This window comes from Paraburkholderia sp. RL17-373-BIF-A, assembly GCF_046030175.1.
Taxonomy (GTDB): domain Bacteria; phylum Pseudomonadota; class Gammaproteobacteria; order Burkholderiales; family Burkholderiaceae; genus Paraburkholderia.
This window is the reverse complement of sequence record NZ_JARESO010000021.1, coordinates 56692-113826: the sequence shown is the minus strand read 5'-3', so window position 1 is coordinate 113826 and position 57135 is coordinate 56692. Positions and strand designations below refer to the sequence as shown.

Sequence of the window (57135 nt, the reverse complement as noted above, 5' to 3'; positions counted from 1 at the left end):
CTCGTCGGCGACGAACGCGCCGTGCACCCGTTGCGGATAGCCCGTGCCGGGCGGCAGGAACAGCATGTCGCCCTGGCCGAGCAGCGACTCGGCGCCCATCTGATCGAGAATCGTGCGCGAGTCGATCTTCGACGACACCTGGAACGCCACGCGCGTCGGAATGTTCGCCTTGATGAGGCCGGTGATCACGTCCACCGAAGGACGCTGCGTCGCCAGAATCAAATGGATGCCGGCGGCGCGCGCCTTCTGCGCGAGCCGCGCGATCAGCTCTTCGATCTTCTTGCCGGCCACCATCATCAGGTCGGCGAGTTCGTCGATCACGACTACGATCAGCGGCAGCGGCGCGAGCGGTTCGGGCGCTTCCGGCGTCAGCGAGAACGGGTTGCCGAGCTTCTTGCCCTTGGCTTCGGTGTCGCGGATTTTCTGGTTGAAGCCGGCCAGGTTGCGCACCCCGACCGCCGACATCAGGCGATAGCGCTTTTCCATTTCGCCGACGCACCAGTTCAGCGCGTTGGCGGCGAGCTTCATGTCTGTGACGACCGGCGCGAGCAGATGCGGAATGCCTTCGTAGACCGACAGCTCGAGCATCTTCGGGTCGATCATGATGAGGCGGACTTCTTCGGGCGTCGCCTTGTAGAGCAGCGAGCAGATCATCGCGTTGATCGCCACCGACTTGCCCGAACCGGTCGTGCCGGCGACCAGCATGTGCGGCGCCTTGGCCAGATCGGCGACCACCGGGTGGCCGGTGATGTCCTTGCCCATGGCGAGCGTCAACTGCGAATGCGAGTTCTGATAGACGCTGGCTTCGAGGATTTCGGACAGGCGGATGGTCTGCCGTTTGGCGTTCGGCAATTCGAGGCCCATGCAGGTCTTGCCCGGAATCGTCTCGACCACGCGGATGGACGTTAGGCCGAGGCCGCGCGACAGATCCTTCATCAAGCCGACGATCTGACTGCCGCGCACGCCGAGCGCCGGCTCGACTTCGAAGCGTGTGATGACCGGGCCGGCCGACGCACCGACGACGGTGACCGGCACCTTGAATTCCTGCAGCCGCTGTTCGATCAGCAGGCCGGTTTCGATGAGCTTTTCTTCGGAGACCGGTTCGACGTCGATGTCCGCGGGCGCGAGCAGGTCGAGCGTAGGCAGTTCGACCATCGATGCCGCGGGCGCGTGGAACTCGAAGCCGTTGGTGGGGCTGTGGCCGCGCAGGGGTGGGCGTGGTTGGGTGGCGGGTTCGGTGGGCTCCGTGGCTTCCGTGGGCTCCGTGGATGGGACCGCGGTTGCGTACGGTGCGGCGAGCGGTGCCGATGTTGCCGGCGCTGGCGGTGCTAGCGGAGGGATGGCGGTCTCGTTGGTACGGTCTTCGACGGCGAAGGGTGCGTCGGCGATGACGTCGGATGCCATGGGCGTGGCCTGAACCACAAAGCCCGGAAAGCGGACTACGTTCGATGCTTGCGGCGCGATGGGTTGCGGCGGTGCTGCGGTGGTTATGTTTGTAGCTTGCGCGGGGGCGGACGAGTCCGAAGCATGCGGTGCGATGCTTTGCGGCGCCGCTGCCGTGGTTATGTTCGCCGCGTGTGCGGTGGTCGGCGAGCCCGAAGCATGCGGTGTGATGCTTTGCGGCGCCGCTGCCGTGGTTATGTTCGCCGCGTGCGCGGTGGCCGACGACTCCGAAGAGCGCGGCGTGAAGTTTTGCGGCGTTACTGCGGCGGTTATGTTTGCAGCGTGCGTGGTGACCGACGAGTCCGATGCTTCAAGTGCGTCCGAGAGGGCAGGGGAGTCCACCGTTTCCGTTTCGACCGGCGTGGCGAATTCGCTTTGGCGCGCGATACTCGGCGATGGCGTGGCGTCACGCGTCGGCACTGCCCCGCTCGACACAACGACGCTGCCGACAGCCGGCGCACTCGATGACGAAGCCGCGTGTTGCGCTAGGACCGCATCGAGTTCGGCTTCCCAAGGCGCGAGCGTTTTATCGATCACGACTTCAGCAACCGGTGCAGGCGCGGCGGGTTGCGGTTCGACAAACGGCGCGGCTTCTTTCGAATGTTCGGTGATTGCCGGCGCAGTCGTCTGCCCGGTGACTTTCGGTGTGGCGACTTCCGAATGGTCCGCAGACTTGCTGAGCGTCTGCGCGGTTTCAACGCTCGGGCTCGCGTGACTGTCGGTGTGAGTTGTCGATGCCATCGAATCGTCTTCGCACGGCGATTCATCCTCGGTCGCTTCGCTTGCTTGCAACTGCGCGGCAAAAACCTGGAACGGCGTCGGCGTAGCGACCGGCGGCACATACTGCGACGTAGGCGCAGGCGCAGGCGCAGGCGCAGGCGCAGGTGCGACCACCGGCGCCACTGTCAACGGAGCTTGCATAATCGGCGGCTCGATCGGCCATTGCACGACGGGCTCGTGGCTGACTTCGGGCGGCACTTCGAACGCGGCTTCCATGCGCGGCGCATCGGTCGGCGTTTCTATCGCGCGATCAGCCGCAGCATTAGCATTGCCGGTAACACCCAGCGAAGGCACATTCTCATCCGGCGGCAAAGCCGGTTCAACCGCATCCGCTCGCGGCACATCCACACTCGACCGCTCAGCCTCGAACGACGGCGCGGCGTTCGGCGCGCTCGTCACCTTTGCGTTTTCCGTGCCGGTGCTGCGCGCGAGGCTGACGCCCGCAATGTCGGTCCAGCGAGCGGCGTTTTCTGCGATGCTGCGTAGCGTCTCCTGGACGCTGGCGGGTGGCGTAACTTTCTGCGTCGCCGGCATCGGCCGCGTGTAGCTCGGCGGCGGACGGCGCGTGGCCGGCGTCGGCGTGACATCGTTTGAATGCGGTCCAGGCGAGAAACCTTGCCGGGGCGCCGGCGCGCGACTGACTGGAGCCGCCGGGGCCGCCGAGCCTTGAGCCGTCGTCGCAGGACGACCTGCACCGGTCGTTGCATTTCCTGCGGGACCTACGGCCGCATGAGAGCCCGCGCCGCCGGACACTGCTCGCGCCGCCGCTGTCGTGTGCGCCGCAGCTTGCGCCGCTTTACCTGCCGCCCCCACCGCACCCGCCGCAAAGGCAGCACCCGCAGCCAAACCCGCGCCGCCCCCCAAAGATCCCGCCGGCCGTTGTTCACCAGCCGAGCGACGTCCAATCTGCGACGCCCCATCGCGAGCCGCCGCACCGGACGCACCCGACGCACCCGACGCAGCCGCGCGCGGCCCAGACTCGCGCAACCATCCAGCCGGCGCGACCGGCTCCGCCGGCATCCATGCCGCCTTGTCCGCTTTAAGTGGTTGCGTCTGCATCGGCACTTGTCGCGGCGGTGTCGTCGCGGCCCCCGTGCGCAGCACCGGCTCAGCCTGTATTGCCTGACGGCGCGGCGTGGCCGCGCCAGCACGCCAGCTCGCCGCAGCGCCACGCGCCGCCGCATCCTTACCCGCCGCGCTCGCCGCGGCGCCGGCCGCAGCCGCGTCGCGTCCACGCGCCGGCGGACGCCAGACCGTCGGGCGCGCATAACGGCCATTGGTTTTAGGCGCCATCGTATTGGTGGCCGGCGAAACATGCGACGGCAAACCATCATCGACGCTGCGATGACGGCGCGCTTCCTCGTCGCGTTTGGCGAGGCCGCGCGACAGGCCGAGGCCGAACGCGCCGTCGGCCCAGGCGGCGAAGTCGCGCCAGCGGAAGTCGATCAGCCACGGCAGGCTGATGAAAAGCAGCGCGAGCGCCGCCAGGGGCGTGCCGATATGCCCGAGCAGATGGCCGAATCCCGCAGCCAGCGCATGGCCGAAGTCATTCACGCCGGCCACGCCGATCAGCGACGCCTCGAGTGTGCAGCTCGCCACCAGCACACAGACGAAGCCGAGCCACAGCCGGATCGTGCCGGGGCCGCGCAGACCCGCGCCGCCCGGCAGTGCCGACTTTACGAGACGCCACAAAAGAGGAATGAACCAGACGGCTGACCCGCCGAACCAGCCGAAAACTACCGTGTGCATACTAGACATCAACGAATGACGGACGCGCAAAAACGCAATCCGTCGAGTTTAAACCGGCGAAGCCCGATGCTTCGAAGGCAGACGCAAGTATGCTTGCGTCAATTGGAAAGCAGACCGGCGCGCGGCCCGCCGTCGGTGAAAAACAACGGCTGGCGGGACAGCCTTCATCCGTCATGTGGCCCGTCCCGATCGAGGCGCTCCGCTCCGCGGTCCGGTTCGCTCATCAGCGACCTCGAGCATCGACCGGACGATCCGCGACTCGTTCATTTCGTGCTGCGGTCGAAGGTCAGCGTGTCGCCGTTGTCGAGCACCAGTTGCATTTGTTGTGGCGCGCGCATCTGCACGCCGGTGCGGTCGATGTGCGTCAGCGCATTGAGATACGCGCCTTCGATCTGTCCGCCGGGCGTCATGCACGCCATGCGCGTGCCGCCCAGCGTGCCGAAGCTCAGCTTGCCGTCTTTCAGCGCGTACGAGCCCATGTAGCGGTTGCAGCCGGAAAAGCCGCTGGCATGGCGCTGGCCGGTCGAGGTGGAGAGCGTGAGCGTGATCGGCGCGTCCTGGTCCGCGGCCGGAATCGCGCGTGCCGTGCCGTCTGCCTGTTTCCAGGCGCTCAGCACCCAGCTGGTGTCGTCGAGCAGTTGCGCGGCGGCGGGATTGAATGGATCGGGCGCGGTGGCTTCCGAGTCGGGATGTTTCGGGATCGCACAGGCGCTCAACAGCGCGGCGACGCTCAACGCGGCGAGGGCGGTGCGCAGATACGGGGTGAAGCGCGCAACACGTCGCGCGGAGGAGCTTTGGAGCATGGCGTCGTTCCTCTTCAAACTGGCGAAGGCGTAAGGGTAACGCACTAAGCTTGCCGCACGCGAGAGCATTGGCGGGCGGAGCGCTTATTCGGTGCGCCGCGGCGCCCTTGCGCGCCGCCGTCGTGCTCCGCCGTTGCCCTTCACGCGCAGATCAGGATGCGGCCGCCGCGAGCAAGGCGCGGCGAGGGGCCCGCATGTTAACATCGTGTTCTACTCAATCCCACCCTCATCCGACTTTTATCTGGAGACCTCATGCAGATCGGCCAACGGATCGGCACGCCCCTTTCTGAATCCGCCACGCGTGTCATGCTGCTCGGCGCCGGCGAGCTCGGCAAGGAAGTGATCATCGCGCTGCAGCGGCTGGGCGTCGAGGTGATCGCCGTCGACCGTTATCCGAATGCGCCGGGCCACCAGGTGGCGCACCGCGCGCACGTAATCGACATGACCGACCGCGCGGCGTTGCGCGCGCTGGTCGAACAGGAGCGGCCGCATCTGATCGTCCCCGAGATCGAAGCGATCGCAACCGACGCCCTCGCCGCCATTGAAAGCGACGGTCTCGCCGAAGTGATCCCGACCGCGCGCGCCACGCAGCTCACCATGAACCGCGAAGGCATCCGCCGTCTCGCCGCTGAGGAACTCGGCTTGCCGACCTCGCCGTACGCGTTCGCCGATTCGCTCGACGAACTGCGCGCGGGCATCGCCAAAGTCGGCTATCCGTGCGTGGTGAAGCCGGTCATGTCGTCGTCGGGCAAGGGGCAGTCGGTGCTCAGAAGCGACGCGGACGTCGAACCCGCATGGCAATACGCGATGGCCGGCGGCCGGGTGAATCATGGCCGCGTGATCGTCGAAGGGTTTATCGACTTCGAATACGAAATCACGCAATTGACCGTGCGCGCCATCGACCCGGCGAGCGGCGAAGTCAGCACCTATTTCTGCGACCCGATTGGCCACGTGCAGGTGGCGGGCGACTACGTCGAATCGTGGCAGCCGCAGCCCATGAGCCCGCTCGCGCTCGAACGTTCGCGCGAAGTCGCGCACAAGGTGACGGCCGCGCTTGGCGGCCGGGGTCTCTTCGGCGTGGAACTTTTCGTGCGCGGCGATGACGTATGGTTTTCGGAAGTGAGTCCGCGTCCGCACGATACGGGGCTCGTCACGCTGTGCTCGCAGCGCTTTTCGGAATTCGAATTGCACGCGCGCGCAATCCTCGGTTTGCCGGTGGATACGTCGCTGCGGGCGCCGGGCGCGTCGGCGGTGATTTACGGCGGGCTCGACGAGACCGGCATTGCGTTCGAAGGCGTCGCCGCGGCGTTGGCGGTGCCGAACGCGGATCTGCGTCTGTTCGGCAAGCCGGAGAGTTTCGTCAAGCGCCGCATGGGCGTGGCGCTCGCCACCGGCGAGAACACCGACGAAGCACGTTCGCGCGCGAAGCAGGCCGCGGCAGCAGTGCGGCCGGTGTCGGCGAAGTAAGTGACGGCGCCGTGCACGGCGAACTGCTGCAGCTGAAGCAATTCGCCGTGACTCGCCCGACCCGCGTGCCCGGCACCCATCGCCGCGCGCAATCTGAATGATTGGGGCTCGTCGAGCCCATCGGAGTAGAGGTACGTATGGCGCTGGAATTGCGCAACAACACGCGGCGCGGTTGGACCAGCCGTCTCGGCGCACTCGGCGTGCTGCTCGCGCTGTGCGTCGGGTTGACGGGCTGCGGCCTCGCGGCTGCGCCGTGCCGGATCGCGTCGGCAGGGTTGAAGATCGTGCCGGTGGTCGGGCATGTGGCCGCCGCGCCGACCGACGCGTGCGCCGACGTGATCGACCCATAACCGGCCCGTCGTCCGCCTTTCAGCCGCAGTTCCAGAGGCGCAACGTGCGGCGCGCCGCCCGTGTTCGATTTGCCGCAACGATCGAGGCATCTCATGAAGAAATGGCTTGTTACAGTCACCACGGCGGCGGGTCTCGCGGCGCTGTACGGCCATGCGTGGGCCGCGCCGTTGCAGTTCTCGGAGATTCAGGCCAAAAACCGTCAGACGCACAAATACACCTGCGCGACCGGCAAGATTCTGCATGTCACTTACTGGAACACGGCGAACGGGCAAAGCTTCGCCCTCGTGCCGGTGAAGGGCAAGCAACTGCTGTTCGTCAATACGCTGTCGGCGTCGGGCGCGAAGTATCAGGCCGGCAGCTACACATGGTGGACCAAGGGGCCGCGCGCCGACCTGTATGACGCAATGGCCGGCGAAAACGCGCCACCCATGCTCTCCGACTGCATCACCATCAATCGCTGAGCGCGATGCGGCGGCTTTCCCTTCCCATGCCGCCGCTTGTCTCATCGCCTTCCGATTCGCCGCATTGTCCGCCGGCGCACGCCGTTTCCATTCGAGTAGTAAGCTGTCCCGCATGGCATTTGCCGCCGTGCCACCGCGTCATGCCATCCGTGCCATCCCAGGCACTGTCGGCGTGGCCCGGGTCGTTTTCGATCGTCCGTTTCCGGGCTCCAGCGATGGAGTCACGGCCCGCGTCCGTATCATCAAGCGAGACCCTCAATGAAAGCATCGGACCTGTTCGTCAAATCGCTGGAAGCCGAAGGTGTCGAGTACGTGTTCGGCATTCCCGGTGAAGAAAATCTCGATCTGCTCGAATCGCTGCGCCGCTCGAAAATCCGTCTGATTCTCACGCGCCACGAACAGGCGGCCGGTTTCATGGCCGCCACATATGGCCGTCTCACCGGCCGCACCGGTGTGTGTCTGGCCACTCTCGGGCCGGGCGCGACCAACTTCGTGACCGCCGCGGCGTATGCGCAGCTCGGCGGCATGCCGATGCTGATGGTCACCGGGCAAAAGCCGATCAAGTCGAGCAAGCAGGGGCATTTCCAGATCGTCGACGTGGTGCGCATGATGGAGCCGCTCACCAAATACACGCGGCAGATCGTATCGGTTGCCAATATTCCGGCAGCGGTGCGCGAGGCGGTCCGTCAGGCTGAAGAAGAACGGCCCGGCGCTACGCACCTCGAATTGCCCGAAGACGTCGCGCATGAAGAGGGCGATGGCAAGCCGATTCCGAAAAGCTTCAGCCGCCGTCCCGTGGCCGAGGAAAAAGCCGTGGCGCGCGCGGTCGAGGCGATCACCAGCGCGAAGCATCCGCTCTTGATGATCGGCGCGGGCGGCAACCGCAAGACCACCACCAAGATGCTGCGCGAGTTCGTCGACCAGATCGGCATTCCGTTCTTCACGACGCAGATGGGCAAAGGCGTGATCGACGAATCGCATCCCATGTGGCTCGGCAATGCGACGCTGTCAGACGGCGACTTCGTGCATCGCGCGATCGACCATGCGGACTGCATCATCAACGTCGGCCACGACGTGATCGAGAAGCCGCCGTTTTTCATGCGCAGCGGCGACGCCGGCGAGAAAACGGTGATTCACGTCAACTTCCTCGGCGCGGAAGTGGATACGGTGTACTTCCCGCAGATCGAAGTGGTTGGCGATATCGCCAACGCCGTTTGGCAACTCAAGGAAAGTCTCAAGGAGCGCCAGAAGCATTGGGACTTCACGCGCTTCAAGGAGATCAAGGAGCACTTCGAGGCGCATCTGGCCAAAGGCCAGCACGACGACCGCTTTCCTATGTATCCGGTGCGCGTCGTCAACGACGTGTATGAGACCACGCCGGTGGACGGCATCGTGTGTCTGGACAACGGCATGTACAAGATCTGGTTCGCCCGCTACTACCGCGCGCACGAACCGAATTCGCTGCTGCTCGACAATGCGTTGGCGTCGATGGGCGCGGGGCTGCCGTCCGCGATCGCCACCAAGATCGTGCACCCGGACCGCAAAGTCATGGCCGTGTGCGGCGACGGCGGCTTCATGATGAATTCGCAGGAACTGGAAACGGCGGTGCGTCTGAAGCTGGATCTGGTGATCCTGATCGTGCGCGACGACGCGTTCGGCATGATCCGCTGGAAGCAGGAAAACATGAACTTCCCGGACTACGGCATGACGCTGAGCAACCCGGATTTCGTGGCGTATGCAGAGAGCTACGGGGCGAAGGGACACCGCATCGAATCGGCGACGGAATTCGCGCCCTTGCTGCGCGAATGTTTCGCGACGCCCGGCGTGCATGTGATCGATCTGCCGATCGACTACTCGGACAACGAGCGCGTGCTGAATCGCGAGATCAAGCGGCTTTCGGCGCAATTGTGAACTTGTCACGCATTGGATCAAGGAGTCGCGTCATGTTGCAAAAGACTTACCCGTACTACCTGGCGAACGTTGCGGTGGCCGCCAACACCGATCTCGAAGTCACCGATAAATTCAGCGGCGAAGTCGCCACCCGCGTCGCGATGGCCGACGCCACCGCGATCGACAAAGCGATCGGCCATGCCGTCGATGCCATGCCCGCCATGCGCGTCTTTCCCCCGTTCAAGCGTCAGGCGGTGCTCGAACATTGCGTGAAGCGCTTTCGCGAGCGCTACGACGAACTGGCGCTCGCGCTGTGCATCGAAGCCGGCAAGCCGATCAACGACTCGAAAGGCGAGGTCACGCGCCTGATCGACACGTTCAAGGTGGCCGCGGAGGAGTCGGTGCGCATCGACGGCGAGATCGTCAATCTGGAAATTTCGCCGCGCGCCAAGGGCTATCACGGCTATGTGAAGCGTGTGCCGATCGGACCGTGTTCGTTTATTTCGCCGTTCAACTTTCCGCTGAACCTGACCGCGCACAAGGTCGCGCCGGCCATCGCGGCGGGCGTGCCGTTCGTCTTGAAGCCGGCGAGCCGCACGCCGGTCGGCGCGCTCATCATGGGCGAGATTCTGGCGGAAACCGATTTGCCGAAAGGCGCATTCTCGATTCTTCCCGCGCATCGCGACGGCGCCGATCTATTTACCACCGACGAGCGCTTCAAATTGCTGTCCTTCACCGGCTCGCCCGCGGTAGGTTGGGAGCTGAAAAAGAAAGCCGGCAAGAAGAAGGTGATTCTGGAGTTGGGCGGCAACGCGGCCGCGATCGTCGACGGCGATCAGGGTGAGAAGCTCGACTACGTGGTCGATCGGCTGGCGTTCGGCGCGTTCTATCAGTCGGGGCAGAGCTGCATCGGTGTGCAGCGGATTCTGGTTCACGCGAAGGTTTATGATGCGCTGCGCGAGAAGCTGATCGCCAAGACGAAGTCGCTGGTGATGGGCGATCCGAAAGACGAAAAGACCTTTGTCGGGCCGATGATCTCCGAATCGGAGTCCAAGCGCCTCGCCGGCTGGATGGAAAGCGCGGTGCAGGCCGGTGCGAAAATCGTCGCGGGCGGCAAGGTCGACGGCGCGATGTTCGAGGCCACGTTGCTCGAAGGCGTGAAACGCGACACGGATCTGTATCGCAAGGAAGCCTTCGGGCCGGTGGCGATTCTGGAGCGCTTCGACGATTTCGGCGCCGCGCTCGCGACCGTCAACGACAGCGACTTCGGCCTGCAAGCCGGCGTGTTCACGGATTCGCTCGCGCACGCGCATCGCGCGTGGGATGAACTCGACGTGGGCGGCGTGGTGATCAACGACGTGCCGTCGTTCCGGGTCGACAACATGCCGTATGGCGGCGTGAAGGATTCCGGGCTAGGGCGTGAAGGCGTGCGCTACGCGATCGAGGACATGACCGAGATCCGGTTGATGGTGATGCGCGAGACGTGGTGAGACGATTTGGCGGCGTGACGGCGTGACGGCGTGACGGCGTGACGGCGTGACGGCGTGACGGCTGAGGGGCATCGGGGCCACCCGCACGGCCGGACGCGGCATCGCGCGCCGATCGCCGGGCCGCCGAACCAGCTCGCTGTCACGCAACTGTCGTCTCCACCAACTACGCTGCGAGCGAGGCGCGCCGGTGCTTTGCCGCGATTCGCCGGCGGGTGCGCAGTCTGCCGGCACCCGGCTTTCTCCGCCGTAAGCAGAAAGCCGGCGCATGCGCCATGAGTGTTTTTGCTGAAGTGCTACAATACCGGCCTTTCCGGCGGGTGTTTCCGCCGGCCGGAGCCGGCCGCATTTTTTCCCGCAATATTGACGGGTCCCGTGCGGAACGCCGTGGCTCCGCCTTCATCACAATGCCCTCTGCGGTTCCGACCGCTGCCGCGCGTACGCGCCAAGCGCATTTTTAGCGAAAGCCACCATGTCCGACACAGCCGTCACGCCCAGCACTGCGACTTTTGATCAATTCGGCCTCGCGCCCGATATCCTGAAAGCCGTCAAAGAGTCGGGCTACACCATCCCTACGCCGATCCAGGAGCAGGCGATCCCTGTCGTGCTGGCCGGCCGTGACATGATGGGCGCCGCCCAAACCGGCACCGGCAAGACCGCGAGCTTCTCGCTGCCGATCATCCAGCGTCTGTTGCCGCAGGCGAGCACGAGCGCTTCGCCCGCCCGCCATCCGGTGCGCGCGCTGATCCTTACGCCGACTCGCGAACTGGCCGACCAGGTCGCCGCGAACGTGCAGGCGTATGCGAAGCACACGGCGCTGCGCAGCGCCGTGGTGTTCGGCGGCGTGGATATGAACCCGCAATCCGAGCAACTGCGCCGCGGCGTCGAGATTCTGATCGCCACGCCGGGCCGTCTGCTCGATCACGTGCAACAGAAAACGGCCAATCTCGGCCAGGTGCAGATTCTCGTGCTCGACGAAGCCGACCGGATGCTCGACATGGGCTTCCTGCCGGATCTGCAGCGCATCCTGAACCTGCTGCCGAAAGAACGTCAGACGCTGCTGTTTTCGGCCACGTTCTCAGGCGAAATCAAGAAGCTTGCCGCCACGTATCTGCGCAACCCGCAAACCATCGAAGTCGCGCGCAGCAACTCCACCGCGACCAACGTGACGCAGGTCGTGTACGAAGTGGCCGAGGGCGACAAGACCGGCGCGGTCGTGCAACTGATTCGCGAACGCGGCCTCAAGCAGGTGATCGTGTTCTGCAACAGCAAGATCGGCGCGAGCCGCCTGGCGCGCAGCCTCGAGCGCGACGGCGTGGTCGCGACCGCGATTCACGGCGACCGCACGCAGAATGAGCGGATGCAGGCACTCGACGCGTTCAAGCGCGGCGAGATCGAGGCGCTGGTGGCGACGGATGTCGCCGCGCGCGGCCTGGATATCGCCGAACTGCCTGCGGTGATCAACTTCGATCTGCCGTTCAACGCGGAAGACTACGTGCACCGGATCGGCCGTACCGGCCGCGCGGGTGCTTCGGGCGATGCGTTGTCGCTGTGCAGCCCGAACGAGCGCAAGCAGCTTGCCGATATCGAGAAGCTGATCAAGCGTCCTCTGGACGTGCAACGCCTGACGGTGGAAGCGCCGGTGCGGCATCACCATGAAGAACGCGCGCCGCGTCGTGAACGCAGCAGCGAGGGCCGTGAGGACCGCGGCAGCCGCCGGCGCACGGGTGCGTCGTCGGGTACGTTCGACCGGCCGCATCATCATCGCGCTCAACCCGTGGATGATTTCTTCCTGAAGCCTTATGAGCCGTCGCCTTCTTCGGTTCGTAAAATCGAGGAGGCCGCTGCTTCCGCTGCGCCGCAAAAGACGGCTTCGAAGCAGCCGTTGGCAGCTCTGCTGGGCGGATTTGGGATGCCGAGGAAGTCGTCGTCTTCTTCCTGATTTTTGATTCGCTGGCGTGGCTCGGGTGCGGTTCGCCTGGGGCGCGGGCTGGGCTTGCGCCGGTAGTTGGGCCGCAGGCGGCGCGGCAAAATTTAGGGCACTTCGAAAGCTCGCCCCGCAGCGCGCAAGCGCGCTGGTTGCCGCAGCCAATCTGCTCGATGCACGCCGCGCACGGCGAGATCATTGTTAGGCGTGAACCGCGTTCACGCTGCTGGTAAGCCCATCCGCTTTGCCCATGCTGCCGTGGCGGCAGCATAAAAGCCGTCAAGCGTCGTATGGGCCGCAGCGCTTTCCAAGTCGAGCCCAAGATGCTGTGCCGCTGCGCATAGCGCTTCAAGCGGCTTGTCGATATCCAGTGCCGTCGCGCCGTTCTGCTTGCTGAGTTTTTCGCCCTGTTCGTTCGTGACAACGGGCACATGCAAATACTCCGGCGTCGGCACGCCGAGGCAACGCTGCAAATAGATCTGCCGCGCCGTTGAATCCATCAAATCCGCGCCGCGCACGATGTGCGTGATGCCCGCGTCCGCATCGTCCACGACCACCGCCAGTTGATAAGCCCATTGGTCGTCCGCGCGTTTCAGCACGAAATCGCCGACCTCGGTGGCGAGATTCTGCGTCTGCTTGCCCTGCCAGCGATCCTCGAACGCGATGACCGCGCTGTCGCCGTCGGGCACGCGCAGGCGCCATGCGCGCGCCGATTTGCCGTGCAGGCCGTCGCGACAGGTGCCGGGATAGGCGAGGGTCGTATTGCGCGCGTGCGCGTTGAGCAGCGAGTCGGCGATTTCCTTGCGCGTGCAGCCACACGGATAGATCATGCCGGCGGCCTTCAATTGCTCCAGCGCTTGCTGGTAGTGCGCCGTCCGCGTGCTTTGCCAGACGGGCGGTTCGTCGGCATGCATGCCGAAGCGTTCGAGGGTGGCGAGGATGTCTTCGGCGGCGCCCGGCACGGTGCGCGGGCCGTCGATGTCTTCAACGCGAACGAGCCATGCGCCCCGCTGAGCGCGTGCGTCCAGCCAGCTCGCGAGCGCGCTCACCAGCGAGCCGAAGTGCAACGGCCCGGTGGGCGAAGGCGCGAAACGTCCGCGATAGGTCATGGTCGAGTGGTGGCGTTTTGCGCCGCCACCATCACGCGGCGCGCGCCGCCTTGCTGTCCGGATGGCATTCCGGACACGTCTTGCCCGCCACGTACATTGGCGATGCTTGCGCTTCCGGCGGGACCACCGCGCGGCAACCGAAGCATTGCGTGGTCTTGCTGGGCTCGAGTTGCGGATTGAGCGCGGTGCGGTAGTCGAACACGAAGCAGTCGCCGTGATAATGCGCGCCGCCTACTTCCTCGAAATATTTCAGAATGCCGCCTTCGAGCTGGTACACGTTCGCGATGCCGACTTCCTTCATGTGGATCGCGGCCTTTTCGCAGCGAATCCCACCCGTGCAGAACGACACGACCGTCTTGCCTTCCAGGTCGGCGCGATTTTGCTCGATCACTTCGGGAAACTCGCTGAATTTCGTAATGCGGTAGTCGAGCGCGTTGTCGAACGTGCCGACGTCGACTTCGAACGCGTTGCGCGTGTCGAGCATCACGACCGGACGGCCCTGGTCGTCGTGACCGCGGTCCAGCCAGTGTTTCAGCGTGGGCGCGTCGACGAACGGCGCGCGGCCGAGCTCCGGCCGGATGGCCGGCTTTTTCATCGTGATGATCTCGCGCTTGAGCTTGACCAGCATGCGGGTGAACGGCTGCTTGTCCGACAGGCTTTCCTTGAACTGCAGATTCACGAACTTGCCGTCGAACAGGGCGTCGTGACGGATGTAGTGGATGAACGCGTCCGTGGCTTCGCGCGTGCCGGCGACGAACAGGTTGATGCCTTCCGGCGCGAGCAGAACGGTGCCCTTCAGGCCAAGCGCGTTGCAGCGTTCAGTGACGAACGGGCGCCAGGCAGCGGTGTCTTCGATAGTCGCGAAATGGTACGAAGAGAGATTGACGATACTCATGAGTGTCCAGCGGTAAGAAGTGGCCGGGCCTTGCGGAAAACAGGGCGCGTTGGGCTGCCCGCCTTCAAACGCCATGCGGCGCGGCCACGTCGAATAGGGCGAAACCCGTATTATCTCTCAACCCGGCGCTTTCCCCGACTCGGCCGAATGGCCAATGGGTTGCGGTAGCGCAAACCGTTCGTGAACTTGCTGCCGATTCGCTTCGCCCGAGCGGCCGTTCGCATGGTCCGCCACCTCAGGAACGCCTGCACACGCGGCTCGCGCGCTGGCGTCCTAAGCCGATCGGCTAACGTGTGGTTTTGGCCTGAAAACTCCGGAAGGGTGGAGTTACAATGTCGCCCATGTCAGATCCCCGCTTCGTTCATCTCCGCGTTCACTCCGAATTCTCGATTGCCGATGGCATCGTGCGTCTTGACGACATCGTCAAGGCCGCGGCCAAAGACGGCCAGGGCGCGCTCGCCCTCACCGATCTCGGCAACGCATTCGGCCTCGTCCGTTTCTACAAGGAAGCCCGCGGCAAAGGGGTCAAACCCATTGCCGGCTGCGACGTCTGGATCACCAATCCAGACGACCGCGACAAGCCTTCCCGTTTGCTGCTGCTGGTGAAAGACCGGCTCGGCTATCTGAACCTGTGCGAACTGCTCAGCAAGGCGTCGCTCACGAATCAGTATCGCGGTCGCGCGGAGATCGAGGCCGGCTGGCTCGAATCCGGCCTGGGCGCTGGGCTGCTTGCATTGTCCGGCGCGCAGCAGGGCGACATCGGCCTCGCGCTCGCGGCGGGCAATGAAGAAGCGGCCAAACGCAACGCGTTGCATTGGGCGAAGGTGTTCCCGGGCGGTTTCTATATCGAGTTGCAGCGCTGTGGTCTGCCGGGCGGCGAGCAGTACGTGCAGCAGGCGGTCGCGCTCGCGGCGTCGCTGAAATTGCCGGTGGTCGCCACCCATCCCATGCAGTTCATGACGCCGGACGACTTCACCGCGCACGAAGCGCGCGTGTGCATTTCCGAAGGCGACATTCTGGCGAATCCGCGCCGCTCGAAGCGCTTCACGTCCGAGCAGTACTTCCGCACGCAGGAAGAGATGGCGGCGCTGTTCGCGGACATTCCGTCGGCGCTTGTCAACTCGGTTGAAATCGCCAAGCGTTGCAACCTCACGCTCGAACTCGGCAAGCCCAAGCTGCCGCTGTTCCCGACGCCCGACGGCATGTCGCTCGACGACTACCTCGTGCATCTGTCGAAAGAGGGCCTCGAAAAGCGTCTCGAACAGTTGTATCCGGATGAAGCCGAGCGCACTGCGCAACGCGCGACGTATTACGAGCGCCTCGAATTCGAGTGCGGCACGATCATCAAGATGGGCTTTCCCGGCTACTTCCTGATCGTGGCGGACTTCATCAACTGGGCGAAGAACAACGGCGTGCCGGTTGGACCGGGCCGGGGCTCGGGCGCGGGCTCGCTGGTCGCGTACGCGCTCGGTGTGACCGACCTCGATCCGCTGCGCTACAACCTGCTGTTCGAACGTTTCCTGAATCCGGAGCGGGTGTCCATGCCCGACTTCGACATCGACTTCTGCCAGCACGGCCGCGATCGCGTGATCCAGTACGTGAAGGAAAAGTACGGCGCGGACGCGGTGTCGCAGATCGCCACGTTCGGCACGATGGCGGCGAAGGCGGCGGTGCGCGACATCGGCCGGGTGCTCGATCTCGGCTACATGTTCACGGACGGCATCGCCAAGCTGATTCCGTTCAAGCCGGGCAAGCACGTCACCATCGCCGACGCGATGAAAGAAGAGCCGCTCCTGCAGGAGCGTTTCGACAACGAAGACGAAGTGCATCAGTTGCTCGAACTCGCGCAGCGCGTGGAAGGCCTGACGCGTAACGTCGGCATGCACGCGGGCGGCGTGCTGATCGCGCCCGGCAAGCTGACCGATTTCTGCCCGCTGTACACGCAGGGCGATGAAAGCGGCGTCGTGAGCCAGTATGACAAGGACGACGTCGAAGCCGTCGGCCTCGTGAAGTTCGACTTCCTGGGTCTGACCACGCTGACGATTCTCGACTGGGCCGAGCGCTATATCCGCCGTCTCGATCCGTCCAAGCAGGACTGGTCGCTCGCGCAGGTGCCGCTCGACGACCCGGCGTCGTTCTCGATCCTGAAGAAAGCGAATACGGTCGCCGTGTTCCAGCTGGAAAGCCGCGGCATGCAAGGCATGCTGAAAGACGCGCAACCCGACCGTTTCGAGGACATCATCGCGCTGGTCGCGTTGTACCGTCCGGGCCCGATGGACCTGATTCCGAGCTTCTGCGCGCGTAAGCATGGCCGCGAAGTGGTGGAGTATCCGGATCCGCGTGTCGAACCTGTTCTGAAAGAGACCTACGGCATCATGGTCTACCAGGAGCAGGTGATGCAGATGGCGCAGATCATCGGCGGCTACTCGCTGGGCGGCGCCGACTTGCTGCGTCGCGCGATGGGTAAGAAGAAGGCCGAGGAAATGGCCGAGCACCGCGAGCTGTTCCGCCAGGGCGCCTCGAAAAACGGGCTGACCGGCGAGAAAGCCGACGAAATCTTCGACTTGATGGAGAAGTTCGCGGGCTATGGCTTCAACAAGTCGCACGCGGCCGCGTATGCGCTGCTCGCGTACTACACAGCGTGGCTGAAGGCGCACCATCCGGCGGAATTCATGGCGGCGAATATGTCGCTCGCCATGGACGACACGGACAAGGTCAAGATCCTGTTCGAAGACTGTCTCACGAACAAAATGGCGGTGCTGCCGCCGGACGTCAATCTGTCCGCGTACCGCTTCGAGCCGGTGGCCGAGCCTGATGGCAAGCGCTCGAAAACGATCCGTTACGGACTCGGTGCAATCAAGGGCAGCGGCCAGAACGCGATCGAGGAAATCCTGCGCGCGCGTGAAGAAGGTCCGTTCATCGACATCTTTGATTTCTGCAACCGGGTCGATCGCCGCATCGTCAATCGCCGCACGGTCGAAGCCTTGATCCGCGCCGGCGCGTTCGACACCTTGCATGCGAATCGCGCGCAACTGATCGCCTCCGTCTCGCTCGCCATGGAAGCCGCCGAACAGGCGAGCGCCAATGCGCTACAGGCGGGTTTGTTCGACATGGGTGACGCGCCGTCGCAAGGTCACGAACTGGTCGACGAGCCGGAGTGGCCGGAAAAGAAAAAGCTGCAGGAAGAGAAGGCCGCGCTCGGCTTCTACCTGTCGGGCCATCTGTTCGACGCATACAAAGACGAAGTGCGCCGCTTCGTGCGCCAGAAGATCGGCGAGCTGAAAGAAGGGCGCGACAAGCTGGTTGCGGGTGTGATCGCGTCGCTGCGCACGCAGATGACCCAGCGCGGCAAGATGCTGATCGCGCTCCTCGACGACGGCACCGGCCAATGCGAAGTCACGGTGTTCAACGAGACGTTCGAAGCGCACAAGCAGCTGTTCAAGGAAGACGAACTGCTGGTCGTGCAGGGCCAGGCGCGTAACGACGCGTTCACGGGCGGCATCCGCTTCACCGTCGACACGGTCATGGATCTCGGCCGCGCGCGCTGCCGTTACGCGGAAGCGGTGAAGGTGCAGATGAACGGCAATGCGGACGCGCTGGCGTTGCGTCGCGTGCTTGAGGCGCATAGCGCCGGCAAAGACGAGCCGCAAGCGGCAGCGGCGCCGGCGGCTTCATCGCGTGGTGGGAACGGCGGTGGCCGTAATGGTGGCGGCTATGGCGGGGGTGGCCAGCGTCAGGCGGTACAGATTCCGAATGGGCTTGCCGTGCAGGTGGTCTATCGCAGCCAGAATGCGGAAGGTGAAATGCGTCTGGGCGACGCATGGCGTGTGAAGCCGACCGACGAACTGCTCGCGGCCTTGCGTGGCGAGTTCGCGGGAAGCTCGATCGAGATCGTCTATTGATCGGTGGTGGCGCCCGCGCCACTGGCGCGGGCAGAGCTGATTGCGCACTGTGCGCGTCGAAGCATTGCGGAGCGAATGACGTTGCGCATGCCCGTTATCAGGCGGGGATCACTGGCGCGGGCGCCCGGCGTCGCGGCAAGGCTGCTGGCGTTTGGCGACGCACGTGCCGACGCCTACCGCCGCGCCTTCTCCCCCAACCGCGCCAGCTTTAAAAACCGGTAATACACCGTCTCCGCATTGAACACCGCGATCATGAAACCGGCGCGGCCGTCCAAAAAACCACGGCGCAGCAAGTAAGTCCGCACGAACGCCCATGCACCGCGCCCGAGCGCCTTGCCGAAGCTGCCGCGCTGACCCGCCGCATGACGTTGCTCGGCGCCCGCTGTCGAATACGCATCGAGCTTGCGCAACACGCCTTCGAAGTCCTCGTAGGAGTAGTGCATCAGCTTTCCGGTGAGGCGCTGGGCCGGTGTATCGAACACCAGCCGCTCGTGCACCAGGTCATCGGAGAAACGCGCCGCGCCGCGTCTGAAGAGGCGCGGAATCCAGTCGGGATACCAGCCGCTGTGATGAATCCAGTGGCCGCAAAAACTCGACAACCGGTCTACCGCGTAGACGTCTGCATTAGGGGCGGTAAGCGCCGCGCGAATCGCCGCCGCCAGTTCCGGCGAAACGATCTCGTCGGCGTCGATTGAAAGAATCCAGCTGGTGCTGAGCGCGTCGACCGCGCGATTCTTTTGCGGGCCGAAGCCCGGCCAGTCGGTCTGCTCGATCACGCGGGCGCCATGCGCGTGGGCAATCTCGGCGGTGCCGTCGGTGCTGCCGCCGTCGATCACGACGATCTGATCGGCGAAGGCCACGGCTTGCAGGCATTCAGCCAGCCGCGCCGCCGCGTTTTTGGTGATGATGGCGACGCCGAGGGTGGTTTCTTGCATACCTGAGTAGCGTGAGGGCGGAATGACGGAACGAATCGCGCAAGCGGGTGGCGCCAGGCGAGTGGCACGAGGAGTATACACAGCCAGCCTCTATCCGCCGACGCCCACCCCCAACCGTTTACAATGCTCTTTTTTGATATTCCGCCCGGCCGGCATTCCGTCCGCCGTGCGGTTGCCGTTCCGCATTCTCAGAGGATTCCTTGAGCGCGAAGCCAACGTTAAGCAAACCCATCGGTTCAGGTGAGGCGTCATCGGCCGCCGTCGTCTTTAAACGGCTATGGCCGTATATCAAGCCGCTGATGTGGGTTCTCCTCGGCGCGATCGTCGCGATGGCCGTCAGCGCCGCGACCGACGCGGCGATCCCCGCCTTGCTCAAGCCTCTGCTGGACAAGGGCTTCGGCGCGCATGCCAACGACAAGACCAAGTGGTTCGTGCCGGCCGCGGTGATCGGCCTCGCACTGGTGCGCAGCGTGTCGCAATACGCGTCCGGGTATCTGCTTGCCTACGTGACGAACAAGATCCTGCTCGATCTGCGCCTGAAGATGTTCAGCCGCATGATTCACACGAGCGTCGCGTTCTTCCAGCGCGAAACCGCGAGTACGGTGATCAACGCGATCGTCTTCGAGGTGAACCAGATTCTCAACGTGCTGCTGAGTGTGCTGGTCACGCTGGTGCGCGATTCGCTCACCGTGGTCTTCCTGCTCGGCTATCTGTTCTATCTGAACTGGCGTCTGACGCTGATCGTCGCGGTGCTGCTGCCGGCGATCGGCTGGCTGGTCGGCAAGATCAACCGCCGGTTGCGTCGTTTGAACCGCGAGCATCAACTGCTGACCAATGAACTGTCGTACATCGTCGAAGAATCGGTGGGCGGCTACAAGGTCGTCAAGGTGCACAACGGCGAGCAGTATGAGATGGACCGTTTCGAGGCGATGAGCAAGCGTCTGCGCGGCTATGCCATGCGCATGACCGTGTCCGGCGGCCTCGCGCAGCCGTTGACGCAGTTCCTCGCGTCGATCGCGCTCGCCGTCGTGATCACGATCGCGGTGGTGCAGTCGTCGTCGGATCAGACCACGGTCGGCGGCTTCGTCGCCTTCGTCACGTCGATGCTGTTGATCATCTCGCCGCTCAAGCATCTGATGGACGTGAACCAGCCGCTGCAACGCGGCATGACGGCGTGCGAACTGATCTTCGGTCTGATCGACGAGCCGTCCGAACCGGAAGGCGGCGGCAAGCCGCTCGAGCGCGCGCGCGGCGAAGTGGAATTCCGCGGCGTCTCGTTCAACTACAGCACCAACGCCACGCACAACCGCCACACGCTCGACCAGGTGTCGTTCAGAGTGGCGCCGGGCGAAATGGTCGCACTCGCGGGTCCGTCGGGCAGCGGCAAGACCACGCTGGTGAATCTGCTGCCGCGCTTTTTCGATCCGACCGGCGGCCAGATCCTGGTCGACGGCGTGGCGATCCCCGAATACGACCTGCACGCGTTGCGTAGTCAGATCGCGATGGTGAGCCAGGACGTGGTGCTGTTCAACGACACGGTCGCGAATAACGTCGCGTACGGCCAGGCCGCCGATCCCGACAAGGTCAAGGCGGCGCTGCGCGCGGCCAACTTGTGGGACACCGTCGAGGCAATGCCGAAAGGCATCGATACGCTGGTCGGCGACAACGGCCTGATGCTCTCGGGCGGCCAGCGGCAGCGTCTGGCAATTGCGCGCGCAATCTACAAGGATGCGCCGATCCTGATCCTCGACGAGGCGACCTCGGCGCTGGATTCCGAGTCCGAGCGCCACGTGCAGGCCGCGCTGGAAACTTTGATGAAGGGCCGCACGACACTCGTCATCGCGCACCGTCTGTCGACCATCGAGCGCGCCAACCGCATCCTGGTGATGGAAGCGGGGCGGATCGTCGAGAGCGGTAGCCATCGCGAACTGCTGGCGCAAGACGGACTGTATGCGCATCTGCACCGCATCCAGTTCCAGCAGACCGCGGCCTGAAGCACGACACGTCAATCCGCCATTCGGCTCTCCCTTCACGCGGTCCGCTAGCCGGACCGCGCGTGACCGACCCCCTTAACATTTGACGAGGCGCAGGCGCGCGCTGTCTGAATGAAGAAACTTGGACTCTCCAGTAACGCCTTGCAGCACAGCGGCGGCCTCGAGCGCTACGCCATGGATCTGGTGCGTGGCCTCGCCGCGCTCGGCGTCGAGCCGGCTTTCTTCGCGCGTAGGTTCGACGCGTCGCTGCCGGAATGCAAGTTGGTCGAGCCGCATCGCATCAACGTCTCGTTCCTGCCGGGCAAGCTGCGCGACCGCTGGTTTTCATGGCGCTTGCGCGCGGCGCGGCGCGCGGCGCACGTCGATGTGCTTATTGGCTGCAACCGCGTCGACTCGTCCGAGGTGGCGATCTGCGGCGGCACGCATCTCGGGTTCTTGCGGGCGACGGGGCGCGCGCAGAAGCGTTCGGACCGCTGGCAGATTGCGCTCGAGCGCCGCCAGTACGAATGCTCGAAAGTCGTCGTGGCGCATTCGCAGTTGATGCACGACGAACTGCGCGAACTGTACGGTGTCGACGAAGCGAAGATCCGCGTGCTGTATCCGCCCGTGGACGGCACGCGCTTCGCGCCGACCGATGCCGCGACGCGCTCCACCTTGCGTCACAAATATGGTTTCTCCGACGACGAGATCGTCCTGCTGTTCCCGTCGAGCAGCCACGAGCGCAAGGGGCTGCCGCTCATCGAAGCCGCGCTGCGCGACACGTCGCTGCCCGTGGTGGTGGCCGTGGCCGGGCGGCCGCCCGCGCGCACATCCGAGCGGCTGCGCTATATCGGCTATGTGAAAGAACTCGCGGAGTGTTACCAGGCTGCGGACTTCACGATCCTCGCATCCACATATGAGCCGTTTGGGCTGGTCGGTATCGAATCGGTGATGTGCGGCACGCCGGTCATTTTCCCGTCGAGCATTGGCTGCTGCGATGCGATCGCCCCGCATGCGAAATTCGTGTTCGCGCCGAACGACCTGGCCGACCTGCGCGCCACTCTCGAACGGGCAGTGCGCGCGAATCGCGACGGCACGCGTCGCGCGTCGCCGGAACTCGCCCGCGACGCGGTGCTTTATGACGCAAGCGTGACCGCTCACGTGAGCGCGCTGTTGACGCTGGCTCGGCAGATCGACGCCGCGCGTTAGAGACCGCCACGCCCTTGTCACAGAAGGGGCGGGCGGGCCGCCTGGCGCGGTTTTGCGTCGTTCCGCGGCAGGGGCGCATGTTATAATTTCAAGCTATCAACGCTCGAACTCAACTCGAGCCGAACACCCACTTATTTCATCGAGCTTTCCATGCCGGCCTGGACAGGCGGTGGGCAAAAGGCGGCGCGTCCCGAGCCGCGCCAGCCCGCCGCGACGGGGCCGTCGCCGCTGCACTGGAGGCCTTCGGGACGAATACCGCTGGAGATTGTGCATGGCGAACGCGACCTCGCGCCGGGTATCGGCGTACAGCAAGATCGCGGCGGGAACCCACGCGCCGATGAGCCTATGAGTCGGCTTGCCGGGCGTCTTCATATTTTTGCGCGGGCCATCCCGCGACTGCTGATCAAGCCATTGCGCCGCGAGCCACGGCACCCGCGCCGTATCCTGATTGCGCATCATCTCTTGCTGGGCGACACGCTGCTGCTCACGCCGCTGCTCGCCAAGTTGCGCGCGCAACATCCGCAAGCGCAAATCGTTCTCGCCTGTCCGAAGGCGATCGTGCCGCTGTATGCCGGGCGGCCTTTCGACGTCACTGCCTTGCCGTTCGATCCGCGTGATGTGAAGTCGGTGCGCGACGTTTTGCTTTCCGGACCCTACGACCTCGGCATGGTGCTCGGCGACAATCGTCATAGCTGGCTTGCGTTGGGCGCGGGCTGCCGCTGGATCGTCGGACATGCGGGCGATCGGCCGGCCTGGAAGAACTGGCCACTCAACCGCGGCGTGCCGTATCCCGACGCTGCGGCGGCCTGGGCCGACCTCGCCGCGGAACTGATCGACGGGCCGCCGCCGCGCGCCTACCGGCCGAGCGACTGGAGCGCGCCGCAACACGCGGCGCTGCCCGAACCGTCGCTGCTGACGAAGCCTTACGTCGTGCTGCACCCGGGCGCGAGCACCAGCGTCAAACGCTGGCCCAACGCGCGCTGGCGCGAGCTTGCGCAACGCGTGGAAGCACTCGGCTACCTGCCGGTATGGACCGGCGGTCCGGGCGAAGCGGAACTGATTCGGGCAATCGACCCGGACCCGCATCATCCGAACCTGGCGGCGCGGCTCGGGCTCGGCGAGTTATGGCATCTGTTTGCCGGCGCGCAAGCCGTGGTTTGTCCCGATACCGGCGTCGCGCATCTGGGGCGCCTGATTGGGGTGCCGACCCTCGCGCTGTTCGGGCCGGGCAACGCGCTGATTCACGGCGCGGGCCGCTATTGGCGCGAGGTGCCCTTCGTGCCGATTACGATCGCTGATATGCCGTGCCGCGATCAGCCTTTTATTTTCCGCCGCGAGGTAGCATGGGTGCGCCGCTGTGATCGCAACGAGACGACCTGCGTCGCGTGGCGCGGTGACCATGCCGACTGTATGGGCCGGCTGTCGGTCGAGTCGGTATACAACGCATTGCAAAATGTTCTGGTGAAAGTGTAATGACTCACACGGCTGCGCGAGTGGAGCGCGTGTTCTGGGTTGCCTGCCCGGTCATTCTGTTTGTGGTGATGTTCGGCCACATGACGGCGATCGTCTTCAATGCGCTCGCCCTGATGGCGCTCGGCGTGGTGGCGGCGGCCTGGTCGCCGGACCGGCCCTCGCTATGGCACTGGCCGCTGGCGCTGCCTATCGCGGGCTGGGCTGCCTGGAGCCTCGCCTCGGTTTCGTGGTCCATGTATCCGATGATCAGTCTGCACGCGTGGTGCGACGAAGTGCTCTATCCGCTGGTGTCGTTCTGGGGCTTCTGGCTATTCGGCACCCAGCTGCGGCGGCCCGCGCCCGTGGTGGCCGTCAACTGGATCGCCTGCGTGGCGGTCGCCTTGATCAGCGCGCTCAATTGGGGGCATCTGCAGCCGCCCACCGCCAATACCTTCCCAATGCACTTCTATAACCGCGTCGGCCACACCAGCACGCTCGCGGTATTTGCGATGGCGCTCTTCGCGGGCTTCTTGCTGCGGCCGCGTTGGCGCGTGATCGGCGCGAGCGGCATCGTGCTGTGCCTGTTCATCGGACTGGCAACGCTCAACCGGTTCTTCTGGCCGGCGGCCGCCGCGACGTTGCTGGTCGCGCTGTTCCCGCTGTACCGGCGTCGCCTGCCGCTGGCGTTGCTGGTCATTGCCGTGGTGGGCGCGGCCGGTGTCGGCACGCTCGAACTCAGTTCCCGCTTGCGCACGGCGGCCCTGCCCCCTGCCACGCAGTTACACGATCTGGCGATCGAGGGTCATCAGGTCTATGTGCCAGGCTCGCTGTCCGCGATCGGCGACACGGTATCGGCCGACACGCGTCCGAAGCTGTGGGCGTTTTATGTCGGCGAGGCCGAGCGTCATGCGTGGGTCGGCGTGGGCTTCGGCAAGCCGCTGCCGGGTATCGTCTATCGCAGCGAAATGCCGGCCAGTTTGCTGGCGGTCGAACCGCAAGCGCTGACGCATGCGCACAACCTGTTCATCAACACGTGGCTGCAGACGGGATTCATTGGTGTGGTGCTGCAGACCGTGCTGTTGCTGTGCCTCGTCGCGCGTTTCTGGCGGCTGCGGCGGGTCAAGCCCTGGCTGTGCGCCGCGGGCATTGCGCTAGTGGCCGGCATGATCGCGAAAAATACGACGGACGATTTCATGTGGCAGACCACCATGCTCGCGTTCTGGGCTTTCGCGGGCCTGCTGCTGGGCTGCGCGGAGCAGGCTCGCGCGCCAGGCGGAACGTCGACCGAGACTGCACGTGGGCAATCCACGGTGGCACGCAGTGAACAGCGGCGCGAAGCGCCGACAGCAGAGTTGGGCGAATAACCTTGATGACGAACGTGAACCCTCACTCTATTGAAGCTGACCGCACCCCGCTGCGCATCCTGTTTCATATCAACGATTTCGGCAAAGGCGGCACCGAGACCGCGTTGCTATCGTGGTTGAAGACGCTCGACCGGCGGCTGTTCGCGCCGAGCCTGTCGGTGGCTTACCCGACCGACGACCTGGCGTTCTGGCGCGCGCAGTCGATTCCCGATGACGTGCCCGTCCACGTGCTCGCCTCGTCGAAGTGGATGTACGCGCTGCATCAGGCGGCGCGCGGGCGCAAGCTGGGGGCCGGCGAGAAGTTATTGCACAAGCTGTTGACCTACGGCGTGATCCGGCCGCTGGCGGCGCTGCGTATGCGGCGCCTCGCGAAGCAGCACGATCTGGTCTGCGATTTCGATTTTTCGCTGCGTCATATGGCTGGCAGTTGCAATGTGCCCTGGTTCGGTGTGAACCATTTCAGCCTCGCGGCTCGGCTCGGCGGCAAGAGCGAGCGGTACATCGCCCGGCGTGTGAGGCACTATGCGCGTTACTCGGCGATTACCGTGCTGATCCCTGCCATGCTGGACGAGGCGCGCGAACTCTTTTCGACAGCCGGCCAGGACATGGACATTGTCGAATTGCCGAATGTGATCGACGTCGACGCGCTGCGGCACGCGGCGCGCGCGGAGATCAAGCGTCCGGCTGAATCATTCATCGTTTCCGTGGCGCGTCTGGACGAAGGTCAGAAGGACCACAAGACCTTGCTGCGAGCCTACGCCCAACTACGCGAGCGCGGCCGCTGCGAGGCGGCGCTCGTCCTGATCGGCGAGGGGCGGGACCGGCGCGAGCTCGAGCAACTCGCCGACGCACTGGGGATCGGTGCATCGGTGCAGTTTCTTGGCTTCTGTGCCAATCCGCTGCCCTATATCCGGCAGGCAGAAATGCTCGTCTTGAGCAGCCGCTACGAGGGTTGCGCCGTGGTGCTCGGCGAGGCGATGGCGCTCGGCACGCCGGTGCTGTCGGCGGATTGCCCGACCGGTCCGCGAGATATGCTGGAGGGTGGCAAGGCCGGCCTGCTGGTGCCGGTCGGCGACGTGGACGCAATGGCGCTTGCCATCGAGCGCCTGCTGACGGACACCGAGCTGCGCCGGAGTCTCGCGCAAGCCGCGCTGCAAAAGGTCGAGACGTTCACGCCCCCACGCGCCAATCAGCGGATGCTGGAGTTGGCGTTGCGCCTGCTGGCGAAGCACGACTCGCCGTCGGGCGTGCAAACAGCTCACTGAAGCGCAAATCAGCGCAAGCCAGAGATTCACACGCCGCCGGTCACCAGCGGCAACACCGTCAGGTCTGGATGCGTGCCTTCCACGATGCTGCGTCCCACGTGTATGCCTTCATAGAGGGCTTCGTCTTCGCCGGCGAAGCTCTCTTCGCCGTCGGGGTGAAATGGAACCGCGTGGCCGGGAATGGCCGGATCCGCGCCCGGATGGCAAACGTAGCCGATATACGTGTAGCGTTTATTCGCCGCGGTCGGCGTGTGCCCTTCCTTGGGCGGGTTTTTCAGAAACGGCGCTACGTGAATCTCGAAACCCTCGTATTCCACCATTTGCCAGGGTGCGGTTTCATCGGCCATGGCCGCCTCCGTCTAGTCACGTGCTTGTCAAAAAGTCTAGGTGATTTCAACGTAAAGCGCGTTCAAAACGGATCCGGCTAAACCATTACTGCTTGATGGCGCCGAGCTGTTTGAGCAGCGTCAGATTGTCTTCGAGATGCCAGTTTTCGACGATGCGGCCGTGCTTCACGCGATACAGGTCGAAGGCCTGGAAGTCGACGGTCTGGCCGGTGCCTTTGAGGTTCTGGAACTGCCCGGTGAAGTGACCGCGGAAATGCAGGTGAACCGAGGCGCGGTCGCCGGCCACCACCAGGTCGTCGATTTCCGCGTGCAGGTCGGGCACCGCCGCGCGAAAACCCTTCGACGCTTGCAGCGGACCTTCAGGGCCTTGCGGGCGTCCATCCGGCAAGGTGCGGTCGACAAAGACGGGCGACAGCGCGAGCTTCGCGTAGGCTTCGTCGCCGGTGTTCCAGAAGGCGGCGTAGCGGCGCGCGGTCCGCACGACTTCAGCGCTTTGCGCCGAGTTCGACGCAACCGCGACGTGGTGTGGCACGGGCAGGTCCGCGTCGCTTGCGGCGTGGGCGCTCAAGGCGCCGGCGAGGCTCGCGGCGAGCAGCAGATGACGGGCGATTCGGGACAGGGAAGAGGTGGACATGGCGCGTTCCAGAGAGCGTTGAAGTGGATGAAGCGCATTCTCCAGCGTAAGGCCGTGTTTGATAATCGGTCTGTCGCTTAAAGGATTTGCTATCCATATTTGAAAATCAGCCGTTCGGTGCTGAGTGCGCGAACGAAGTAACAGAGTCCGTCGGGCCGACCGCGCGACGTCTATCGTCAGATAGAATGGTGCGCTTTGCCCGTACACGACTCTGCCCATGTGGTTCAAAAACCTTCAGCTTCACCGTCTTCCCGCTCCGTGGTCCGTCACCCCAGAACAGATGCAGAAGTGGCTCGCGCCGCACGCGTTCGCGCCCGGCAACAGCGTCGAGATGCAAAGCCATGGCTGGGCATCGCCGCGCGATAACGACTCGCTGGTGTACTCGCTCAATGGCCAGATGTTGCTGGTGTTTCGCGCCGAAAAGAAACTGCTGCCGGCGTCGGTCGTCACGCAAGTGACCAAGGAACGCGCGCTCGAACTCGAGGATCAGCAAGGCTTCAAACCCGGCCGCAAGCAAATGCGCGAACTCAAGGAACAGGTCACCGACGAACTGTTGCCGCGCGCCTTCAGCATTCGCCGCGACACGCGCGTGTGGATCGATTGCAAGAACGGCTGGCTCGTGATCGACGCCGCTTCGCAAGCGGTCGCCGATGAAGTGCGCGGCCTGCTGGTCAAGTCGATCGATCAATTGCCGCTCGGCACGGTGCGCGTCACGCACTCGCCGGTCGCGGCCATGACCGAATGGCTGCTCTCAGGCGTTGGTCCCGCCGGCTTCACGCTCGACCAGGACACCGAATTGCGCTCGCCCACGGAAGGCAACGCGACCGTGCGTTATGTGGGACATACTTTGGATGCCGAAGATATGCGCCGTCATATCGAAGCCGGCAAGCAATGCATGCGGCTCGCGATGACGTGGAACGATCGCGTGTCGTTCGTGCTGACACCGTCGCTGACGATCAAGCGCATCGCGCCGCTCGACGTGCTGAAGGAAGCGAGCGACCCCACCGCGCAAAACGACGACGAACGCTTCGACTCGGACGTCACGTTGATGACCGCCGAGCTCGACCGCATGTTGAGCGATCTGCTCGACGCATTGGGCGGCGAGCAGGGCGGCGAAGCGATGCCGCAAGCCAGGGCGGCGTAAGCAGCTTCTGGTTTTCTGGTTCGTTGCAGGCCGGCGCGTTGAAGTCTATCCGCGCCGGCCTTTTTCATGCCTGATCGATTGATCGCGAAAGCGCATCGGCATGAGCGGCACAAAGACGCTTGAGCGAGGCACGGCGAATGTGCGCTTTCGCTTCGTGGTTCACGGGGGACCGTTGCGCGTCCACGCCGCGAAAATGGTTAAGATGGCGATCAGCAGAACGCATCAGTCACGGAGGACTCGCAATGGTTCGTCTGGTCATGATTCTGTTGGGCGTCGATTATCTGCGCACGCGCTGGCGATCGTTGCGGATCGTCGGTTGCATCAGTGTGCTGTTCGGCGTCTTCGTGTTCAGCGACGCGCTCGATGGCGCGCTCTATTTTCCCATCACCCCGTTCGTCTCGTTGCTGTTGCTCGAAGGCCTCGCCACGCTGGCCGTCGCCTGGACCGGCATGGGCGGGCAACGCACGCTGCGCTATGTGAAGGGCATCGGGTTCACCACCGCGGCCGCGCTGATTCTGGTCGGCCACCAGCACGGCAACTTCATTCTGTCGATGATCTTCGGCACGCTCTTTCTCGCCGATGGCCTCTTGCAGATCGTCTCGGCCAAAGTGGTTCGCTTTCGCACGTGGCGGCTCGCGATGATCGGCGGCGCCGTCGAAATCGCGCTGGCAATCTTCTTCTATCAACCCTATCCGACTCACTACGTCGGCACGGTGCCGTACTGTGTCGGACTCGGCCTGATCTTTGGCGGATGGAACATGATCCTGCTGAGCGCGCGGGTGCGGCGGCTCGCGACGAACCCCGCGGTGGTCGCGAGTAATTCCGCGGCGGATGCCGGCATTGCCGCGGCGAGCGCGCTCGCCGCGAGCCGTCTGATTGCACATGAATGGGACGGCCCGCCCGCCGCCGACGAAGCCGCTTTGACCGTGCACGTGTGGACGCCGGTCGGTTCGGCCAAGGGCGAAGCACGTCGGCAATTGATCGTGGATCGCTATATCGCGGCGGTGGATCGCAACGGCGTGATATCGACCGGCCATGCCGCGCTCGAATCGCCCGAGGGCGTCTACATTAGCCTGTATCCGGGTGTCGAGATCGATCGTTCGCCCGACGACTTCGCGCGGCTGCTGCGCGCCACGCGCGAGAACGACGTGCCGGGGCTATTCCAGCCCGATTACCCGACCGAATCGAAAGCGTGGTGTCCGTCGACGGTTCAGGTGCGCATCCGCAACTACGATCCGGTGCGCTTGCGCCGCTTCTGGGACACGTATCGACAGGACACGACGTACAACCTCACGCATCGCAACTGTTCGAGCAGTGTCTCGCGCGCCCTGGAGGCGGCGATCGAAGGCGCCTCGTCGCGTGTGTGGGGCGACCTCGGCGGCTGGCAGCCGTTTCTGCGCGTGATCTCGACGCCCGAACTTTGGGTCGCCGCGCAAGTGCGCAAGCGAGCCGCGACGATGGCGTGGACACCCGGCCTCACGCTCGACTACGCGCGCGCTCTCAGCATGCTGGCCGACCCGCGGCCTTCGGGTTGGGTCAAGATGGCGCGCCTCGCGGTGCGCCGAATGGTTCGCTCGCGTCAGCAATGGCGCGAAGAAGCCCGTCACGCGCACGTTGCCGACGACGCGGCGCGCGGCACGGTGCGCGAATGACGCGCGCTCGGCGCAAGCGCTGCTCAACTTCGGCGTCACGGTAAAAATGGCAATCGCATCAACAGCTTGCGGTTTTTGCCGGATAGTTATGCACAGATTTGCGAACAGATTCTGTTGATAACTTTTTTGCCGCGGTGAAGCGGTCTCACAGACTCGGTTAAGTTTTAACTCAGCAAGCTACTGGGTGGCACGCGGGGTTCGATTCGGGGCACTTGTTATTCGACGGGGGTGACGGGTTTCAGCAAACCTTAGATGCTCCGGTGGCTTCTTGGACGACATGAGCGGCGTCGCGCCAGAAGTAGCTGTCATTGTCTTCATTGCGGGTCTCAGGAATAGACCTCTGGCCGATCTCGGCATGTCACTGACTAACGTCTAGCCGCATTCTGCTTGATGTCAAACATACCCGTCACGACACCGCGACTTCCGCCTTGGGCATTCTGCACCATGTATTCCTGCTTCACCTTGGCAAACGACAGACGAACTTGTTCATAGCTCGCGGACATTTCGACACCGGTGATGACAACATCGCTCATGGTGATTCGCAGGAAGTCAAACGACACGCCGCGCGCTTTGCGCATGGTCAGGACGACCGTGGGGATATGTTTGCCGGTCAAACAGTACGTCATCAGATTAGGGCTCGCCCGGTCTACATCATGAAAGAACACAAGGTCTTCAACCGTGGCCTTGCCCGCGCCTCCGCCAGATCCCGACATCGCGGATGCTTGCTGGGACATTTTCCAGGTCCAGTTCGCAATCTGGATCTCGTCAGGGTGCGCCGCGTCCTGTGATTCCCCCGCGATGCCATCGATTTTGATAAAAACGTCATTTGACATTTGAAGGTCTCCGCTTACGCCACTCAACAGTGCGAGTCACAATCAACACAAGAAGCAGTGCTACAAATAAAGAGAGAAAGAACGCGGCGCCGACAAGGAAGTCGCCAATCGCTTCATCACCATAAATATGAAGTGCAGAGGTCGTGTAAAACACTGCACGATCCATGAAACTCGAAAACAGAAACATGCCAATAGGTATGTTGACCAATATGGCCACGCCTGCCACCGCACCGCACCGGATTGCAAATTTTTTGATATTCATTGGACGTCGACCGTGCCATATGCGAAACCCTTCCCACCCGGCAGAGCTATGGGTGTCGTGTGAAGAAGCCGATCTCTCAGTCTGTAGAACGCAACCGGATCGGCCAGTGTGATGCAGCCTTCGCTGAGATTTTGTCTACCGTGCGGATGAAGTCGGAAGTTACCCCGCTTCACGCCGTCCACGAACGTCCAGTCGTCAATTTCGTCATCCGCCTTGAATAGTGCAAACCATTTACCGCGTTCGGTATGGTTGTAGATGTCATAGGCCCATGTCTTGATGTGTGAAAAGATGCCGCCCGAGCCCCGATCTACGATGTAGTAATGACCGGGCGGAAGTGGGCCAACATCACGAATAGCCGCGGCGGCGGGATTATTCTTACCGTTGCCGTCTCCCGAGAAAGCCGCAAAGTCACCAACACCGTCGCAATGCAACGTGGACATGGGCTTACTATTGAGGCGGAATGTACATGTAACCGGCAATCTGTCCTCCGTTGTTCGGCCGATTGCTCCGGATCATTCAAAAAAACGGGGATGTATGGAATCGGACAAATCCGAGAGTGCGGAGGGCGAGCAAGCGGGCTATGCGATCCGCACAGGACATTCTTCCCCGCGCACCGACCGCAAAGCCTTGAGGGCCAACGTTTCAGCGCCTAGCGAGAAAATGCTCCACAGATCTGCGAACGGATTCTGGTAATAACTTCTCCCGCGCGACGCCGCGGCCAAATGAGTGCTTTCAACCAATATGGCGGGTGTATGCTGAACCCGTCAGTTTGTCGTGCAGAGCACTCGACCACACCGCAAGCCGGCCGTGGCTCATTAGGATCAAAACCGCGCCGCGCGCTTTTCGCCTGCGGCGGCCGCGGCTTTTTAAAAGCGTGAACGCGATGGACAGGATGAACCCGGCGGCATCCATCGGGCGGTCGGATGAATGAGCCGCAGCGCTTCACGGTGCGCCACGTCAGTGTCTACCGCTACTCGGAACCTGTGCGTTTCGGCGAACATCGCATGATGTTCAGGCCACGCGCGAGCCACGATTTGCGGCTCGTCACGAACAAGCTGGTGATCACGCCCGCGCCGTCGCGGCTGCATTGGCTGCACGACGTGTTCGACAACTCGGTGGCGGTCGCGAGTTTCGCGGAGAAGGCGAGCGAATTGCGCTTCGACAGCGAAGTGACGCTCGAGCACTTCGAAGCGCCCATGCCCGACTACGCGCTCGAACCGTACGCGGTGAACTGGCCGTTCGCGTACACCAACGAGGAGGCTTCCGATCTCGTGAACGCGCGCAGCCGCCAGTATCCGGACAGCGACGTGGACGAGTGGGCGCGCCGTTTCGTGCCGACATCGGGTGTCGCTGCAAAGAGCGGCGAAGGCGGCAAGAACAGCAAAAGCGGCGGCACGGGCAGCGGCACGATGGCGCTCCTGCGCGCCATGACGCTCGAAATCAAGAGCTCGTTTTTCTATGTGCGCCGCACGGAAAAAGGCGTGAACCGTCCCGGCGACACCTTGCGCAGCCGCAGCGGCAGTTGCCGAGATTTTGCCGTGCTCATGATGGACGCGGTGCGTTCGCTCGGCCTCGCGGCGCGCTTCGTGAGCGGCTATATATTCGTGCCCGAGCATGACGCCACCCAAGGCGGCGGCGCGACGCACGCATGGTTGCAGATCTATTTGCCGGGCGCCGGCTGGGTCGATTTCGATCCGACCAACAGCATCGTCGGCAACCGCCATCTGATTCGCGTGGCGGTGGCGTGGAACGCCTATCAGGCGCTGCCGTTGTGGGGCACGTGGCACGGCGCGCCGCATTCGTTTCGCGGCTTGCAGGTGGACGTGAGCGTGACAGAAGGCGAATGACGGCGAAGCAAGGCGGATAAGAACGAATGAACGCGCGCCGAAGATCGCGGCGTGTCGAATTAAAACGCGTATGCGGGGAGTGCCGTTTCGGGCGGCTCGCCGTGCGCGTCAACTGAACGTTTCAATTGGAAGAGGGCGTTGCGATGAAATTGCGCGTTGGCTACGAGCTGGTCTATGAGTGCGTGCAACCGACGCCGATGATGCTGATGTTGAACACCCACTATTCGCATGCGAAAGAGGTCCTGAATCCGGATTTGCTGGTGGTCGATCCACCGGTGCCGATCAGCCAGTACCGCGATTCGTTCGGCAATCTGTGCAGCCGGCTGGTGGCGCCGCCGGGAAAAATTGCCTTTTCGACGAGCGCGGTGCTGGAGGTGTCGTCCGAGCCGGAGATGCGCCCGCCCTACACCGAACAGCATCCGGTGGAAATGCTGCCTGACGATACGCTGGTGTTTCTGCTCGGCAGCCGCTATTGCGAAACCGATCTGCTCTCCGAATTCGCGTGGCAGACCTTCGGCAAGCTGCCGCTCGGCCGTGGGCGTGTGGATGCGATCTGCAATTACGTGCACAACCACATCGTGTTCGGTTACGACTTTGCGCGTCCGACCAAGACCGCATGGCAGGCCTGGCAAGAGCGCAAAGGCGTGTGCCGGGACTTCGCGCATCTGGCGGTGGCGCTATGCCGGGCCATGAATATTCCGGCGCGATATTGCACAGGCTATATCAGCGATGTCGGCTTGCCACCGCCGTACGCGGCGATGGATTTCGCCGCGTGGTTCGAGGCGTATATCGGCGGATGCTGGCAGACGTTCGACCCGCGCAACAACGCGCCGCGCACGGGGCGCGTGCTGATGGCGCGAGGGCGCGACGCGGCCGACGTGGCGCTCAGTAACGCGTTCGGGCCGACGCAGTTGCTAAAGTTCGCGGTGGTGTGCGAGGCTGTCTAGCTGCGTTGCGGATAAAGACCTAAAGCTGCCCGAGCGCTGCGCAACCCGCACTCGATATTAACAACGGCATTTAGGCATTTAGGCATTCAGGCATTCAGGCATGCCGGCGCGGCGTCATTCCCCGAGCGCCAGCGCGCGCTTCCTTCGCACCAGCGCCGCGCCGATCGACACGGCCGCGCCGATGCCGCCCATCGTCAGCGACAGGGTCACGATCAGCGGGCCGGTTTGCGTGCGCGCCGAGAACACGCTGACCAGCAGGCCGGCGAGCGGCTGTGTCATGTTGTTGAGAAGGATCACCACGCCGGTTGTCTTGCCGTAGTCCTGCGGCGGAATGATTTGCTGCCGCGCGCTGCGAATGTAGACGTTGAACATCTTGTCGAAGCCGACGATCAGCAGGAAGCCGAGTGCATAACCCCACGGCGCCGCGCTCGCGCCGGCGATCACGCCGCCCGCGCAGATCGAGACGAAGGCGACCAGGCCCAGGGCGCGCGCCGGCCATGCGGCGCGTGCGATCGTCAGCAGAATCAGCACCGTGGCCACGGCGCCGGCTGTTTGCAGTCCGGCATAGTAGTGATTCGATTGCGCGTGAAGGCCGGTCACCATGGCGGCGGACGTGGCGAGCGTCACGCCGATCACCAGATTTTCGGCGGCGGCGAGCAGCACGACTTTCTTCAGGCCAGGCAGCACCAGCACATGACGCAGCGCGATGCGCAGCGGCAACGTCCAGTGACCCGGAGCCAAGGCCGGCGGCTCGGCGGCGCGAAAACCGCTCGCGCGTTGCCACAGCAGTAGCGCGCCATCGGCGAGGAGAAACAGCACGCCGGTTGCACCGACAACCCATTCCCAACGCCACAGACCGAGCAGCAACGCGGCGAGCATCGGACCGAGCACGAACCCCAACTGATCGGCCAATTGCGAGTAGGCGAGCACGCGCTGAAACTGCTGCGTGCTGAAGATTTGCGGCAGCATGACTTCACGCGCGACGAGACCTTGGCTCGTCAACACGCCGCACACGGCAGAGAGTGCGATCAACCAGCCGATGCCGCCAAATAGCGCGTAAGCGATTACGCCGCCGAAACAGGCCAGCGCCCGCACGGTCTGGCTCACGCGCATCAATCTGAGCGGCGAGATGCGGTCGCACAAGGCGCCGAAGAAGGGAAACACCAGATAGCGGGGCAGCGTTTCGATAAAGAACGCGAGCCCCGACCACGAGACCTGGTGCGTGGTCTGGAAGACGACGAGCGGCACGAGAAACAGCAGGACCTGATCGGCGAGACGCGCGACAAACAGCGAGCAGAAGAAAGCCTGATGATTGACGCGCACCGTTCATGTCCCGCCGATTATGGGTCGAGACCGATCCTATCAAAGATAGCGCGCTCGCGCCCCTGGCCTGCTTGCCGCGCCGTGAATTCTCAATGCAACGGCAAGCAGGCCGCGCGCCGACGGCAGCGCGCGTTCAGAGTTGCACTTCAATCGCCGCGATAAGCCGCTTCGAGCGGCGCGATTTCCAGCTTGACCATATTCATCATGGCCTTCATCACGCGGCTCGCCTTAGCCTCGTTCGGGTCGCGCAGCATGTCGCCGAGCACGTCCGGCGCGATCTGCCACGAGACGCCGAACCGGTCCTGAAGCCAGCCGCATTGCCACTCCTTGCCGCCGTCCAGAAGTTTCGTCCAGTAACGGTCGATTTCCTCCTGCGACTTGCAGTGCACGAACAGCGAAATGGCCGGCGTGAAGGGGAACTGTGGGCCGCCGTTCAGCGCCATGAACTCCTGGCCTTCGATCTCGAACGTGATGGCCAGCACGCCGCCCTTCGGCCCGGGTCCGGCGTCCGTGTAATGCATCGTGGTGGCGATGCGGGAATCGGAAAACACGGACGTGTAGAAGCGGGCCGCATGTTCCGCATTGCCGTCGAACCACAGGCACGGCGCAATCTTTTGCATGACGTTTCTCCTCCTTCTCACCGGACGGACCGCGCCTTACTTCATGCAGTCCATGGCTTTCTGGATTTCTTCCGGGCTCAGGTCGCGCTTGTGCGTGGCCAACGACCAGCTATGGCCAAACGGGTCTTTCACCTGACCGTAGCGGTCGCCCCAGAACATGTCGGTGACGGGCATCACAACGGTCGCGCCGGCGTCGACGGCCTGCTTGAAGCTGGCGTCGACATCTTCCACATAGTAGTGAATCGTGACCGGTGTGCCTTTCAGCGAATTCGGGCCGAACGACTGGTGCTCGGGCCATTCGTCGGTCAGCATCAGCATGGAATCGCCGATCTTCAGCGTGGCGTGCATGACCTTGCCGCCGGGGCCGGGCAGGCGGACCTGTTCGACGGCGTTGAAGGCCTTGGTGTAGAACGCGATGGCGTCCGCGGCGTTGGCGCAGATCAGATACGGGGTGAGCGAGTGCATCCCGTCCGGGATCGGTTTGACAGCGTTGCTGGACATGACGGCGACTCCTTGAAGTAACAGGTTCGTGAGGTGAAAGACCGACTCGTCGAGTCAGGTCTTCAACGTTACGACGAGTACATGACCGTTGAATCGACACTCCCGAAAAAATATTTTTGGTCCGGGCGTACGGCGAGCGCCCGGGCGCCTGTTTCAACCAGCCGGATTGTCCTCGTCCGGCGGCGCGGCGGACGGCGCCGGGGTGCCGCCACGCGGCGCGCCGAGAATGCTGATCTGGAACGTCGGCGTCGCCGCGAGCGATTGCAGCGTGGCGTCTTCGGGAATGTGTTCGAACAGCGGCAGAATCACCGAGCCGCCGATCACCGCGCGCCGGCTATCGTCGGCGGGCCGCAAGCCCCATACGTCCTGATAGACGACCGGCACCGCGCTGCCGTTGCGGGTGGTGTTGCCGATATACAGCATCACATGGCCGCCGATGTAGACCAGCGTGCGCAACGGCTCGCCGTGCTGCGCCAGATAGTCGAGCCGCTGGGCGGGCGCGGACGACGACAGGTCGATCATGCGGCCGGCGTTCATCTGCGTGGACGAATGGCGCGGCAGCCAGACGCCGAACGCGGCGAAGATGCTTTGCAGTTCCGACGAACAATCGTTGTAGAGGCCGCTATTGCCCCAGCCGTAGGGGCGGCCGATCAGTGTTTTCATCAGCATCGCCAGATGGCGCGGCGTCGCGGCGAGCGGCGTCGGCGCGATTTGCGCGTCGCTCAGGGCGGCGGTGCGGATCAGTGCCTGGCCGTCGGCGTCGCGCGCCGGGACGAGCACTTGACGCGCAACGGCCGGCTCGGCTGTGTTGCCGGTGTTGCCGGGGTCGCTCGCCACGGGTTTTGCTTGCGCCGGCCGCGCGGCGCTGGCAGGGACGATCGGCAGCAGCGTGCCGGCCGGCGCGTTGAAGCGGAACACGCCGCGGCTGTCGCGCACCGGCGCCGACGCCACGATCACCGCACCGAGCGATTTGCCCGCCGCGGCGCGCCATGTATCGACGAAGCGGTCGTCGGCCATGCCGACACCGTCGCTGCGCACCCAGCCCTGCACGTCGGGTGTCTGCACGTAATGCCACGCGCCGTCGAGGCTGCTGCCGAGCACATACAGCGGCGTGCCGGGCCGCGCGGCCGAGATCTGCAGGTTGTCGAACGGATAGCCTTCGCCGGCCAGATGATGGTCGTAGAACGATGGGTCGGTGGTCGGCAACTCGCGCACCATCAGGTTGCCGGTCGCGATTGCGCGGCGCTGCGGCTGATAAACGGCGATCTGCGCGAACTGCGCGACGTTCATGTTTTGCGCGATGGCGTCGATCCATGCCTTGTCGTGCGGCCGGAAATTTTCTCCGTAACCGATGTCCGCGCCGCTCTTGCCGGTATTGTCGAACTTGCCGATGCGCCGCTGCTGCAGTGCGGCAATGTCCGCGCCTTGCTGGCGATACACCAGCATTGTCACGAAGTTGACATTCCACGGCGAGGGCGCCGCGGTACCGGTGCCGAAGTAGCGCGCGTACAGGGCCTTGAAGTGCGCCTGCTGGTCGGCGGGCCTCAGGAACGGCTGGTCGTAGCCGGGGCTGTCCGGTTCGAGCCAGTGATCGACGTCCTGATCGTAATGTGCGATGGGGAAGAGCGTGACGGTGTCCACCGGCGCGTGCGCGTCGTGCGTCGGCGACGGATTGCTGCAGGCAGTGATCGCCGCGAGCGCGGCACACAACGCGGCGGTGCGGCAGGCGTTCGGCCAGGCGGCGAGGCGGGATTGAACGGCAACGGGCATGAGGTTCGGCGAAGAAGGTCCAGGGCACGATGATACGGTGTCGGCGCATTGTGCAGCATGTCGTACCGGCGCCGCGTTTGCACTCCCAAACACAACGCTTATGTGGTTTCATTGGGGTTCGCGTCGTCCATAGCGGCTGTGCGATATAGCGCTTCACGCGCAGGCTGCCGCAACCGGCGAGCGTTCCACTACGCTCACTGCTTAATCCCAACGGATGGCCTCGAAAGAACGCTCGCTCGAGGCCGCCCAACCAAGGAGAACAACATGCAAACCAGCGCACGCAATCAATTCGCCGGCGAAGTCACCGAACTCAACCATGGCGCCGTCAACGACGAAGTCACGCTGCGCACCCAGGAAGGTCTCGAGATCGTGTCGATCATCACCCACGGCAGCGCGACGTCGCTCGGCCTCGCGGTGGGCAAGAAAGCCTTTGCGCTGGTCAAGGCGTCGTCGGTGATCCTGATGGTCGACATCACGAAGGACCAGGTGTCGGCGCGCAATTGCATCGCCGGTACGGTGTCGGCCGTCACGAAGGGCGCGGTGAATTCCGAAGTGTTGATCAGCGCCGGCGGCGCGCAGATTGCGGCGATCATCACCAATGAGAGCGTCGATCGCCTCGGCCTCGCAAACGGCAAAGCGGCGACGGCGATTTTCAAGGCATCGAGTGTGATCATCGGCGTCGATCAGTAATCGTCGTGTGGTTTTGCCCGTTGGCTTCATGTCCGCGTGGACGCCGACGGGTCTGACGGAACTGCAAGGAAAGAGGGCTTTGCTTCGTGCACCTTGCGCCGCGGCGCCGGCGCGCGCCGTGAAGGAAACCGCGGCTTGCTTTAAACTGCACGACTCGCTGTTCCTCTTTCCGCTTTCATCACGGACGCCGTCATGTTCGAAGTCTCCTCCGCCTCGCATCTGCCCAAAGCCGCGCACTACGAAGAGCTGGTCGCCCAGGCGCGCTCGCTGCTCGCCGACGAAACCGACTGGATCGCCAACGCTGCGAATTTTTCCGCCTTCGTGTTTCATTCCCTCAGTGATCTGAACTGGGCTGGCTTCTATTTCCACGACGGCCGCGAACTGGTTGTCGGACCGTTTCAGGGCAAGCCCGCGTGTGTGCGCATCGCGCTCGGCAAGGGCGTCTGCGGCACGGCCGCGCAAACTCGGCAGACGCAAGTGGTGCGCGACGTGCACGAGTTTCCCGGCCATATCGCCTGCGATTCGGCGTCGCAATCGGAAGTCGTCGTGCCGCTCGTCGCGCCGGACGGCACGCTGATCGGCGTGTGGGATGTGGACAGCCCGATCGTCGCGCGCTTCGACGAAGAAGACGCGAAGGGCATGGAAGCGCTGTGCGCGGTGTTCATCGAAGCGGCGTTGCCGCGCGCCGCGTAAAAAGCGCGGTCGCGGTGCGGCGGCTCGCTATGCTTTTCCGTACATAGAGTCAATGCATTTCAGGGGATGGGTCGGCGGACCTCATCCCGCTATCGTTCTCTCCAACGCGCTCGAGACAGCTCATGAGCGCGACGAACCCCCACCAGGTTCTGGAGACACGCATGAGTTCCGCCACTGCTTTTGCCAACGCTTCGGCCACCACCAGTCCGCTGACATTTCAACGTTCATCCGCCTTACCCCGCAATTGCACGTTCGATAGCCACGCCTGGGAGATTCTCAGCCGCTACTGGCATCCGGTGGCGTTCGCCGCTGAAGTCACCGACAAACCCATCAGCGTGACGCTGCTCGACGAACCGCTCGTGGTGTTCCGCTCGAACGGCCAGCTGGTGAGCACGCGCGATATCTGTCCGCATCGCGGCGCGCCGCTCAGCCAGGGATGGGTCGATAACGGCAACATCGTGTGCCCGTACCACCGCCTTGCCTATAACAGCGAAGGCAAGTGCAAGCACGTTCCATCGCAAACGGACGGCCCGATTCCCGAGCGGCTGCATCTCGTCACTTATGCGACGCAGGAAGCGTACGGACTCGTGTGGGTGTCGCTGGGTGGCGGCATGGAAGCCTTGCCCGCGTTTCCGAACTGGAATGATCCCGACTTCCAGCAGATCCTGCCGCCTGCGATCGACATCAACGCATCGGCGGGACGGCAGACCGAAGGCTTCATCGACGTCGCGCATTTTGCGTGGATTCACCACGACAGTTTCGCCGACCGGCACAACCCGGTGGTGCCGCAGTATGGCCGTGGGAGGCGTGAACTAACCCATAACAATCTTCCGTCTGACCGACCTCACTTTGTGATCGCTCGGTGTCTGAAAGGGGCCGGTCACCTCGAAGGTATCCGTTGATTGCATTCGCGCCGCAAGCTCTCTCGCTTGCTGCTTTTTTTGCCGACAAGGATAGTACGGCGTAGGCTGGAAAAGTTTGCTTAGGAAGCCAGATATTTGGCGACGCTCATGAAGGACCGAATATCCCGGCAATAGCGAGCCTCGTATGGCGCGCGCAAGCGCGAGCGAGCCGGTCGGGAGGATTGGGGATTACACCAAGGAAAACGATTGGCGCGAAGAATGGGGGGCTCGCGAATTCGGCGAGGGCACGAAAGCCCGTTATCATACGCACGGTTGCCCGAAACATCGGACCGGATCTCGGGGTTTCACTATTTGCGCCCGCGCGCAAGAATACGTCCGATCGCTTTCACTACTCAGGAAAAAACAAAAGGCCGGCGCGATGCAAGTCCCCCTCTACGCCGACATGCGTACGCGCGATGCCGCGCTTGCCTCGGCGCCTTACGGCATGTTCATCTGCACCGCGGACGGCACGTTCGAGACCGTCAACGCCGCTTTCGAAAAGCTGACTGGATTTGCAGCGGAAGAACTGATTGGCCGGCGGACTTTCGAGTCTTTGTTCGATCCCGCCGAACTCGCCAAGCGCCGCGGAGAACTGTCGCCGCTTGCCACGGTGACTTCGCGCTATGAGGCCGAATGGAGTTTTTTGCGGCGCAATGGCACGCCGGTTCGCGTGGTGCTGGCGTTGGCGCCGCTCATCGCCGAGCCCGCGCATCCGGGTGGCCTCGCCAGCAGGCCGGCGCGCTACGTGGGCATCGCCATCGACATGACGCGTTACGCGCAATCGGAAGCGCGTCTCTGGTACGTCGCGCATCACGACGGCGTGACTCGTCTGCCCAACCAAACGCTATTTACTGAGCGCCTGGAACTGACGATCGCGCGTTGCCAGCGTAGCGGCAGCGGTTTTACTGTGCTGATCGCCGAGCTCGATCATCTGCGCAAACTACGCGATGCGCTTGGGTTGCATGCGGCCGAACTCGTGCTGCAGATTGTCGGTGAACGGTTGCGCGGTCTCTTTCCGAACGACGGCACGATCGCCTCGATCGGCGGCACGCAGTTCGCCTTGCTGGTCAACGAAACCGGCGCGGCCGCCGATGCGTTCGCCGCCGAAGCACTGGGCCGCATCGCCGAGCCGATCGACTACGCCGGCACTGCCTTGAACATTGCGGCGAGCATCGGCATCGTGGCTTATCCGGCCGACGGCGGCGATGCGCCTACGCTGATGCGTCGCGCGGGCGTGGCGTTGTCGGCGGCTTCGGCGGTGAACGGCAATGCGGTGCGGCGGTTTTCCACCGCGCTGGAAGGTCAGGCGGCGCGCCGCTTCGAACTGCAAACCATGCTGCGCGATGCGATCGAGCGTCAGCAATTGCATCTCGTGTATCAACCGCAGGTGACGCTCTCCAATGGCCGCATCGCGCAAGTGGAGACGCTGCTGCGCTGGAACCATCCGCAGCGTGGCTTGATCAGTCCCGTCGAATTCGTGCCGGTCGCGGAGGAGGCGGGGTTGATCGAGCAGATCGGCGAATGGGTGATTCGGACCGCGTGCCGCGATGCAGGCAATTTATTGAGGCTGACCGGCACGTTGCCGCGCTTCGCGGTGAACGTGTCACCGCAACAGTTCCAGCGACAGGATCTGTTCGAGACGATCCGCGAGGCGTTGGAAGATGCCGCGCTCGACCCTTCATACCTCGAGGTGGAAATCACCGAGGGCGTTTTGCTCGGCGACACCGAACAGGCTGTGCAGACACTTTTTGCGTTGCGCGATCTGGGCGTGGAAGTCGCGGTGGACGACTTCGGCACCGGCTATTCGAGCCTTGCGTATCTGACGCGCTTTCCGCTGAATCGCCTGAAAATCGACCGCTCGTTTGTGATGCGCATGAGCACCGATCCGCAATGCGCGGCGCTGGTCGGCGCGATCATCGCGATGGCGCATGCGCTCAAACTGCGCGTGACGGCTGAAGGCGTCGAAACGGCCGAGCAGGCCGCGCAACTGGAAGCGCTCGGGTGCGATGAAGCGCAGGGCTTCTGGTTCTCGCGTCCGATCACCGTCGCGGCACTGCGTAATTTGCTGAGGCCGTTGGGCACTCTTTGACGCGTAGGTTTGCCGGCGGCATGGATGCATGCTCACACGCATGCTTAGCCATCCCTATCAATTCTTGACCCGATGCAATGCATCGCCGCGATGAACGGCATGCTTGCCACTCTTCTCGCTTTGTACTTCGTAATGTGGGTCAGATGTCGACGCATCGACCGTTCTGCCGTCCATAGTCGTATGGGTAGAAATGACACGCACGATCTTGCCGTGCGTGACGCCTTGCGGCGTGTTCCAACTGACACGGTCGCCAGTCTTCAAATGTTGGGACATGTGGTGCTCCTTTGCCCGTGCTAACGACAGCGTAAACTCCCTTGCTGTAAGGCTTTGCATGATTGCACTGCCCCTGTTCGCATGTTCGAGCAAGCAGCGTGCCTCTGTGCATGAAATGTAAAGGGCGGGAACGTATCCTGCTTCGTTGCGTCAAGACTCCTATACCGTAACGGAACGAAGACTCAAGATGAACGATCTCCTCGCGCGACTCTTTCACTTCCAGCCGTCGTTGCTCGTCACGCTGACGCACGACGCCCTTCATATCGTGCTGGCCGTGCTGATCCTAGTGATTGGCTGGTGGCTCTCGAATCGCGTCGGCGCGATGTTCGCCCGCGCGCTCGCGCGCACGCACGCGGATCCGACGCTCGCGCCGATGCTGGCGGCGATGAGCACCTGGGCCGTGCGAGTGCTCGTGTTCATCGCGGCGCTCAGCGAAGTCGGCATCGCGACCGCGAGCGTGCTGGCGGTGCTCGGCGCCGCCGGCCTCGCGATCGGACTCGCGTTGCAAGGCACGCTGCAGAATATCGCGGCCGGCATGATGCTGTTGATGTTGCGGCCGTTTCGCGTCGGCGATGTGATCGAAGGCAGCGGCGCGGCGGCCGGCATCGTGCGCGAAGTGGGACTCTTCACCACGCGCATTGAGCGCGGCGACGGCAACGCCGTGTTCGTGCCGAATAGCCAGATCTGGAGCAATCCGGTGATCAACTACAGCAGCGGCGGCACGCAGCGCATCGAGGTCGAAGTGGGTCTCGCGCAGCGCAAGGACGTCGACGCCGCGATCGGCGAATTGAAGAAGCTGGTCGCCGACGAACCGCGCGTGCTGAGCGGCGCCACGCTCGCACCGATCGTCACGGTGGCGGACTATCCGGACGATGGCGGCGCGACGCTGCGCATTGCGGCGTGGGTGCGCACACCGGACGCGTCGCTCGCCAGCGGAGACCTGCACGAGCACGCGCAGGCCGCGCTTGAACAGGCGGGCTGCCCGGTCGCGGCGTAGGCCGCCGCGCGGCATTTACCGGGGCCTTTTATCGTTCGCCCGCGCTGCTATAGCGCACGAGGCGCCTCGTGCAAAACGCGTCTCGCCCAAGCGGCTGTATAACCCGCAGTCCGGTCATTCATATTCAACCGGACTTGCCTGGTCCGGCGCCGATGTGCCGACTCAGTGCAGGCGCGGATGGGCGAGGAAGAATCGCACCATTTCCGCGGCGGCGTCGGGACCGGACGGGTCCGTGTACGAACCGTGCTGACTGCCGCCGGACCACGCGTGACCCGCGCCGTGAATCGACCAGGACTCCGCTTCGACGCCGTTGGCGGCCATGTGCCGTTGCTGTGTATAGGTGCGCCGTCCGCTTGCAGCGCCGGATTGCGTGCTGACGGTGGTGGTGCCGGCGTCGAAGGGCGCAACGATCTGCGCCGCGTTCGACGGATGGACTGTCGTGTCAGCGTCGCCATGAAACACGATCAGCGGGCGTTGCGGCGCGGCATGTGTGCGATTGCGTGGCGCCTTGCCGCCTTTCATCGCGGCGAGCGCCGAAGGCAGGCCTTTTGCGCATCCATAGGCGAGGCCAGAGTGCACACCCGCTGCCGCATAAAGATCGGGCGACGTTTTCAGCATGACGTCCGCCATCGCACCGCCCGCCGACAGACCCGCCACATACACGCGCGCCGGATCGACGCGATAGCGCGCCATCACCTCGCGCGTCATGCCGGCGATCAAGGACGGTTCGCCTTGATCGCGTAGCTGATCGGCAGGTTTGAACCAATTCCAGCACTTCGAATGATTGGCCGCTTGCGCCTGATTCGGATACACGACGATGAAGCCGTGACGCTCGGCCATTTCGTTCATGCGCGTGCCGGCGGCGAAGTCGTCGGCGTTCTGCGTGCAGCCGTGCAGCATCACGATCAGCGGCAATGGTTCGGTCTTGTAGACAGCGGGCACGTAGAGCTTGTACTGGCGTTGTCCGGCTGCGTTGCTGAACGTGTGCGTGCTGAAGGTGCCCGGTGTGTCGGCGTCGAAAGTCGGCGCGGCAGGGGCGTGCGGAGCGGGGCTCGCTGGCGTTTGCGGCTGCGTCCACGCTTGCGCCCATTCGCTGGCATTCGAAGGCGTGTGCGGTGTTTGCACCGGGTCCACGTGGACATTGTTCGCGTTGTGGCCCGAGAGCGCGCGCTGAACCGCCGCCGTCGCTTCTTTGGGACCCTTCGTGCGCAATAGCTCGAAGGCGTCTTTCATCGATTTCAGGAAGTCTTCGTTCATTTTCATGATGGTTTGTATTGCCTGTGTGGGGCGTGGTTGAGAGTCGACTGATGGGTCGCCCGTTCAGCCACGGTAATGAGTCGAGCGTCGCGCCTAGCTGATGCGGCCGGCGAGCGCCGCCTTGACCGCGGGCGACGCATGAAAGGCACCGAGCACCACCACCGATGCAATCGTGGCCGCCGCGAGTTCCGGCGGCACATCGGCTGCGATGCTGGCGAGGCCGAGCACGTGAATGTCGAGTTGTTCGTGCGCGGCCTGAGCGGCTTCGAGATCCTGTCGCGAGAAGTGCTGCAGGCCGAGCACCATGGCACGCCGGGTCACCGTTTCCGTGACGACCTGGGCGTGCACCGCGAGCTGGTTGCGGATTGCCGTGCGGATCAGGTCGGTGCGGTTCGAGTAAAAGCCTTCTTCGACCAATAGATCGATCTGGCCGAGGTCGATCGGGCCCAGGTTGATGGTGATTTTTTCGGTCTCGCCGCCTTTGGGGCGCGAGGTGTTGATGAGATTGAGTTTGGGCATTTGCACTCCGGGAGGCATCTAGATACCATCCAATTAACATCCAGTGGGATGGTTATACGCCTCTCGATGGGGTGCGGTCAATGAGGAAATTGGGGGTTCGTTCGGGAGTGGGTGTGGGCGCTAGGCTCGGCGGCGAGGCCTATCGCTTCAATGCTGGGTTGGGTTTGGTCACCGGATTACTCCCGGTGAGCTTTGCGGACCCCGCGACGGGATGGCTGGCGCGGGACGTCGGCTAGGGCAGTCTGGCTAGCAGCCGGTCGTATAGCGATGACGGCAGACGAATCGTTCCCAAGTCGGCACCGCTCTCGTCTCCACCCTCGTAACGCGGTGCATCGCGTTCCCAATAAAGCCTGGCGGGGTCGTCGGTGTAGCTTCTATATGTTTTCTCAGCCAGAAGTTGCTGGCTTGGCTGCTCATAGAGCCGCAAGACAATTTGCGATCCAAGGTAACAGACGCATGCCGTATAGCGGCCATCGGCCGATTGCGCATCGTCGCAGTCTATAGGCTTAACGATCGAACGTAGTCTCGCGCCGTCCCAATAGCTCCAAGCGGAAACGAATGCCGCCACAACGCAGACACCCACAATGGTTCGTTTGACCGAAGTCGTTGCAATCCGTTTGGCCCACTCATTGCGTCCGTCGCTGCTGGTAAGGCTCGGGTGCGGGCGGAATCGATAAGCCCGGCGGAGCTTCGTTCATCGAGATAATCAGATCTGGGACGGGAAGGCACCCGTTCTCAGCGTCACACCGGCTCCAGCGCCATAGAATCTTGTTGATTCTGTAATACGGGATTTTTTCGTAATCAGCGGTCGACATGTTTGTTATTGCCGGGCAATTTTCGAGTCCCGATTAGTGGCCGTTCTCTCGTTTCCGTCATATCGGGAAAGCCATCCTAATCGGTAACCGCGTCTCGAAAAACTGCTTTATGTCGTTTCGCCTAGCACAAACCAATGGAACCGCCAGCCGCGCACGATACCTTGGGCGACATCAATAAAAAGCCGACCATTGCGCGACGTCAACCAACCTACATCAGCACAATATCGTACTGCTCCTGACTCAAATTCGACTCCACCTGCAGCGACACCGGCTTCCCAATAAAATCAATCAGCATCGCCAGATGCTGCGACTCTTCCTCGAGAAACAGATCGATCACCTGCTGCGACGCCACCACGCGGAACTCGCGCGGATTGAACTGGCGCGACTCACGCAGAATCTCGCGCAGCACGTCGTAACACACCGTACGCGGCGTCTTGACCTGCCCCTTCCCCTGGCAAACCGGACAAGGCTCACACAACACATGCGCGAGAGATTCACGCGTACGCTTGCGCGTCATCTCGACAAGCCCGAGCTGCGAGAACCCATTCACCGTCACACGCGTGCGATCGCGCGACAACGCCTTCTTCAGTTCGCCCAGCACCTGATCACGATGCTCGACATTCTCCATATCGATGAAGTCGATGATGATCACGCCACCCAGATTGCGCAGACGTAATTGCCGCGCAATGGTGTGCGCGGCTTCGAGGTTGGTCTTGAAGATCGTATCGTCGAAGTTGCGCGCGCCGACATAGCCGCCGGTGTTCACGTCGATGGTCGTCATCGCTTCAGTCTGGTCGATCACGAGATAACCGCCCGACTTCAGATCCACCCGGCGCGACAACGCGCGCTGAATTTCCGCCTCGATGTTGTATAGATCGAAGAGCGGCCGCTCGCCGGTGTAGTGGTGCAGCTTCGACGACACTGCCGGCGTGAACTCGGCCGCGAAATCCGCCAGCATCTGATACGTCTCGCGCGAGTCCACCTGAATACGGGACGATTCGTCATTGACGAAATCGCGCAGCACGCGTTGCGCGAGATTCAGATCCTGATACAGCAAGCTCGTCGGCGGCATGCGCTGCCCTTGAGACAGAATCGTCGCCCACGTCTTGCGCAGATACGCGACGTCGCCGGCCAGCTCTTCGCTGGTCGCATCTTCCGCGATGGTGCGCACGATGTAGCCGCCTTTCTCGTCGGCGGGCAGCACGGCGGTCAGACGCGCACGCACGGCTTCACGTTCGGCTTCGCTCTCGATCTTCTGCGAGATGCCGATATGCGGCTCCTGCGGCAGATACACGAGCGTGCGCCCGGCAATGCTCACTTGCGTGGACAGGCGCGCGCCCTTGGTGCCGATCGGATCCTTCACGACCTGCACCATCAGCGTCTGCCCTTCGAAGACGATTTTCTCGATCGGTTGATGCGGCGTCTGATGCTGCGGTTCGCCGGCAATGCGCGGATGCCAGATGTCGGCGACGTGAAGGAATGCGGCGCGTTCGAGACCGATGTCGATGAAGGCGGATTGCATGCCCGGCAACACGCGTACGACCTTGCCGAGATAGACGTTGCCGACGCGGCCACGCGACAGAGTTCGCTCGACGTGAAGTTCCTGGACGGCGCCTTGTTGGACCAGCGCGACGCGCGTTTCCTGCGGCGTGACATTGATCAGGATTTCTTCATTCATGGTGTTATTTTAGAAGTCGATGCGCGCTGCACGCAGGAGGGCAGCACATTCAAAAAGCGGCAAACCCATGATACCTGAATAGGACCCGTCGATATGCTCGATAAACTCCGCGGCGCGCCCCTGCACTCCATACGCGCCCGCCTTGCCGAGCGGCTCGCCGCTCGCCGCATAGCGGCGAATCGCGTCTGCGTGCAGTGCAACAAAACGCACCTTCGACACGGATAGCGCGGCCGGCAGCAATGCGCCCTCGGCATCGACCACGGCCACGGCCGTCAGCACTTCGTGGTCGCGGCCGGCGAGGCGCTTGAGCATCGCGACGGCGTCGTCGGCATCGACGGGCTTGCCGAGAATCGCGTCGTCGATCGTGACGGTTGTATCCGCAACCAGAATCGGCCGCGCTGCATGGCCGCCGGCCACGAGGCGCGCGCGTGCCGCATGCGCCTTGGCGACGCACACCCGCTGCACATAGTCGTGCGCGCGCTCGCCGGGCAGCTCGGCTTCGAGCGCTTCCGCGTCTTCATCGGGACGCGGCAGCAGCAGTTCGAAACGCACGCCGAGCTGTTGCAACAGCTCCTGGCGGCGCGGACTCTGCGAAGCGAGATAGACGAACGGATGCAGCGAAGCGGCGGACGTGGACATGAACAGGTCTCGATGAAGCGGATTGTATGAGGGTTCGGCGAGCGTGCCGGTCGAGCGTCGATCAGCGTGTCGTGAACGCTATCGCCGCGCGCACAAAAACACGCGCGTCGACATGCGATTCACTCAGCGCAGGCGATGCGACGGAAAGCGCCAGGTAAGCGCGCGCGGCAACACGCGACAAAGCCGCGCGCTACACACGCCGCCTCGTTCGCTCACACGCGATGATAGGGGTGATTTTGCGTGATGGTCCACGCGCGGTAAAGCTGTTCGGCAAGCAGCACGCGGACCATCGCGTGCGGCAAAGTCAGGCTGGAGACGCGCAGCAGCATATCGGCGCGCGCTTTCAGATCGGGATCGAGCCCGTCGGCGCCGCCGATCAGGAACGCCACGTCGCGGCCGTCCTGCTGCCAGCCGGGCAGGGCGCCGGCGAGCTGCATGGTGGTCCAGTCCTTGCCGCGTTCGTCGAGCGCGACAATGCGCGCGTTCTTCGGCAACGCGGCTTCGATTTTCAGCCGCTCGGCGGCCATCACGCTTTCCGCCGGCCGTCCCGACGAACGCTGCTCGGGTTTGATTTCGCGCAGTTCGATGCGCAGCTCGGGCGGCATGCGCTTCGCGTATTCGTCGAAGCCTGTGGCGATCCAGTCCGGCATCTTGTGGCCGACGGCGAGGATATGCAGTTTCATGACGAAGAGAGTCGCGGACGATTACCGTAAGCCGGCCAAAGCCCGCTTACTTGCGGCGTACGGCCGTCTTGCGCGCGGGCTTCTTCACGGCCGGCGCTGCTTCGTCCTCGTCCTCGTCTTCATCGGGTTCGCTCGAGCGCGCGCCACCGAACGGGTCCGGCGTGGACAGCTTGATGCGCACCGGCTTGTCGCCCCAGATTTCTTCGAGGTTGTAGTACTGGCGCAGGGCCGGCTGCAGGATGTGCACGATGGCGTCGCCGCAATCCACCAGCACCCATTCGCCGATGTCCTCGCCTTCGGTGCTGATGATGTCGCCGCCGGCCTCCTTGACGCTCTCGCGCACGCTCGAAGCGAGCGCCTTGGTTTGCCGGTTCGAGGTGCCGCTCGCGACGATCACGCGATCGAACAGCGCGGTCAGGTGGCTGGTGTTGAACACCTTGATGTCTTGCGCCTTGACGTCTTCGAGAGCGTCGACGATCACGCGTTGCAGTTTGCGAATATCCATGGGGTTACCGGTGGTACAGATGATGTTGAAGAATATAGTCCCACACCGCGGTGGGGACATGGCTCGCCGCCTGGTCTTGCTGTTCGCCGCCCGCGAGGGCAAGCCGCCGGTTCACCTGCTCGCGCAGATGCGCGCGAATGTCGGTGGCCGAAACGTTGAACGCAAGCGTCGTATCGATCAGCAAGTGGCCGCAGGGCGTGGCTTGCAGAACGTCGGCGCGGGCACGGCGCGCGTCGATTTCTTGAGCGACCGCCGGTGGAATCGACGCGAGGTCGAAGCCGGGCCGGGTGGCCGCGCAGATATGGGCGAACTCGAACAGGCGCCGCCAGTCGCGCCATGTGTCGAGATGCACTAGTTGATCCGCGCCGATCAGGAGCGCAATCGAGGCGTCCTCACCTTCGCGTTCACGCCAGCGTTGCAGCGTGTCGAGCGTGTAAGTCGGGCCGTCGTGATCGATTTCGTCGGTCGCGACACGCACGGTCGCGCCCGGCAACACCAGTTCGCTGGCCGCCGCGCGCGTCATGGCAAGGCGATGCACGGCCGGCGAAACGTCCGATTTTTGCCAAGGCTGGCCGGCCGGCAGCAGCACGAGTTCGGTCAGTTTCAGCACATGCGCGAAACGCCGCGCGAGCGCGAGGTGGCCGTCGTGGATCGGATCGAAAGTGCCGCCGAGCAGTCCGATCCGGCGAGGCAGGGCAACAGGATGAGCGTTCGGCTTCAGGTGAAGATCCTTTGTCGTGACGATTCGAGTGATGCGCGGGCGCGGCCCGTCACAGCCACTCGCGCGGCACGAGAAAATCGCTATAAAGACGCGCTTCCGGCGTGCCCGGCTCGGGCTGCCAGTTGTAGCGCCAGTTCACCACAGGCGGCATCGACATCAGGATCGATTCGGTGCGTCCGCCGCTCTGCAGCCCAAACAGTGTGCCACGGTCGAAGACCAGATTGAACTCGACGTAGCGCCCGCGCCGGTAAGCCTGGAAATCGCGCTCGGCTTGACCGTACGGAATGCTGCGGCGCTTTTCGATGATCGGCAGGTACGCTTTGAGGAACGCGTCGCCGACACTCTTGAGCATCGCGAACGATTGGTCGAAGCCCGGCGCCGAGAAATCGTCGAAGAAAATCCCGCCGATGCCACGCGCTTCGTTGCGGTGCTTGAGGAAGAAATATTCGTCGCACCAGCGCTTGAAACTCGGGTACAGGTCCTCGCCATAAGGCAGCAGCGCGTCGCGGCAAGTGCGATGGAAATGCTGCGCGTCTTCCTCGTAGCCGTAGTACGGCGTGAGGTCCATGCCGCCGCCGAACCAGAACACCGGCTCTTCGCCGGCCTTGGTCGCGATCAGCAGACGCACGTTCATATGCACGGTCGGACAGTGCGGATTGTGCGGGTGCAGCACGAGCGACACGCCCATCGCTTCGAAACCCCGCCCGGCCAGTTGCGGCCGCGCCGCGCTCGCCGAACCCGGCAAGGCGTCGCCCGCGACATCCGAGAAACCGATGCCGGCCCGCTCGAAGAAATTGCCGCCTTCCAGAATCCGCGTGCAGCCGCCGCCGCGCAGCTTCTCGCCGGGGACGCGCTGCCATGCGTCGGTTGCGAACGGCGTGCCGTCGAACGCGCCGAGCGTGTCCGCGATATGCGATTGCAGGCCTTGCAGCCAGCTGCGCACGGCCTGTGCGTCGTAGCTCGAATCGGTCATGAATGCAGATGCTGAGGGCGGCACGCTCGTCGTGCCGCGGGTTCTTCGTGAAGGGCGACGGCCGGGCCCGCGTCAGGGTGGAACCTGCGAAGGCGCGGCCATTCAGTTTTTCGCGCCGGGCGGGATACTGCCGCCCTGGTCAGGCCACGTCGGGCCTGCATCGGCCCATATCGGCCCACATGCTGCGATGGGCGCGGTGACCGCGGTCAAACCGGCCGAAAACCCGCAGTGTAGCGCCGTTGGCGCCGCACGCGGGCGAGTGGGGTCATGGCTTAGTGCTTGCCTTCGGTCTTGGCGTCGTGCTTGCGGTTCAACGCACGGTAGCCGATGTCGCGACGATACTGCATGCCGTCGAACGAGATCTGGTTGATCGTTTCGTACGCGACCGACTGCGCGCTGCGCACCGAATCCGCCAGACCGACCACGCACAGCACGCGGCCACCCGAGGTGGTCAACTTGCCGTCCGCCAACGTGGTGCCGGCGTGAAACGTGACCGAATCCGCGGTTTCAGCCGGAATGTCGTTGATGCGGTCGCCCTTGCGCGGCGTGTCCGGATAGTTGTACGCGGCGAGCACGACACCGAGTGCGGTGCGGCGATCCCACTCCAGTTCCACCGTGTCGAGCGTACCGGCGATGGCCTGCTCGACCACCTTCGAATAGTCGCCCTTCAGACGCGCCATGATCGGCTGCGTTTCCGGGTCGCCCATGCGGCAGTTGAATTCGAGCGTTTTCGGGTTGCCTTGCGCGTCGATCATCAGACCAGCGTACAGGAAGCCGGTGTAGCGGATGCCTTCCTTCTCCATGCCGCGCACCGTCGGCAGGATGATTTCGCGCATCACGCGGGCATGCAGTTGCGGCGTGACGATCGGCGCGGGCGAATAGGCGCCCATGCCGCCCGTGTTCGGCCCCTGGTCGCCGTCGAGCAGGCGCTTGTGATCCTGGCTCGAAGCGAGCGGCAGCACATGCTTGCCGTCGACCATCACGATGAAGCTCGCTTCCTCGCCGGCGAGGAATTCCTCGATCACGACACGCGCGCCGGCATCGCCGAGCTTGTTGTCCGACAGCATCATGTCGACCGCGGCGTGCGCTTCTTCCAGCGTTTGCGCGACCACCACGCCCTTGCCCGCGGCGAGGCCGTCGGCCTTGATGACGATCGGCGCGCCCTTGGCGTCGAGATACGCGTGTGCGGCGGCGACGTCGGCGAAGGTTTCGTATTCGGCCGTCGGGATCGCGTGGCGCTTCATGAACGCCTTGGCGAAGTCTTTCGAGCTTTCGAGCTGAGCGGCTTCTTTGGTCGGCCCGAAAATCTTCAGACCGCGCGAGCGGAACAGATTGACGATGCCGGCCGCCAGCGGCGCTTCCGGCCCGACCAGCGTGAAGGCGATCTGTTCTCTTTCGACGAAATCGGCGAGCGCAGCCGGCTCGGTGATGTCGACGTTGCGCAGACGCTCGTCCTGGGCGGTGCCGCCGTTGCCAGGAGCCACGTAGACGAGCTGAACCCGCGGCGATTGCGCGAGCTTCCATGCGAGTGCATGTTCGCGACCGCCGGAACCGACGACGAGTAACTTCATGTGAATCCCCGAGACTTAAAAACCATAAACGGCTGACGCAGCACGCTCAGCCGTGGAATAACGAGGTTCGCATTGGGCCCGCTGCCGGTGACGGCGCAGGGCACAGTGCGAACCCAAGGTGGAAGCGCGGTGCAAAACCACACGCACGTCCGCTCAGCAACGACGCGAGGGTCAACCGGCAGAGGGTGGCGCGGCTCGACACGAGCCCACGCGCCACGCGCCGCCGGGGCGCGCTCATTCGTCGGCGATCGCGGCGTTTGTATAGACTTCCTGCACGTCGTCCAGATTCTCCAGCGCGTCGAGCAGCTTCTGCATTTTCACCGCGTCGTCGCCGGTGAACTCGACTTCCGTCTGAGGTTTCATCGTCACCTCGGCCAGCTCGGCCTTGAAGCCCGCGGCTTCCAGCGCGGACTTCACCTTCGGGAAATCGTTCGGCGGGCACAGCACTTCGATACTGCCGTCTTCATTCGTGACGACGTCGTCGGCGCCGGCTTCGAGCGCGGCTTCCATCAGCTTGTCTTCCGGCGTGCCGGGCGCGAACAGGAACTGGCCGACGTGATCGAACATGAACGACACCGAGCCGTCCGTGCCCATGTTGCCGCCGTTCTTCGAGAACGCGTGACGCACTTCCGCCACCGTACGCGTGCGGTTGTCGGTCATGGTGTCGACGATCACCGCCGCGCCGCCGATGCCGTAGCCTTCGTAGCGGATTTCTTCGTAGCTTGCGCCGTCAACACCGCCCACGCCACGCTGGATCGCGCGGTTGACGTTATCTTTCGGCATGTTGGCGTCGTACGCCTTTTCGACGGCGAGCCGCAGGCGCGGGTTCGAGTCGATGTCGCCGCCGCCCATGCGAGCCGCGACCTGGATTTCCTTGATGAGCCGCGTCCAGACCTTGCCGCGCTTGGCGTCGGCCGCTGCTTTCTTATGCTTGATGTTGGCCCATTTCGAATGACCCGCCATACCTTTCTCCATCGCGCGCGCCAGTGGGGCGCACGCATTGTGCAATTGTCGTTGCGATGCCGGGCGCTTGCGCGTGTTTGCGTGTTTTGCGCCTCGATGTCAAACCGTCCGCTGCCTGACTGTCCGGCTCAACTGTTCGTTGCTACCGCCTGTGAGTAACCGTGCGCAACCAAGCGTTGCGAGCCTGATCACGCCCAGCCGGGCCCGGCTAGCGGGCCCGCGGGTTGGCAGCGCGATTGGAACGGGGCGGTGCGGCTGGCACGCGGCAAACGCCGCGCCGGCCTGCCAGGCCCCGCGAAAGGCGCGGTGCGCCAGGCGGTGGTGCGAGTTGAGCCGCTCTTTGAGCGGATTCGAATTTTATCACGCCGCGGGGGTGCGGCAGAGGGCGAGATAGCGGCAAACGCTGTGAAAAGTGCGCAACAGCAGCGTCTGATGCTCGCCGTCACGCAGTTTTCAGGCCGCTTTCAATTTTTCGTGCCGAACAGGCGGTCGCCGGCGTCGCCGAGACCCGGCACGATGTACGCGTGCTCGTTCAGATGCGAATCGAGCGAGGCGACATACAGCTTGACGTCCGGATGGGCGTCCTGAAACACCTGCACGCCTTCGGGCGCGGCGACCAGCGCCAGGAACAGGATGTTCTCGCCGGCCACGTTGCGGCGCTTGAGCACGTCGACCGCGTGCACGGCGGAGTAGCCGGTCGCGACCATCGGATCGCACAGAATGAACACGCGGTCTTCGAGGTCGGGCAGGCGCACCAGATATTCGACCGGCCGATGGTCCTCGGCGCGATACACGCCGATGTGGCCCACCCGCGCCGACGGCACCAGCTCCAGCAGGCCGTCCGACATGCCGATGCCGGCCCGCAGCACCGGCACGATCGCCAGCTTCTTGCCGGCGATCACCGGCGCGTCGATCTCGACGAGCGGCGTGGTCAGGCGGCGCGTGGTCATGGGTAGATTGCGGGTGATTTCGTAGCCCATCAGCAACGTGATTTCGCGCAGCAGTTCGCGGAACGTGCGAGTCGAGGTATCCCGGTCGCGCATATGCGACAGCTTGTGCTGGATCAGCGGGTGATCGAGGATGAAGAGATTGGGAAAACGGCTGTCCTGGGTCATGGCGGGTGCGCACGGGGCGGCTAGAGGGATCGGTTCGGCGCGCCGCACGGCCGGTGAACCGGCTGGCTGGCGGACGCGCCACGGCGCAAGTTTACCGAAAGAGTGCCGCCCGAAGATACCGGAGATTGCAGCGGCCCGGCGCAGTCCGGCACCGATTCTTCTAGAATCGGGGAAACTTTGCCGCGAGAGGGCATCCAGAGCTGTCGCTTCGCGCCAGACGCCTAGGCGCAGAAAACTTGGGACGGCCCGGCGTTTCTCACGAGGCACACTTTCACGAGGAGAACATTGATGGACATGGGAATCGCAGGACGCACCGCGCTGGTCTGCGCGGCCAGCAAGGGTTTGGGGCGCGGCTGCGCGGAAGCGCTTGCCGCCGAAGGCGTCAACCTGACGATCGTCGCGCGCACCGCTGAGACGCTGGAGGCGACCGCGGCGGAGATTCGCAAGCAAAGCGGCGTGGAAGTGAAGACGGTGGCCTGCGACATCACCACGCCGGAAGGCCGCGCCGCGGCGCTCGCCGCCTGTCCGCAGCCGGACATTCTGGTCAACAACGCGGGCGGTCCGCCGCCGGGCGACTTCCGCAACTTCACGCATGACGACTGGATCCGCGCGCTCGAGAGCAACATGCTCACGCCGATCGAGCTGATTCGCGCGACCATCGATTCGATGAGCGCGAACGGTTATGGGCGCATCGTCAACATCACGAGTTCGGCGGTGAAGGCGCCGATCGACGTGCTCGGTTTGTCCAATGGCGCGCGCTCCGGGCTGACCGGCTTCGTCGCGGGACTCGCGCGCAAGGTCGCGCCCACCGGCGTGACCATCAACAACCTGCTGCCGGGTCTGTTCGACACCGACCGCATCGGCGTCACGTTCGAGGCGCAAGCCAAGGCGCAAAACATTTCCGTCGACGAGGCGCGCGCGCAGCGCACGAAGACGATCCCCACCGGCCGCTTCGGCACCCGCGAGGAATTCGGCGCCGCCTGCGCCTTCCTGTGCAGCGTGCATGCCGGCTATATCACCGGGCAGAACTTGCTGATCGACGGCGGCGCCTATCCGGGCACCTTCTGAACGGCCCGCATTCAAGCATCACCACAACAACGACAATCACAACGGTTTCAGGAGTCTTACGTCATGACCACCCGTATCGCGCTGATCGCGCACGATCATAAAAAAGACGACATCGTCAAACTGGCCGGCGAATACGTCGACACGCTGCGGCGCTGCGACATCGTGGCGACCGGCACGACCGGCGGGCGTATCGCCGACGCGCACGGGCTCTCGGTCGAACGCATGTTGTCCGGCCCGCACGGCGGCGACCTGCAGATCGGCGCGCAACTCGCGGAAGGACGCGTGGACATGGTGATCTTTCTGCGCGACCCGATGACGCCGCAGCCGCACGAGCCGGACATCAACGCGCTGGTGCGCGCGTGCGACGTGCACAACATTCCGTGCGCGACCAACATTTCGACGGCGCGCATGGTGCTCGACTCGTTGACCTTGCGTCTCACGCAACAGATTTGAGCTCGCACTCTCGACCCGATCAAGCGACACCCAACCTCAAGGAGACATGATGGTCAAAGCAATCCGATTCGATAAAACCGGCGGCCCCGAAGTGATGAAGTGGGTCGACGTCGAAGTCGGTGAGCCGGGCGCGGGCGAGATCCGTGTCCGGCAGACGGCGGTCGGGCTGAACTATATCGACGTGTACTT

50 protein-coding genes (2 of these 50 cut by a window edge) are annotated in these 57135 nt (G+C 63.8%); 24 read left to right on the top strand and 26 right to left on the bottom strand.

What is annotated here, in order from left to right:
- Together P0D80_RS25280 and P0D80_RS25275 are read right to left on the bottom strand one after the other, a co-directional pair.
- A protein-coding gene (locus tag P0D80_RS25280) for a DNA translocase FtsK (protein ID WP_408287305.1) crosses the window boundary here: on the bottom strand, positions 1-3972 show its 5' portion. The gene continues 327 nt to the left of window position 1, outside the view; 3972 of the gene's 4299 nt are visible here — the first part of the coding sequence; its start codon is at positions 3970-3972; its stop codon lies off the left edge, out of view.
- A gap of 263 nt (positions 3973-4235) precedes the next feature.
- Positions 4236-4775, bottom strand: a complete 540-nt coding sequence (locus P0D80_RS25275; RefSeq protein WP_408177977.1) for an META domain-containing protein — start codon at positions 4773-4775, stop codon at positions 4236-4238.
- Positions 4776-5027: 252 nt separating this feature from the next.
- On the opposite strand from P0D80_RS25275, the gene purT reads away from it, so the two are divergent.
- The 6 genes from purT (at position 5028) to P0D80_RS25245 (ending at position 12373) form a co-directional block, all read left to right on the top strand.
- Complete coding sequence (gene purT / locus P0D80_RS25270; protein ID WP_408177978.1) at positions 5028-6242, top strand: formate-dependent phosphoribosylglycinamide formyltransferase; 1215 nt, start codon at positions 5028-5030, stop codon at positions 6240-6242.
- Positions 6243-6379: 137 nt separating this feature from the next.
- Positions 6380-6592: a DUF6726 family protein gene (locus P0D80_RS25265; protein WP_408177979.1), complete on the top strand. Its 213-nt coding sequence runs from the start codon at positions 6380-6382 to the stop codon at positions 6590-6592.
- Positions 6593-6685: 93 nt separating this feature from the next.
- Positions 6686-7054: an MliC family protein gene (locus tag P0D80_RS25260; protein ID WP_132375359.1), complete on the top strand. Its 369-nt coding sequence runs from the start codon at positions 6686-6688 to the stop codon at positions 7052-7054.
- Positions 7055-7312: 258 nt separating this feature from the next.
- Positions 7313-8965, top strand: coding sequence for an acetolactate synthase large subunit (locus tag P0D80_RS25255; protein WP_408287299.1), 1653 nt, complete (start codon positions 7313-7315; stop codon positions 8963-8965).
- A 32-nt stretch (positions 8966-8997) separates the two neighbouring features.
- Positions 8998-10434 (top strand): aldehyde dehydrogenase family protein, encoded by a 1437-nt coding sequence (locus P0D80_RS25250; RefSeq protein ID WP_132375357.1) that lies wholly within the window; start codon positions 8998-9000, stop codon positions 10432-10434.
- 469 nt (positions 10435-10903) lie between these two features.
- On the top strand, positions 10904-12373 hold the full coding sequence (locus P0D80_RS25245) for a DEAD/DEAH box helicase (protein WP_408177982.1): 1470 nt from the start codon (positions 10904-10906) through the stop codon (positions 12371-12373).
- A gap of 203 nt (positions 12374-12576) precedes the next feature.
- Here P0D80_RS25245 and gluQRS read toward each other — a convergent pair whose 3' ends face one another.
- Both gluQRS and P0D80_RS25235 read right to left on the bottom strand, forming a co-directional pair.
- A complete protein-coding gene (gene gluQRS, locus P0D80_RS25240; protein WP_408287296.1) occupies positions 12577-13467 on the bottom strand; it encodes a tRNA glutamyl-Q(34) synthetase GluQRS in 891 nt (296 codons plus the stop codon).
- 31 nt (positions 13468-13498) lie between these two features.
- The gene (locus P0D80_RS25235) at positions 13499-14362 is read right to left on the bottom strand and encodes a sulfurtransferase (RefSeq protein ID WP_408287293.1); all 864 of its coding nucleotides are present in this window, start codon (positions 14360-14362) and stop codon (positions 13499-13501) included.
- A gap of 332 nt (positions 14363-14694) precedes the next feature.
- Between P0D80_RS25235 and dnaE the strand changes: the two genes are divergently transcribed.
- Positions 14695-18264, top strand: a complete 3570-nt coding sequence (gene dnaE, locus P0D80_RS25230) for a DNA polymerase III subunit alpha (RefSeq protein WP_408287290.1) — start codon at positions 14695-14697, stop codon at positions 18262-18264.
- Between the two features lie 173 nt (positions 18265-18437).
- Here the strand turns inward: dnaE and P0D80_RS25225 are convergent, their stop codons facing one another.
- The gene (locus tag P0D80_RS25225; protein WP_408287287.1) at positions 18438-19199 is read right to left on the bottom strand and encodes a glycosyltransferase family 2 protein; all 762 of its coding nucleotides are present in this window, start codon (positions 19197-19199) and stop codon (positions 18438-18440) included.
- A gap of 200 nt (positions 19200-19399) precedes the next feature.
- On the opposite strand from P0D80_RS25225, the gene msbA reads away from it, so the two are divergent.
- From msbA to P0D80_RS25200, 5 genes are all read left to right on the top strand, one after another.
- The gene (gene msbA / locus P0D80_RS25220; protein WP_132375345.1) at positions 19400-21193 is read left to right on the top strand and encodes a lipid A export permease/ATP-binding protein MsbA; all 1794 of its coding nucleotides are present in this window, start codon (positions 19400-19402) and stop codon (positions 21191-21193) included.
- A 111-nt stretch (positions 21194-21304) separates the two neighbouring features.
- Positions 21305-22381, top strand: coding sequence for a glycosyltransferase family 4 protein (locus P0D80_RS25215; protein WP_408177987.1), 1077 nt, complete (start codon positions 21305-21307; stop codon positions 22379-22381).
- Positions 22382-22726: 345 nt separating this feature from the next.
- Entirely contained in the window at positions 22727-23854 is a 1128-nt protein-coding gene (locus P0D80_RS25210) for a glycosyltransferase family 9 protein (protein ID WP_408287367.1), read from the top strand.
- The gene (locus P0D80_RS25205) at positions 23854-25197 is read left to right on the top strand and encodes an O-antigen ligase family protein (protein ID WP_408287282.1); all 1344 of its coding nucleotides are present in this window, start codon (positions 23854-23856) and stop codon (positions 25195-25197) included. The genes P0D80_RS25210 and P0D80_RS25205 overlap by 1 nt, the downstream gene beginning before the upstream one ends.
- Before the next feature lie 5 nt (positions 25198-25202).
- Entirely contained in the window at positions 25203-26462 is a 1260-nt protein-coding gene (locus tag P0D80_RS25200) for a glycosyltransferase (protein ID WP_408287280.1), read from the top strand.
- Positions 26463-26488: 26 nt separating this feature from the next.
- Here P0D80_RS25200 and P0D80_RS25195 read toward each other — a convergent pair whose 3' ends face one another.
- Both P0D80_RS25195 and P0D80_RS25190 read right to left on the bottom strand, forming a co-directional pair.
- A complete protein-coding gene (locus P0D80_RS25195; protein WP_132375335.1) occupies positions 26489-26809 on the bottom strand; it encodes a hypothetical protein in 321 nt (106 codons plus the stop codon).
- A gap of 85 nt (positions 26810-26894) precedes the next feature.
- Complete coding sequence (locus P0D80_RS25190; protein WP_408287278.1) at positions 26895-27443, bottom strand: ester cyclase; 549 nt, start codon at positions 27441-27443, stop codon at positions 26895-26897.
- Positions 27444-27660: 217 nt separating this feature from the next.
- Between P0D80_RS25190 and P0D80_RS25185 the strand changes: the two genes are divergently transcribed.
- Together P0D80_RS25185 and P0D80_RS25180 are read left to right on the top strand one after the other, a co-directional pair.
- On the top strand, positions 27661-28587 hold the full coding sequence (locus tag P0D80_RS25185; protein WP_132375331.1) for a recombination-associated protein RdgC: 927 nt from the start codon (positions 27661-27663) through the stop codon (positions 28585-28587).
- A gap of 242 nt (positions 28588-28829) precedes the next feature.
- Entirely contained in the window at positions 28830-30239 is a 1410-nt protein-coding gene (locus P0D80_RS25180) for an HdeD family acid-resistance protein (RefSeq protein ID WP_408287274.1), read from the top strand.
- Between the two features lie 365 nt (positions 30240-30604).
- Here the strand turns inward: P0D80_RS25180 and P0D80_RS25175 are convergent, their stop codons facing one another.
- Genes P0D80_RS25175 through P0D80_RS25165 form a run of 3 tightly spaced genes read right to left on the bottom strand, consistent with a single transcriptional unit; the run spans position 30605 to position 31774 of the window.
- On the bottom strand, positions 30605-31072 hold the full coding sequence (locus tag P0D80_RS25175) for an Hcp family type VI secretion system effector (protein ID WP_408287272.1): 468 nt from the start codon (positions 31070-31072) through the stop codon (positions 30605-30607).
- Positions 31062-31334, bottom strand: a complete 273-nt coding sequence (locus P0D80_RS25170; RefSeq protein WP_408287269.1) for a hypothetical protein — start codon at positions 31332-31334, stop codon at positions 31062-31064. Before P0D80_RS25170 ends, P0D80_RS25175 begins: the two co-directional genes overlap by 11 nt.
- The gene (locus tag P0D80_RS25165; RefSeq protein ID WP_408287267.1) at positions 31331-31774 is read right to left on the bottom strand and encodes a DUF2778 domain-containing protein; all 444 of its coding nucleotides are present in this window, start codon (positions 31772-31774) and stop codon (positions 31331-31333) included. Before P0D80_RS25165 ends, P0D80_RS25170 begins: the two co-directional genes overlap by 4 nt.
- Positions 31775-32257: 483 nt before the next feature.
- Between P0D80_RS25165 and P0D80_RS25160 the strand changes: the two genes are divergently transcribed.
- The gene (locus P0D80_RS25160) at positions 32258-33181 is read left to right on the top strand and encodes a transglutaminase family protein (protein WP_408287264.1); all 924 of its coding nucleotides are present in this window, start codon (positions 32258-32260) and stop codon (positions 33179-33181) included.
- A 143-nt stretch (positions 33182-33324) separates the two neighbouring features.
- Entirely contained in the window at positions 33325-34128 is an 804-nt protein-coding gene (locus P0D80_RS25155; protein WP_132375320.1) for a transglutaminase-like domain-containing protein, read from the top strand.
- Between the two features lie 114 nt (positions 34129-34242).
- Here the strand turns inward: P0D80_RS25155 and P0D80_RS25150 are convergent, their stop codons facing one another.
- From P0D80_RS25150 to P0D80_RS25135, 4 genes are all read right to left on the bottom strand, one after another.
- Positions 34243-35451: an MFS transporter gene (locus P0D80_RS25150; protein WP_408287261.1), complete on the bottom strand. Its 1209-nt coding sequence runs from the start codon at positions 35449-35451 to the stop codon at positions 34243-34245.
- 146 nt (positions 35452-35597) lie between these two features.
- Positions 35598-36071 (bottom strand): VOC family protein, encoded by a 474-nt coding sequence (locus P0D80_RS25145; protein ID WP_408287258.1) that lies wholly within the window; start codon positions 36069-36071, stop codon positions 35598-35600.
- A 36-nt stretch (positions 36072-36107) separates the two neighbouring features.
- Complete coding sequence (locus P0D80_RS25140; RefSeq protein WP_132375317.1) at positions 36108-36572, bottom strand: VOC family protein; 465 nt, start codon at positions 36570-36572, stop codon at positions 36108-36110.
- A gap of 153 nt (positions 36573-36725) precedes the next feature.
- On the bottom strand, positions 36726-38342 hold the full coding sequence (locus P0D80_RS25135; RefSeq protein ID WP_408287256.1) for an SH3 domain-containing protein: 1617 nt from the start codon (positions 38340-38342) through the stop codon (positions 36726-36728).
- Between the two features lie 264 nt (positions 38343-38606).
- Between P0D80_RS25135 and P0D80_RS25130 the strand changes: the two genes are divergently transcribed.
- The 4 genes from P0D80_RS25130 to P0D80_RS25115 all read left to right on the top strand — a co-directional run bounded on the left by P0D80_RS25130 (position 38607) and on the right by P0D80_RS25115 (position 42716).
- Positions 38607-39032, top strand: coding sequence for a TOBE domain-containing protein (locus P0D80_RS25130; protein WP_408287253.1), 426 nt, complete (start codon positions 38607-38609; stop codon positions 39030-39032).
- A 192-nt stretch (positions 39033-39224) separates the two neighbouring features.
- Entirely contained in the window at positions 39225-39725 is a 501-nt protein-coding gene (msrC, locus tag P0D80_RS25125) for a free L-methionine (R)-S-oxide reductase MsrC (RefSeq protein WP_132375312.1), read from the top strand.
- Positions 39726-39886: 161 nt separating this feature from the next.
- Complete coding sequence (locus P0D80_RS25120; RefSeq protein ID WP_408287249.1) at positions 39887-40627, top strand: Rieske 2Fe-2S domain-containing protein; 741 nt, start codon at positions 39887-39889, stop codon at positions 40625-40627.
- Positions 40628-41006: 379 nt separating this feature from the next.
- Entirely contained in the window at positions 41007-42716 is a 1710-nt protein-coding gene (locus P0D80_RS25115) for a putative bifunctional diguanylate cyclase/phosphodiesterase (protein WP_408287246.1), read from the top strand.
- Positions 42717-42773: 57 nt separating this feature from the next.
- On the opposite strand, the gene P0D80_RS25110 is transcribed toward P0D80_RS25115, so the two are convergent.
- The gene (locus P0D80_RS25110; protein WP_408287244.1) at positions 42774-42989 is read right to left on the bottom strand and encodes a hypervirulence associated TUDOR domain-containing protein; all 216 of its coding nucleotides are present in this window, start codon (positions 42987-42989) and stop codon (positions 42774-42776) included.
- A gap of 187 nt (positions 42990-43176) precedes the next feature.
- On the opposite strand from P0D80_RS25110, the gene P0D80_RS25105 reads away from it, so the two are divergent.
- Entirely contained in the window at positions 43177-43986 is an 810-nt protein-coding gene (locus P0D80_RS25105) for a mechanosensitive ion channel family protein (RefSeq protein ID WP_132375306.1), read from the top strand.
- Positions 43987-44148: 162 nt separating this feature from the next.
- On the opposite strand, the gene P0D80_RS25100 is transcribed toward P0D80_RS25105, so the two are convergent.
- From P0D80_RS25100 to upp, 11 genes are all read right to left on the bottom strand, one after another.
- On the bottom strand, positions 44149-45249 hold the full coding sequence (locus tag P0D80_RS25100) for an extracellular catalytic domain type 1 short-chain-length polyhydroxyalkanoate depolymerase (RefSeq protein ID WP_408287241.1): 1101 nt from the start codon (positions 45247-45249) through the stop codon (positions 44149-44151).
- An 87-nt stretch (positions 45250-45336) separates the two neighbouring features.
- Positions 45337-45762: a ribbon-helix-helix domain-containing protein gene (locus P0D80_RS25095; RefSeq protein ID WP_408178002.1), complete on the bottom strand. Its 426-nt coding sequence runs from the start codon at positions 45760-45762 to the stop codon at positions 45337-45339.
- Positions 45763-46785: 1023 nt separating this feature from the next.
- The gene (rng, locus tag P0D80_RS25090; protein ID WP_012432329.1) at positions 46786-48255 is read right to left on the bottom strand and encodes a ribonuclease G; all 1470 of its coding nucleotides are present in this window, start codon (positions 48253-48255) and stop codon (positions 46786-46788) included.
- Between the two features lie 9 nt (positions 48256-48264).
- On the bottom strand, positions 48265-48894 hold the full coding sequence (locus P0D80_RS25085) for a Maf family protein (RefSeq protein ID WP_408287238.1): 630 nt from the start codon (positions 48892-48894) through the stop codon (positions 48265-48267).
- A gap of 212 nt (positions 48895-49106) precedes the next feature.
- Positions 49107-49577 carry a 23S rRNA (pseudouridine(1915)-N(3))-methyltransferase RlmH gene (gene rlmH, locus P0D80_RS25080; RefSeq protein ID WP_091795971.1) on the bottom strand — a complete coding sequence of 157 codons (471 nt, stop codon included), beginning with the start codon at positions 49575-49577 and terminating at the stop codon, positions 49107-49109.
- Positions 49578-49623: 46 nt separating this feature from the next.
- Entirely contained in the window at positions 49624-50082 is a 459-nt protein-coding gene (gene rsfS / locus P0D80_RS25075; protein WP_132375298.1) for a ribosome silencing factor, read from the bottom strand.
- Positions 50083-50086: 4 nt separating this feature from the next.
- Complete coding sequence (locus P0D80_RS25070) at positions 50087-50836, bottom strand: nicotinate-nucleotide adenylyltransferase (RefSeq protein ID WP_408178071.1); 750 nt, start codon at positions 50834-50836, stop codon at positions 50087-50089.
- Between the two features lie 16 nt (positions 50837-50852).
- On the bottom strand, positions 50853-51776 hold the full coding sequence (gene hemF / locus P0D80_RS25065) for an oxygen-dependent coproporphyrinogen oxidase (protein WP_408287234.1): 924 nt from the start codon (positions 51774-51776) through the stop codon (positions 50853-50855).
- A gap of 272 nt (positions 51777-52048) precedes the next feature.
- Entirely contained in the window at positions 52049-53347 is a 1299-nt protein-coding gene (gene purD, locus P0D80_RS25060; RefSeq protein WP_408287231.1) for a phosphoribosylamine--glycine ligase, read from the bottom strand.
- Between the two features lie 234 nt (positions 53348-53581).
- Complete coding sequence (locus tag P0D80_RS25055) at positions 53582-54310, bottom strand: YebC/PmpR family DNA-binding transcriptional regulator (protein ID WP_408178029.1); 729 nt, start codon at positions 54308-54310, stop codon at positions 53582-53584.
- Between the two features lie 464 nt (positions 54311-54774).
- The gene (gene upp / locus P0D80_RS25050; RefSeq protein ID WP_011487457.1) at positions 54775-55425 is read right to left on the bottom strand and encodes a uracil phosphoribosyltransferase; all 651 of its coding nucleotides are present in this window, start codon (positions 55423-55425) and stop codon (positions 54775-54777) included.
- A 288-nt stretch (positions 55426-55713) separates the two neighbouring features.
- Between upp and P0D80_RS25045 the strand changes: the two genes are divergently transcribed.
- The 3 genes from P0D80_RS25045 to P0D80_RS25035 form a co-directional block, all read left to right on the top strand.
- Positions 55714-56493 carry an SDR family oxidoreductase gene (locus tag P0D80_RS25045; protein ID WP_132376945.1) on the top strand — a complete coding sequence of 260 codons (780 nt, stop codon included), beginning with the start codon at positions 55714-55716 and terminating at the stop codon, positions 56491-56493.
- 63 nt (positions 56494-56556) lie between these two features.
- On the top strand, positions 56557-56946 hold the full coding sequence (locus P0D80_RS25040) for a methylglyoxal synthase (RefSeq protein WP_132375292.1): 390 nt from the start codon (positions 56557-56559) through the stop codon (positions 56944-56946).
- A 49-nt stretch (positions 56947-56995) separates the two neighbouring features.
- On the top strand, positions 56996-57135 hold the 5' portion of the coding sequence (locus P0D80_RS25035; RefSeq protein ID WP_408287226.1) for a quinone oxidoreductase family protein. 835 nt of this gene lie beyond the right edge of the window; only the first 140 of its 975 coding nucleotides appear in the window; its start codon is at positions 56996-56998; the stop codon falls past the right edge of the window.

Excerpts from the sequence above, each read along its gene's own strand:
- P0D80_RS25130 (WP_408287253.1), top strand. The coding sequence starts at position 38,607 with ATGCAAACCAGCGCACGCAATCAATTCGCCGGCGAAGTCACCGAACTC.
- P0D80_RS25255 (WP_408287299.1), top strand. The coding sequence starts at position 7,313 with ATGAAAGCATCGGACCTGTTCGTCAAATCGCTGGAAGCCGAAGGTGTC.
- P0D80_RS25225 (WP_408287287.1), bottom strand. The coding sequence starts at position 19,199 with ATGCAAGAAACCACCCTCGGCGTCGCCATCATCACCAAAAACGCGGCG.
- P0D80_RS25275 (WP_408177977.1), bottom strand. The coding sequence starts at position 4,775 with ATGCTCCAAAGCTCCTCCGCGCGACGTGTTGCGCGCTTCACCCCGTAT.
- P0D80_RS25210 (WP_408287367.1), top strand. The coding sequence starts at position 22,727 with ATGAGTCGGCTTGCCGGGCGTCTTCATATTTTTGCGCGGGCCATCCCG.
- P0D80_RS25205 (WP_408287282.1), top strand. The coding sequence starts at position 23,854 with ATGACTCACACGGCTGCGCGAGTGGAGCGCGTGTTCTGGGTTGCCTGC.
- hemF (WP_408287234.1), bottom strand. The coding sequence starts at position 51,776 with ATGACCGATTCGAGCTACGACGCACAGGCCGTGCGCAGCTGGCTGCAA.
- P0D80_RS25095 (WP_408178002.1), bottom strand. The coding sequence starts at position 45,762 with ATGCCCAAACTCAATCTCATCAACACCTCGCGCCCCAAAGGCGGCGAG.
- P0D80_RS25155 (WP_132375320.1), top strand. The coding sequence starts at position 33,325 with ATGAAATTGCGCGTTGGCTACGAGCTGGTCTATGAGTGCGTGCAACCG.
- P0D80_RS25235 (WP_408287293.1), bottom strand. The coding sequence starts at position 14,362 with ATGAGTATCGTCAATCTCTCTTCGTACCATTTCGCGACTATCGAAGAC.
- purD (WP_408287231.1), bottom strand. The coding sequence starts at position 53,347 with ATGAAGTTACTCGTCGTCGGTTCCGGCGGTCGCGAACATGCACTCGCA.
- P0D80_RS25135 (WP_408287256.1), bottom strand. The coding sequence starts at position 38,342 with ATGCCCGTTGCCGTTCAATCCCGCCTCGCCGCCTGGCCGAACGCCTGC.
- P0D80_RS25140 (WP_132375317.1), bottom strand. The coding sequence starts at position 36,572 with ATGTCCAGCAACGCTGTCAAACCGATCCCGGACGGGATGCACTCGCTC.
- purT (WP_408177978.1), top strand. The coding sequence starts at position 5,028 with ATGCAGATCGGCCAACGGATCGGCACGCCCCTTTCTGAATCCGCCACG.
- P0D80_RS25245 (WP_408177982.1), top strand. The coding sequence starts at position 10,904 with ATGTCCGACACAGCCGTCACGCCCAGCACTGCGACTTTTGATCAATTC.
- P0D80_RS25165 (WP_408287267.1), bottom strand. The coding sequence starts at position 31,774 with ATGTCCACGTTGCATTGCGACGGTGTTGGTGACTTTGCGGCTTTCTCG.
- P0D80_RS25055 (WP_408178029.1), bottom strand. The coding sequence starts at position 54,310 with ATGGCGGGTCATTCGAAATGGGCCAACATCAAGCATAAGAAAGCAGCG.
- P0D80_RS25200 (WP_408287280.1), top strand. The coding sequence starts at position 25,203 with ATGACGAACGTGAACCCTCACTCTATTGAAGCTGACCGCACCCCGCTG.
- dnaE (WP_408287290.1), top strand. The coding sequence starts at position 14,695 with ATGTCGCCCATGTCAGATCCCCGCTTCGTTCATCTCCGCGTTCACTCC.
- P0D80_RS25115 (WP_408287246.1), top strand. The coding sequence starts at position 41,007 with ATGCAAGTCCCCCTCTACGCCGACATGCGTACGCGCGATGCCGCGCTT.
- P0D80_RS25110 (WP_408287244.1), bottom strand. The coding sequence starts at position 42,989 with ATGTCCCAACATTTGAAGACTGGCGACCGTGTCAGTTGGAACACGCCG.
- upp (WP_011487457.1), bottom strand. The coding sequence starts at position 55,425 with ATGACCCAGGACAGCCGTTTTCCCAATCTCTTCATCCTCGATCACCCG.
- P0D80_RS25260 (WP_132375359.1), top strand. The coding sequence starts at position 6,686 with ATGAAGAAATGGCTTGTTACAGTCACCACGGCGGCGGGTCTCGCGGCG.
- P0D80_RS25085 (WP_408287238.1), bottom strand. The coding sequence starts at position 48,894 with ATGTCCACGTCCGCCGCTTCGCTGCATCCGTTCGTCTATCTCGCTTCG.
- P0D80_RS25265 (WP_408177979.1), top strand. The coding sequence starts at position 6,380 with ATGGCGCTGGAATTGCGCAACAACACGCGGCGCGGTTGGACCAGCCGT.
- rng (WP_012432329.1), bottom strand. The coding sequence starts at position 48,255 with ATGAATGAAGAAATCCTGATCAATGTCACGCCGCAGGAAACGCGCGTC.
- P0D80_RS25180 (WP_408287274.1), top strand. The coding sequence starts at position 28,830 with ATGGTTCGTCTGGTCATGATTCTGTTGGGCGTCGATTATCTGCGCACG.
- P0D80_RS25190 (WP_408287278.1), bottom strand. The coding sequence starts at position 27,443 with ATGTCCACCTCTTCCCTGTCCCGAATCGCCCGTCATCTGCTGCTCGCC.
- gluQRS (WP_408287296.1), bottom strand. The coding sequence starts at position 13,467 with ATGACCTATCGCGGACGTTTCGCGCCTTCGCCCACCGGGCCGTTGCAC.
- P0D80_RS25045 (WP_132376945.1), top strand. The coding sequence starts at position 55,714 with ATGGACATGGGAATCGCAGGACGCACCGCGCTGGTCTGCGCGGCCAGC.
- P0D80_RS25160 (WP_408287264.1), top strand. The coding sequence starts at position 32,258 with ATGAATGAGCCGCAGCGCTTCACGGTGCGCCACGTCAGTGTCTACCGC.
- P0D80_RS25105 (WP_132375306.1), top strand. The coding sequence starts at position 43,177 with ATGAACGATCTCCTCGCGCGACTCTTTCACTTCCAGCCGTCGTTGCTC.
- P0D80_RS25250 (WP_132375357.1), top strand. The coding sequence starts at position 8,998 with ATGTTGCAAAAGACTTACCCGTACTACCTGGCGAACGTTGCGGTGGCC.
- P0D80_RS25195 (WP_132375335.1), bottom strand. The coding sequence starts at position 26,809 with ATGGCCGATGAAACCGCACCCTGGCAAATGGTGGAATACGAGGGTTTC.
- P0D80_RS25170 (WP_408287269.1), bottom strand. The coding sequence starts at position 31,334 with ATGAATATCAAAAAATTTGCAATCCGGTGCGGTGCGGTGGCAGGCGTG.
- rsfS (WP_132375298.1), bottom strand. The coding sequence starts at position 50,082 with ATGGATATTCGCAAACTGCAACGCGTGATCGTCGACGCTCTCGAAGAC.
- P0D80_RS25100 (WP_408287241.1), bottom strand. The coding sequence starts at position 45,249 with ATGAAAATGAACGAAGACTTCCTGAAATCGATGAAAGACGCCTTCGAG.
- P0D80_RS25215 (WP_408177987.1), top strand. The coding sequence starts at position 21,305 with ATGAAGAAACTTGGACTCTCCAGTAACGCCTTGCAGCACAGCGGCGGC.
- P0D80_RS25120 (WP_408287249.1), top strand. The coding sequence starts at position 39,887 with ATGAGTTCCGCCACTGCTTTTGCCAACGCTTCGGCCACCACCAGTCCG.
- P0D80_RS25145 (WP_408287258.1), bottom strand. The coding sequence starts at position 36,071 with ATGCAAAAGATTGCGCCGTGCCTGTGGTTCGACGGCAATGCGGAACAT.
- P0D80_RS25175 (WP_408287272.1), bottom strand. The coding sequence starts at position 31,072 with ATGTCAAATGACGTTTTTATCAAAATCGATGGCATCGCGGGGGAATCA.
- P0D80_RS25185 (WP_132375331.1), top strand. The coding sequence starts at position 27,661 with ATGTGGTTCAAAAACCTTCAGCTTCACCGTCTTCCCGCTCCGTGGTCC.
- rlmH (WP_091795971.1), bottom strand. The coding sequence starts at position 49,577 with ATGAAACTGCATATCCTCGCCGTCGGCCACAAGATGCCGGACTGGATC.
- P0D80_RS25040 (WP_132375292.1), top strand. The coding sequence starts at position 56,557 with ATGACCACCCGTATCGCGCTGATCGCGCACGATCATAAAAAAGACGAC.
- msrC (WP_132375312.1), top strand. The coding sequence starts at position 39,225 with ATGTTCGAAGTCTCCTCCGCCTCGCATCTGCCCAAAGCCGCGCACTAC.